Annotated in this window: 46 protein-coding genes, 1 tRNA gene and 1 pseudogene; 28 read left to right on the top strand and 20 right to left on the bottom strand. The window is 60.1% G+C overall.

Annotated features, from left to right (window positions below; genetic code table 11):
* Nucleotides 1–150: 150 nt before the first annotated feature.
* The 6 genes from pyrE to nuoB all read right to left on the bottom strand — a co-directional run bounded on the left by pyrE (nucleotide 151) and on the right by nuoB (nucleotide 6,158).
* A complete protein-coding gene (pyrE, locus tag ACILSL_RS20085) occupies nucleotides 151–720 on the bottom strand; it encodes an orotate phosphoribosyltransferase (RefSeq protein WP_395733846.1) in 570 nt (189 codons plus the stop codon).
* Between the two features lie 14 nt (nucleotides 721–734).
* Nucleotides 735–1,595 (bottom strand): hypothetical protein, encoded by an 861-nt coding sequence (locus tag ACILSL_RS20080; RefSeq protein ID WP_395733845.1) that lies wholly within the window; start codon nucleotides 1,593–1,595, stop codon nucleotides 735–737.
* A 31-nt stretch (nucleotides 1,596–1,626) separates the two neighbouring features.
* Nucleotides 1,627–3,351, bottom strand: coding sequence for an LptF/LptG family permease (locus tag ACILSL_RS20075; RefSeq protein WP_395733844.1), 1,725 nt, complete (start codon nucleotides 3,349–3,351; stop codon nucleotides 1,627–1,629).
* A gap of 340 nt (nucleotides 3,352–3,691) precedes the next feature.
* Entirely contained in the window at nucleotides 3,692–4,954 is a 1,263-nt protein-coding gene (locus ACILSL_RS20070; RefSeq protein WP_395733843.1) for a PQQ-binding-like beta-propeller repeat protein, read from the bottom strand.
* A gap of 82 nt (nucleotides 4,955–5,036) precedes the next feature.
* Nucleotides 5,037–5,609: an NADH-quinone oxidoreductase subunit C gene (locus tag ACILSL_RS20065; protein ID WP_395733842.1), complete on the bottom strand. Its 573-nt coding sequence runs from the start codon at nucleotides 5,607–5,609 to the stop codon at nucleotides 5,037–5,039.
* A 12-nt stretch (nucleotides 5,610–5,621) separates the two neighbouring features.
* Nucleotides 5,622–6,158, bottom strand: coding sequence for an NADH-quinone oxidoreductase subunit NuoB (gene nuoB, locus ACILSL_RS20060; RefSeq protein ID WP_395733841.1), 537 nt, complete (start codon nucleotides 6,156–6,158; stop codon nucleotides 5,622–5,624).
* Between the two features lie 376 nt (nucleotides 6,159–6,534).
* On the opposite strand from nuoB, the gene dnaK reads away from it, so the two are divergent.
* From dnaK to ACILSL_RS19985, 15 genes and pseudogenes are all read left to right on the top strand, one after another.
* Entirely contained in the window at nucleotides 6,535–8,484 is a 1,950-nt protein-coding gene (gene dnaK, locus ACILSL_RS20055; protein ID WP_395733840.1) for a molecular chaperone DnaK, read from the top strand.
* 291 nt (nucleotides 8,485–8,775) lie between these two features.
* Nucleotides 8,776–9,273, top strand: a complete 498-nt coding sequence (locus ACILSL_RS20050; RefSeq protein ID WP_395733839.1) for a hypothetical protein — start codon at nucleotides 8,776–8,778, stop codon at nucleotides 9,271–9,273.
* Nucleotides 9,270–9,875 carry a hypothetical protein gene (locus tag ACILSL_RS20045; protein WP_395733838.1) on the top strand — a complete coding sequence of 202 codons (606 nt, stop codon included), beginning with the start codon at nucleotides 9,270–9,272 and terminating at the stop codon, nucleotides 9,873–9,875. The genes ACILSL_RS20050 and ACILSL_RS20045 overlap by 4 nt, the downstream gene beginning before the upstream one ends.
* Before the next feature lie 258 nt (nucleotides 9,876–10,133).
* Nucleotides 10,134–10,362 (top strand): annotated as a pseudogene (locus ACILSL_RS20040) (co-chaperone GroES).
* A gap of 41 nt (nucleotides 10,363–10,403) precedes the next feature.
* Nucleotides 10,404–12,026, top strand: coding sequence for a chaperonin GroEL (groL, locus tag ACILSL_RS20035; protein ID WP_395733837.1), 1,623 nt, complete (start codon nucleotides 10,404–10,406; stop codon nucleotides 12,024–12,026).
* Nucleotides 12,027–12,298: 272 nt separating this feature from the next.
* Nucleotides 12,299–12,808: a hypothetical protein gene (locus ACILSL_RS20030; protein WP_395733836.1), complete on the top strand. Its 510-nt coding sequence runs from the start codon at nucleotides 12,299–12,301 to the stop codon at nucleotides 12,806–12,808.
* A gap of 131 nt (nucleotides 12,809–12,939) precedes the next feature.
* The gene (locus ACILSL_RS20025) at nucleotides 12,940–14,082 is read left to right on the top strand and encodes an arylsulfatase (protein ID WP_395733835.1); all 1,143 of its coding nucleotides are present in this window, start codon (nucleotides 12,940–12,942) and stop codon (nucleotides 14,080–14,082) included.
* Nucleotides 14,083–14,085: 3 nt separating this feature from the next.
* Nucleotides 14,086–14,304 (top strand): hypothetical protein, encoded by a 219-nt coding sequence (locus tag ACILSL_RS20020; protein WP_395733834.1) that lies wholly within the window; start codon nucleotides 14,086–14,088, stop codon nucleotides 14,302–14,304.
* A 159-nt stretch (nucleotides 14,305–14,463) separates the two neighbouring features.
* On the top strand, nucleotides 14,464–14,937 hold the full coding sequence (locus tag ACILSL_RS20015; protein WP_395733833.1) for a hypothetical protein: 474 nt from the start codon (nucleotides 14,464–14,466) through the stop codon (nucleotides 14,935–14,937).
* Between the two features lie 78 nt (nucleotides 14,938–15,015).
* Nucleotides 15,016–16,530, top strand: a complete 1,515-nt coding sequence (locus ACILSL_RS20010) for a Gfo/Idh/MocA family protein (RefSeq protein ID WP_395733832.1) — start codon at nucleotides 15,016–15,018, stop codon at nucleotides 16,528–16,530.
* Between the two features lie 366 nt (nucleotides 16,531–16,896).
* Entirely contained in the window at nucleotides 16,897–17,325 is a 429-nt protein-coding gene (locus ACILSL_RS20005; RefSeq protein ID WP_395733831.1) for a peptidoglycan endopeptidase, read from the top strand.
* 166 nt (nucleotides 17,326–17,491) lie between these two features.
* Nucleotides 17,492–17,986 carry a hypothetical protein gene (locus ACILSL_RS20000; protein WP_395733830.1) on the top strand — a complete coding sequence of 165 codons (495 nt, stop codon included), beginning with the start codon at nucleotides 17,492–17,494 and terminating at the stop codon, nucleotides 17,984–17,986.
* The gene (locus ACILSL_RS19995; protein ID WP_395733829.1) at nucleotides 17,983–18,264 is read left to right on the top strand and encodes a hypothetical protein; all 282 of its coding nucleotides are present in this window, start codon (nucleotides 17,983–17,985) and stop codon (nucleotides 18,262–18,264) included. The genes ACILSL_RS20000 and ACILSL_RS19995 overlap by 4 nt, the downstream gene beginning before the upstream one ends.
* Nucleotides 18,245–18,709, top strand: coding sequence for a hypothetical protein (locus ACILSL_RS19990; protein ID WP_395733828.1), 465 nt, complete (start codon nucleotides 18,245–18,247; stop codon nucleotides 18,707–18,709). Before ACILSL_RS19995 ends, ACILSL_RS19990 begins: the two co-directional genes overlap by 20 nt.
* A 292-nt stretch (nucleotides 18,710–19,001) precedes the next feature.
* On the top strand, nucleotides 19,002–19,373 hold the full coding sequence (locus ACILSL_RS19985) for an MGMT family protein (protein ID WP_395733827.1): 372 nt from the start codon (nucleotides 19,002–19,004) through the stop codon (nucleotides 19,371–19,373).
* A gap of 66 nt (nucleotides 19,374–19,439) precedes the next feature.
* Here ACILSL_RS19985 and ACILSL_RS19980 read toward each other — a convergent pair whose 3' ends face one another.
* Together ACILSL_RS19980 and ACILSL_RS19975 are read right to left on the bottom strand one after the other, a co-directional pair.
* The gene (locus ACILSL_RS19980; protein ID WP_395733826.1) at nucleotides 19,440–19,829 is read right to left on the bottom strand and encodes a lipocalin family protein; all 390 of its coding nucleotides are present in this window, start codon (nucleotides 19,827–19,829) and stop codon (nucleotides 19,440–19,442) included.
* 123 nt (nucleotides 19,830–19,952) lie between these two features.
* Nucleotides 19,953–20,192 carry a hypothetical protein gene (locus tag ACILSL_RS19975; RefSeq protein WP_395733825.1) on the bottom strand — a complete coding sequence of 80 codons (240 nt, stop codon included), beginning with the start codon at nucleotides 20,190–20,192 and terminating at the stop codon, nucleotides 19,953–19,955.
* A gap of 147 nt (nucleotides 20,193–20,339) precedes the next feature.
* On the opposite strand from ACILSL_RS19975, the gene ACILSL_RS19970 reads away from it, so the two are divergent.
* Nucleotides 20,340–21,662 carry a DUF1080 domain-containing protein gene (locus ACILSL_RS19970; protein ID WP_395733824.1) on the top strand — a complete coding sequence of 441 codons (1,323 nt, stop codon included), beginning with the start codon at nucleotides 20,340–20,342 and terminating at the stop codon, nucleotides 21,660–21,662.
* A 146-nt stretch (nucleotides 21,663–21,808) separates the two neighbouring features.
* Nucleotides 21,809–22,702, top strand: coding sequence for a nuclease-related domain-containing protein (locus ACILSL_RS19965; RefSeq protein ID WP_395733823.1), 894 nt, complete (start codon nucleotides 21,809–21,811; stop codon nucleotides 22,700–22,702).
* Here the strand turns inward: ACILSL_RS19965 and ACILSL_RS19960 are convergent.
* Together ACILSL_RS19960 and ACILSL_RS19955 are read right to left on the bottom strand one after the other, a co-directional pair.
* Nucleotides 22,686–23,153, bottom strand: a complete 468-nt coding sequence (locus ACILSL_RS19960) for a hypothetical protein (RefSeq protein ID WP_395733822.1) — start codon at nucleotides 23,151–23,153, stop codon at nucleotides 22,686–22,688. The two genes, ACILSL_RS19965 and ACILSL_RS19960, sit on opposite strands and share 17 nt — an antisense overlap.
* Before the next feature lie 104 nt (nucleotides 23,154–23,257).
* Nucleotides 23,258–25,216 carry a tRNA uridine-5-carboxymethylaminomethyl modification enzyme MnmG/GidA gene (locus ACILSL_RS19955; RefSeq protein WP_395733821.1) on the bottom strand — a complete coding sequence of 653 codons (1,959 nt, stop codon included), beginning with the start codon at nucleotides 25,214–25,216 and terminating at the stop codon, nucleotides 23,258–23,260.
* A 1,096-nt stretch (nucleotides 25,217–26,312) separates the two neighbouring features.
* Between ACILSL_RS19955 and pdhA the strand changes: the two genes are divergently transcribed.
* Nucleotides 26,313–27,398 carry a pyruvate dehydrogenase (acetyl-transferring) E1 component subunit alpha gene (pdhA, locus tag ACILSL_RS19950; protein WP_395733820.1) on the top strand — a complete coding sequence of 362 codons (1,086 nt, stop codon included), beginning with the start codon at nucleotides 26,313–26,315 and terminating at the stop codon, nucleotides 27,396–27,398.
* Between the two features lie 252 nt (nucleotides 27,399–27,650).
* Here the strand turns inward: pdhA and ACILSL_RS19945 are convergent, their stop codons facing one another.
* On the bottom strand, nucleotides 27,651–28,157 hold the full coding sequence (locus tag ACILSL_RS19945) for a hypothetical protein (RefSeq protein WP_395733819.1): 507 nt from the start codon (nucleotides 28,155–28,157) through the stop codon (nucleotides 27,651–27,653).
* A gap of 174 nt (nucleotides 28,158–28,331) precedes the next feature.
* On the opposite strand from ACILSL_RS19945, the gene holA reads away from it, so the two are divergent.
* Together holA and ACILSL_RS19935 are read left to right on the top strand one after the other, a co-directional pair.
* A complete protein-coding gene (gene holA, locus ACILSL_RS19940) occupies nucleotides 28,332–29,456 on the top strand; it encodes a DNA polymerase III subunit delta (RefSeq protein WP_395733818.1) in 1,125 nt (374 codons plus the stop codon).
* Nucleotides 29,457–29,462: 6 nt separating this feature from the next.
* Nucleotides 29,463–29,834 carry a sulfite exporter TauE/SafE family protein gene (locus tag ACILSL_RS19935; protein ID WP_395733817.1) on the top strand — a complete coding sequence of 124 codons (372 nt, stop codon included), beginning with the start codon at nucleotides 29,463–29,465 and terminating at the stop codon, nucleotides 29,832–29,834.
* A gap of 4 nt (nucleotides 29,835–29,838) precedes the next feature.
* On the opposite strand, the gene ACILSL_RS19930 is transcribed toward ACILSL_RS19935, so the two are convergent.
* Nucleotides 29,839–30,387 (bottom strand): DUF456 domain-containing protein, encoded by a 549-nt coding sequence (locus ACILSL_RS19930; RefSeq protein ID WP_395733816.1) that lies wholly within the window; start codon nucleotides 30,385–30,387, stop codon nucleotides 29,839–29,841.
* The gene (locus ACILSL_RS19925; protein ID WP_395733815.1) at nucleotides 30,380–30,982 is read right to left on the bottom strand and encodes a nitroreductase; all 603 of its coding nucleotides are present in this window, start codon (nucleotides 30,980–30,982) and stop codon (nucleotides 30,380–30,382) included. The genes ACILSL_RS19930 and ACILSL_RS19925 overlap by 8 nt, the downstream gene beginning before the upstream one ends.
* Nucleotides 30,983–31,236: 254 nt before the next feature.
* Between ACILSL_RS19925 and ACILSL_RS19920 the strand changes: the two genes are divergently transcribed.
* Entirely contained in the window at nucleotides 31,237–32,508 is a 1,272-nt protein-coding gene (locus ACILSL_RS19920; RefSeq protein WP_395733814.1) for a hypothetical protein, read from the top strand.
* Nucleotides 32,509–32,520: 12 nt separating this feature from the next.
* On the opposite strand, the gene ACILSL_RS19915 is transcribed toward ACILSL_RS19920, so the two are convergent.
* A complete protein-coding gene (locus ACILSL_RS19915) occupies nucleotides 32,521–32,703 on the bottom strand; it encodes a hypothetical protein (protein WP_395733813.1) in 183 nt (60 codons plus the stop codon).
* 43 nt (nucleotides 32,704–32,746) lie between these two features.
* On the opposite strand from ACILSL_RS19915, the gene ACILSL_RS19910 reads away from it, so the two are divergent.
* On the top strand, nucleotides 32,747–33,283 hold the full coding sequence (locus ACILSL_RS19910) for an ester cyclase (protein WP_395733812.1): 537 nt from the start codon (nucleotides 32,747–32,749) through the stop codon (nucleotides 33,281–33,283).
* 102 nt (nucleotides 33,284–33,385) lie between these two features.
* On the opposite strand, the gene ACILSL_RS19905 is transcribed toward ACILSL_RS19910, so the two are convergent.
* The gene (locus ACILSL_RS19905) at nucleotides 33,386–34,879 is read right to left on the bottom strand and encodes a GntP family permease (RefSeq protein WP_395733811.1); all 1,494 of its coding nucleotides are present in this window, start codon (nucleotides 34,877–34,879) and stop codon (nucleotides 33,386–33,388) included.
* 85 nt (nucleotides 34,880–34,964) lie between these two features.
* Here ACILSL_RS19905 and ACILSL_RS19900 point away from each other — a divergent pair, with 85 nt between their 5' ends.
* The 4 genes from ACILSL_RS19900 to ACILSL_RS19885 all read left to right on the top strand — a co-directional run bounded on the left by ACILSL_RS19900 (nucleotide 34,965) and on the right by ACILSL_RS19885 (nucleotide 38,766).
* Nucleotides 34,965–37,346, top strand: a complete 2,382-nt coding sequence (locus tag ACILSL_RS19900; RefSeq protein WP_395733810.1) for an MMPL family transporter — start codon at nucleotides 34,965–34,967, stop codon at nucleotides 37,344–37,346.
* A 99-nt stretch (nucleotides 37,347–37,445) separates the two neighbouring features.
* Nucleotides 37,446–37,520, top strand: a tRNA-His gene (locus ACILSL_RS19895).
* A 48-nt stretch (nucleotides 37,521–37,568) separates the two neighbouring features.
* Nucleotides 37,569–38,300 carry a ribonuclease III gene (gene rnc / locus ACILSL_RS19890; RefSeq protein WP_395733809.1) on the top strand — a complete coding sequence of 244 codons (732 nt, stop codon included), beginning with the start codon at nucleotides 37,569–37,571 and terminating at the stop codon, nucleotides 38,298–38,300.
* A 277-nt stretch (nucleotides 38,301–38,577) separates the two neighbouring features.
* Nucleotides 38,578–38,766: a hypothetical protein gene (locus ACILSL_RS19885; protein WP_395733808.1), complete on the top strand. Its 189-nt coding sequence runs from the start codon at nucleotides 38,578–38,580 to the stop codon at nucleotides 38,764–38,766.
* A gap of 32 nt (nucleotides 38,767–38,798) precedes the next feature.
* On the opposite strand, the gene ACILSL_RS19880 is transcribed toward ACILSL_RS19885, so the two are convergent.
* Complete coding sequence (locus tag ACILSL_RS19880) at nucleotides 38,799–40,562, bottom strand: SLC13 family permease (RefSeq protein WP_395733807.1); 1,764 nt, start codon at nucleotides 40,560–40,562, stop codon at nucleotides 38,799–38,801.
* Between the two features lie 269 nt (nucleotides 40,563–40,831).
* Between ACILSL_RS19880 and ACILSL_RS19875 the strand changes: the two genes are divergently transcribed.
* Both ACILSL_RS19875 and ACILSL_RS19870 read left to right on the top strand, forming a co-directional pair.
* A complete protein-coding gene (locus tag ACILSL_RS19875) occupies nucleotides 40,832–41,140 on the top strand; it encodes a DUF485 domain-containing protein (protein WP_395733806.1) in 309 nt (102 codons plus the stop codon).
* A gap of 53 nt (nucleotides 41,141–41,193) precedes the next feature.
* Nucleotides 41,194–42,768: a cation acetate symporter gene (locus ACILSL_RS19870; RefSeq protein ID WP_395733805.1), complete on the top strand. Its 1,575-nt coding sequence runs from the start codon at nucleotides 41,194–41,196 to the stop codon at nucleotides 42,766–42,768.
* A gap of 75 nt (nucleotides 42,769–42,843) precedes the next feature.
* On the opposite strand, the gene ACILSL_RS19865 is transcribed toward ACILSL_RS19870, so the two are convergent.
* The 4 genes from ACILSL_RS19865 to ACILSL_RS19850 all read right to left on the bottom strand — a co-directional run.
* Nucleotides 42,844–43,812, bottom strand: a complete 969-nt coding sequence (locus tag ACILSL_RS19865) for an ABC transporter ATP-binding protein (protein WP_395733804.1) — start codon at nucleotides 43,810–43,812, stop codon at nucleotides 42,844–42,846.
* The gene (locus ACILSL_RS19860; RefSeq protein ID WP_395733803.1) at nucleotides 43,809–44,804 is read right to left on the bottom strand and encodes an ABC transporter ATP-binding protein; all 996 of its coding nucleotides are present in this window, start codon (nucleotides 44,802–44,804) and stop codon (nucleotides 43,809–43,811) included. Before ACILSL_RS19860 ends, ACILSL_RS19865 begins: the two co-directional genes overlap by 4 nt.
* Nucleotides 44,804–46,864: an ABC transporter substrate-binding protein gene (locus tag ACILSL_RS19855; protein ID WP_395733802.1), complete on the bottom strand. Its 2,061-nt coding sequence runs from the start codon at nucleotides 46,862–46,864 to the stop codon at nucleotides 44,804–44,806. The genes ACILSL_RS19860 and ACILSL_RS19855 overlap by 1 nt, the downstream gene beginning before the upstream one ends.
* Nucleotides 46,861–47,775: ABC transporter permease subunit (locus ACILSL_RS19850; protein WP_395733801.1), on the bottom strand; the 915-nt coding region annotated here is incomplete at its 5' end. The genes ACILSL_RS19850 and ACILSL_RS19855, both read right to left, overlap by 4 nt.

The following is a 47,775-nucleotide window of genomic DNA, read 5'->3' as shown; positions in this document are numbered from 1 at the left end:
GCGCGTGCCCGGATGCCTCGCTGCCAGTTATCTGACCACCTCGCTCCATCTCACAACTGCCTGAAAGCAAGGTGCATGGATCATTCCCCATCGCTCAATAGAACGGTGCGTGCCGAACAGTACTGGCAGGAGTGCCCGCATCACTTACCATCACACCAGATCCGCGCGCGTGAACGCCGCCGCCACCGGGTAGCCCTTGGCTTCGATGGCTTCGCGGCCGCCTTCGGAGCGGTCCACCAGGATGAGGGCGAAGGCCACCTTGCCGCCTTCTTCTTCGATGGCCTCAATGGCCTTCAGCGTGGAGCCGCCGGTGGTGATGACGTCATCCACAACGACGACGGGCTGGGTGGTGATGAAGTTTCCTTCGATGCGTTTGCCACGGCCGTGGCCCTTGGCTTCCTTGCGCACCACAAAGGCCTGCACGGGCGGTGTATCGCCGGCGATGCTGGAGCTCATGGCTACCGCGAGCGTGATGGGATCCGCACCCATGGTCAGGCCGCCGAGGGAGCCGATGCTCAGGCCGCGCTTCGCTTCTTCTTCACGCAGCAGCGCATGCAGCACGCGCCCCACCAGCACGGCACCGCGGGAGTCCAGCGTGGTCACGCGGCAGTCCACGTAGAGATCGCTCTCCTTGCCGGAGGCCAGGGTGAATTTGCCGGTCTTGATGGACTTGGCTTTGAGAATTTGCAGGAGTTCTTCGCGGTCTTGCTGGAGGGACATGGGAGTGGGGGAGGTTAGTTGCTGGAAGCTGGAGGCTCGGTGTTGGATTCAGCAGCGGCGGCGTGGGCGTCGCTGCTGGGAAGGGGCTCTTCGGAGGGTGATTCGGCGGCAGGCTGTTCAGGCTCGGACTCCATCTCCATTTCAATCTCAATCTCGGATTCCACTTCGATGTCAGCCTCATCTTCCGCCTCGGGCTCTGCGTCAGCGTGTTCGGCTTCGGGGGCTGTCTCGGCCTGAGGCTCAGAATCCGCTGCTTCCGGGGCCGTCGCAGCGGCGGCTTCAGCATCCTTTGGTGCCTCGGCGTCCGGCGTGGGCACCACACCATCCACCGTGAGCGTCACGCCCACGGCCTTGGCCGCCGCAGCAGCAGGGCCGCCGAAGGCCAGCAGGGTGGCGACTTCGTCCTGCATGTCGGCGATTTCATCCAGGCGGAGTTCGGGATCGCGCACGATGAAGATCTCGCCGGTCTTCTTGTTTTCGTAGAAGAGCATCTTGGCACCATCCACTTCCTTCTCGGCAGTCTGGGAGAGCTGGCGCTTCCGCTCCAGCATGAGGGCGAGGATGTAGCGGGCGTTTTCGGTGCGGGGATCACCTTCCTCAATGAAGCGCTGCAGGAGGGCCTGCGCGCTTTCCTTCGGGGTGATCTCCGGCTTCGCCTCGGCAATGACTTTGGAGTAGATCGTCTTCCAGGCGGCCACGGGCTTGCGCTGCTCCAGCTCCTGCGCCCAGGCTTCAGCGCAGACGTCACGCCTCACATAGCCGTTCTCCTCCGGATCGAAGTAGATGGTGGTGTGAAAGCTCTCTCCGTCCTCAAACGGACGGCCGGTGACGGCGCAGGTGTGCGCGCGGCTGCGGATGGACCAGTTTTGCTGCATCTGGGATGTTTAAAGTTTCAGGGTCAAAGTTTCAAGCGGCCGGGGCATTGGGCAGCGCAGTGCCGCCGCTGCGGTTGCGCGGCCGGGCGATCTGAGGCTTGCGCTTGGAGAGACGCAGTTTGAAACTCGGCAGATCACGGTTCTGCGAACGGTAATGGAACAGGACAAGGCCAAGGGTGCCAAATATCAGGTGCGGCATCCACACGGTGAGCCAGGGCGGAAAATGCCCGCCTTTGCCCAGATTCAGGAACAGATTGTTCATGAACATGTAGATGAAGAAAATGAACACGCTGCCCGCAATGCCCCCGACCGAGCCCCGGCGTGAGTAGGCCACCCCCAGCGGCGCAGCCACCAGCACCAAAGCCATGGCCTGCCACGGCAGGGCAAAGCGCTGCCAGAAGTGGGTGCGAAACGGCGCGAGCTTGTCATCCGCCGCTCTTGCATGGGCGCTCAGATAGGAGACCAGCTCCGGTACGCTCATGAAATCAGGCCGCAGCGCATAGCTCACGAGGCTCCAGGGCGTCTCCTCGATCCCGCTCACTTCCAGGACTCTCTGACCCTCAGCTCCTTTGGGAAAGGGCCGGATGGTGGCGAGGTTGCCGTTTTCATAGATCAGCTCCTCGCCGTCATAAAAGCGCCAGCCGGCACGTGGCGACCAGCCCACCGTGGGTGCGATGATGGTGCGCGAGGGCCGCCCCTGATCGTCTTCCTCACGGATTTGCACTCCATGCATGCGCTCGTGCCCGCTGCGCAGGGAAAAGGGGAAGGTGGCCACATACCAGGTGCGGTGGCTCTGCTCATTATGAAACATGATGCCAAACGCCATGATGGAATCCGCCGCATGCACCTTCATGCCGCTAAAAACGGCCTCACGATTGCCCTCGGCACGCGGCGCCCAGTAGTAGCTGGCCGCCATGTTCAGCATGCAGGCATAAACACTGGTGACAAAGATCGGGCGCAGCACCCGGAACAGGCTCTGCCCGGTGCCCAGCATGGAAATGAGCTCGTTGGCCTTGGACATCCGGGTCAGGGAGTACAGCACCGCCAGCAGCAGGGCCACCGGCAGGATCTGCGTGTACACGGAGGGGAGCATCCCCAGATAAAAGGTGATCACCCGTACCACGCCGATTTTGGATTCCTGAAATTCCTTCAGATTGTCCAGCAGATCCATGATGATCCACAGGGTGAAGAAGGACACAAAGCAGAACACCAGCGGATGCAGGAAGGTGCGCAGGGTGTAGCGCTCCAGAATGCCGATGCGCCGGTAGTATTGCAGCGCAAAGGGAACCGACAGAAACACCAGCGCGATGAACACCAGCTTGAAGGCAAAGGCCACCGGCTCCGGCGGTTCGCCCATTTCCGTCATGTGCGAATGCGCGATGTAGTCGACCAGATCACTCGCGATGGACCACACGGCCATGGACACGGAGGCCACGCTGACGGGAAACATCAGACGGCGCAGATCGCCCCAGCGCCGCCAGATCACGATCAGCAAAACCGGGATACCCAGCCGGACCCAGAGATTGAGATAGGGCAGCACTCGGGAGAGCACCAGAATGCTCTCCGGCACGTCCACCTGCGCCTGCTGCGCCTGCTGCAGCGCGGCATCCACCGCATCATCCGGGTGCGTGCGGTGCCAGCCCATGAGCATGGAGATGATCAGCAGGGTGATGGCCACGGCAAAAGAACTCCGTCCCAAATAGGGGAGTTCACGCGCCTTTTGCCAAGCCTGGATCATACGTTGCTGCCACTTCATGCCGTCAAGAGAGCCCTGAGAGTCGGTTAGAGCCGCCGATGCGTCAAGGGGGCACGGCCCCCGGATAAAAAGAAGCCCGGAGCTGCAGGCCGTAGGACGGGTGTGGCGACAGCCCGCCCGTCCATCAGCGTACGGCAAACACTGGAGACTTCGAACGTCCTCGCAGTCGGGCGGTTTGGCGAAGCGTGCGATGGAGCATCCGAGTACGCTCGACGCCAAACACGCCCAACCTACGACCGAGCTCCGCCCGCCGGGAACGCAGCCTTGGAAGTAGGCCAAAAAAAAGCCCGGAGCTTTGAACTCCGGGCTTCGAATTTTGAGACTGGTTGCAGGGGCCAGATCAGTTCACGTCCAAGCACACGCCTTCAGTCGTGCTGCGGGCAAAGATTTTGCCATTGGCGAGGATCGGATAGCTCCAGACCTTGCCATCCAGCACGTCCTTGCGCGCCACTTCCTTGTACTTGTCCGGGCTGGCTTCGACGACAACGATTTCACCCTTGTCGCTGGTGGCGATGATCTTGTCTCCTGCGAGGATGACCTGGCCGGGGCCGAAGCCTTTCTCCGCCCATTTATCTTCGCCCGTGCGGATGTCCACGCAGGCCAGAGGGCCGGCGCCGTATTCCTTGAAGCTGAACATGCCGTAGAGGTAGCCGTCTTTCACCACCGGGGTGCTCCAGTGGTTGAAGCACTGGTTTTCACGACGCCAGATCTGCGTCGCTTCCAGCTTGCCGCCGCTCTTGCTGATCTTGAAGGCACCGGCGCCTACGCCATAACCGGCGGAGCAGTACACGATGTCTTCAAACACCACCGGGGAGGCGGCGGTGCTCACTTTGTAAGGGAAGGGGGCGCGCCAGATCACGCTGCCCTTTTGAGGATCCACGGCGACGAGGCCGGTCTGCGTGAAGAAGATGGCCTGGTGCACGCCGAGAATGTCCGCCAGCACCGGCGTGGCGTGGGTCATCTTGTCGTCTTCACCCTTCCACACGATCTTGCCGGTGTTCTTGTTCAGACCGATGAGCGCCTGTCCTGCACCACCGCCGGCGAGGAGCAGCACGTCTCCGTCGATCACGGGAGAAGCGGCGTTTTCCCATTTGATCTGCACGCCGGCGTTGTCCTTCATCACGTCGTGCTTCCAGACTTCCTTGCCAGTGGCGGCGTCGAAGCAGAAGACACCCAGCATGGAGTCGATGACGTACACTTTGCCAGCATTCACCACGGGGGTTGAGCGGGAGCCGTCGCCGCCTTTGTTGTCAGGCGTGCCGGAGTCACCGCCGCCGGTGTATTTGGGCACGATGCTCAGCGGCTTGCTCCACAGTTGCTTGCCGGTCTTTTCGTCGAGGCAGACGAGTGTTTCACCGCTGTTGCCGTCGGTTTCGCCCGTGACGAGCGTGTAGACCTTGCCGCCTGACTCAGCAAAGGAGCTGAAGCCGAGATTGGTGGGCGATTTCCAGACCTGCTTGAGGCTCCATTTGGCATTGGCCAGGGCCGGGACGACGCCATTGCCGGAAGGCCCCCGGAAGGTTCCCCAGTCGGTGGAATCAGCGGAGAAGGCAGTCGTGGCCAGTGCCAGACCGAGTACGGTGGTGAGGTGAGTGCGTGTCATGGGAAAGAAATGGAACGAGTGAGGCCAGGGGGCTCTTTCGGTACAACGCAGCCCGCACAGCATCTGCTTGCACGATTACGCGCTACTCCGTGGGCCTGCGGGAGCGCGGCTCGCGCGTCACCGTATCGCCGCTGCCTGCACAGGTGACGAAGGGACCGTCCGCCATCGGCGCGGTCTTGGTGAAGCCGACGTCGGGCATGTCGCTGGGCTTGCCTTCGAGCGGGAAGTCTTTGCGCAGCGGGTGGAAGGGGTAGCCTTCCCACATCAAAATGCGGCGCATGTCAGGATGGCCGCTGAACTTGATGCCCATCATGTCATACACCTCGCGCTCATGCCAGTTGGCGGTGGGCCAGATGTCGCTGACGGTGGGGACTTCCACATCTTCCGCCACAGCGGCACGCACACGCAGGTGCTGCAGGTGGCCGTAGCCATAGAGCTCATACACCATCTCAAAGCGCGGCTCCTTGCCCATGTAGTCGAGACTGGAGATGTCCACGAGGTAGTCGAAATTCAGTTCATCACGGCAGTACGCGAGCAGCGGCTTGGTGTTGGTGAGCTTGACGACGAGCGTGTGTTCGCCACGAAACTCCTTCGTTTCCAGCACGGCATCACCGAACTTCTGCTTCAAGGCTTCAACCATTTGGGCGGCATTCATGGTCGTGGAAAATTAAGCGGTGAGTTCAGCCAGGAGTTCCTTCTTCTGCTCGGTGAAGGAGTGCTCGGTTTCGATCTTGCGCTGCAGACGCATCATGCCTTCCAGCAGGGCCTCCGGGCGCGGCGGGCAGCCGGAAATGTAAACGTCCACCGGGATGAGCTGGTCGATGCCCTGAAGCACCGCGTAGCTGCGGTACATGCCGCCGCTGGAGGCACAGGCGCCCATGGCGATGCACCACTTCGGCTCCGGCATCTGGTCCCACACGCGCTTCACCGCGAGGGCCATCTTGTAGGTCACGGTGCCGGCCACGATCATCACATCGGCCTGACGGGGGGAGAAACGCATCACTTCCGCACCGAAGCGGCTCAGGTCATAGCGGCTGCAGGCAGCGGCCATCATTTCGATCGCGCAGCAGGCCAGGCCCATCGGCATCGGCCACATGGAGTTCTTGCGCATCCAGTTGATGGCGGCGTCCATCTTGGTGAAGATGATATTGCCTTCGACCTTCGAGTCGTAAGCAGCAACGGTGGAATCAGCGGGAGCGACCATGGGAGTCAGGGGAAAATTTTAGGACCTTGAGAATTACGCCCCCTGCGCAAGGGCGGCAATCGGATTGTGAAACTTTTCACAAGCGGGGGCGCACGCGTTCAGCCTCCACGATGGCCCCGCTTTCCTCGAGAGCGCGGAAAACGGCACGTGAGACGCGCGCACTCGCCCCATTGTGCCAAGCGCCAGCGCAATTGTGCCACGTTTTGGCACTTTGGCACAATTTGGCACAATTTTTGACTCTGTGTCACTCGGCTGCATTCCTATTTAAACCATTGATATTCAATATTTTGCATTTCCAATGCCCCACTTGGCACGCATCTAGCCAAGTAAGAAGCACCAAAACCCTCAGTCTCACTTTTCCCCCAACCCCAAAACCATGAGCAAAATCCTCGGCATTGACCTCGGCACCACCAACTCCTGCATGGCCGTCCTCGAAGGCGGCAAAGCAACGGTGCTCGAAAACAGCGAAGGCGCACGCACCACGCCTTCCATCGTCGCCTTCACCAAGAGCGGCGAACGCGTCGTCGGTCAGGCCGCCAAGCGCCAGGCCGTCACCAATCCTCGTAACACCGTCTTCTCCGTGAAGCGCCTGATGGGCCGCAAGTTCGTCGAACTCACCGAAGCCGACAAGCGCATGCCCTACAAGATCGTGGCTGCCGCCAATGGCGATGCCCACGTGCAGGTGGAAGTCGGCGGCGAAACGAAAGTTTACTCCCCACAGGAAGTCAGCGCGATGATCCTCGCGAAGCTGAAGGCCGACGCGGAAGCCAAGCTCGGTGAAAGCATCACCGAAGCCGTCATCACCGTCCCTGCTTACTTCAACGACAGCCAGCGCAACGCCACCAAGGCCGCTGGCGAAATCGCCGGCCTCAACGTGCGCCGCATCATCAATGAGCCCACCGCAGCCGCCCTGGCCTACGGCCTCGACAGCAAGTCGGACGAAAAAGTGGCCGTGTATGACCTTGGCGGTGGTACCTTCGACATCTCCGTGCTGGAAATCGGCGACGGTGTCTTCGAAGTGCTCGCCACGGACGGCGACACCCACCTCGGTGGTGACGACTGGGACAACACCCTCATCACCTGGATCGTCAACGAATTCAAAACCGACAGCGGCATCGACCTCAGTGGCCAGCCTGACGCGCTTCAGCGCATCAAGGAAGAGGCTGAGAAGGCCAAGATCGCCCTCAGCTCCAGCCAGAGCTACGACCTCAATCTCCCCTTCATCACCGCCGACGCCTCCGGGCCGAAGCACATCATGAAGACCCTCACCCGCGCCAAGATGGAGCAGCTCACGGACAGCCTGTTCGAGCGCACCATCAAGCCTGTGCGTGACTGCCTGGCCGCCGCCAAACTCGACGCCAGCAAGATCGACGAACTCGTGCTCGTGGGCGGCATGACCCGCATGCCGAAGGTCGTTGAGACCGCGAAGAAACTCGCCGGCAAAGACCCGCATCAGGGCGTGAACCCGGACGAAGTCGTCGCCATCGGCGCCGCCATCCAGGGCGGCGTGCTCAAGGGCGACGTCAAAGACGTGCTCCTCCTCGACGTGACCCCGCTGACGCTCTCCATCGAGACCGCCGGCGGCGTGGCCACCCCGATGATCCCGCGCAACACCACCATTCCGAAGAAGCACAGCCAGGTGTTCTCCACCTACAGCGACAACCAGCCCGGCGTGGAAATCGTCGTCCTGCAGGGCGAGCGCCCGATGTCCCGCGACAACAAGACGCTCGGCACCTTCAAGCTCGACGGCATCCCACCGGCCCCACGCGGCGTGCCCCAGGTCGAAGTCACCTTTGACATCGACGCCAACGGCATCCTGCACGTTTCCGCCAAGGAAAAAGTCAGCGGCAAAGAGCAGAAGATCTCCATCCAGGGCAGCTCCGGCCTCAGCCAGGAAGAGATCGAAAAAGCCAAGCGCGATGCTGAAGAGCACGCCGACGAAGACATGAAGCGCAAGGAAGCCGTCGAAGTGAAGAACAAGGCGGAAGGCCTCAGCTTCGAGATCGAGAAGCAGCTCAAGGAGTGGGAAGAAAAAGTCCCCGCCGATCAGCTCTCCCCGATCAAGGACAAGCTCGCTTCCCTGAAGTCCGCTGTCGAGTCCGGTGACACCGACAAGATGAAGGCCCAGACCGAAGAGCTCGAAAAACTCTTCGCCGCCGCTTATCAAGCCGCTGCCGCCGCAGGTGCAGCCGGAGCCCCCGGTGGCATGCCCGACATGAGCGGCATGGGTGGCGCAGCCCCTGAAGCTGGTGCTTCCGAAACGAAGAGCCAGGACAAGGGCAAGGTCGTCGATGCCGACTTCGAAGTCGTGGACAAGGACAAGTAATCCAGTCCTTCGAGTCTTCTCCTGAGTTCCTATGGCTGGTGCTGTTACATTCATCTCGAAAATCCTTCCAGGACGCCCAAAGGCGACCCTGGAAGGACGCGAGATGTTGGCCGGTGGTGCAACCACCGGTTCGTATCGCACGTCCCCGGTTCTCTCCCGTGCCTCCGGCACGAAGGCAACTTCCACCCCCATCCCACAGCCACGATGAGTCTGGAAGCGCTCAAAGAACTGTCTGCACTCGATGGGGAGGCCAAGGGCCTTCTCGCGAGGCATGATGAGCTCTTGCTGAAGATGCGCCGCACTTTCCTCAACAAGATCGTGGAATGCTTCACCGGGCTGACCGAAGCCGCAGGCTTCCGCATCACGCGCGATCCCATGGGCGCCACCGCCCGGCTCTCCGAGACGGAGCTGATGATCAGCTGCACGGACCCCTCCCACACACTGGTGGATTCCCAGGCGAAGTATTCGGTGACCTGCTCCCTGGCCCAGAACCGCGCCTACGGCATCCTGCTCTGCCGCCAGCCGCTGGTGCAATTCACCAATCAAAGCGCCGACACGAACGACCAGATCACGAACAAGAAGCTGGAGATCGATTACCTGAAGTCGCTGATCGAAAACCAGGGCGGCGACCAGTGGTTCGTCATGGGCCGCTTGGAAAACACCTCCGACATGCGCAGCATGGCCGGCATGTCGGCCTCGCCCTATGAGTCCTTCCAATCCTTCGACCAGGCTGTGAAAACGGCGCTGCGTGAAATCTCCAACGCCGCCATCGCCCCCCGCGCCGCATGAAGACGAACTCCCTTCTCATCATCACGGCACTGGCACTCGCCTCCTGCGGCAAATCGCCTGAAGCCACCAAGGCGGTCACAGCGCCTGAGGCTCCGAAACCTGCCGCCGTCTCTGACTCGAAGATCGAAGCCGAAATCTCCAGCGCGCTCACTCCGCCTGCTGCACCCGCTTCTCCTGTCGCTGACGCTTTGAAGATCGAAGCAGACAGCATCATCGCTCATTACCCCGGCAAGACCGCCACCGAGCTGCTGAACACGCCGGAAGTGAAGGACAAGCTGGCCGTGGCGATGAAAAAACTCGCGGCTGATCCCGTGCTGCTGAAGCGCGTGAACTCCACCGTGGATCTCGCCGCCCAGATCAAAGGCCTCGAAGGCTCCGCGAAGCTGGACCTCGACATGAAGGGCTACGATCAGGCCCGTACCTCACGCATGCTGCAGTCCGTGCTCTCCGAAGAGCCGCAGCGCATCGTGGACTTCCTCGTCAGTGAAATCGGCGAGGCAGCCCCGGATCTCAGCTATGGCGGCCTGGAGCGCGCTCCGAACGGCGTCGCCATCGTCCCCAACACGATCCCTGCACCCGCCGCACCTCCTCCGGAGGAATGACGAAAGAATCTCCGCCAAAGCACGACTCATTCTCCCCCCTTCGGCAAAACCCCTGAACTCCATTTTCCTTCCCCAGAACTAGATTTCCGCCCGGCCAGCCGGCACACCAACCCGTGTGACAGCAGGCCGGGCAGACAACCCGAACCAAACCAGAACCAGAAAGTCCCTCAAAGCACAAACCAGACCAACCAGGCCACCTCCATCACACCCCTCGGACGCCGCGTCCTCGTCAAGCGTTCCACCAGCGAAGAAAAGACCATGCTACGGTATCTTCCTCCCAGACACTGCCAAAGAAAAGCCACAGGAAGCTGAAGTGCTCGCCCTTGGCACCGGCAAGGACGACGAAGGCAAAGACGTCGCCACCCTCTTCACCGTGAAGAAGGGCGACAAGGTCCTCATCTCCAAGTACGGCGGCACGGAAGTGAAGCTCAACGGCGATGACGTCCTCATCATCAACGAAACCGACATCCTCGGCATCATCGGCTAATCCCCCCTCAAACCCACCCCCACCTCACTACTTAAACTCTTATGGCTAAACAACTGCACTTCGACGAAGCCGCCCGTCAGGCCCTCCTCCGTGGCGTCACCAAACTGGCTCGCGCCGTCAAGGCCACCCTCGGCCCATCCGGACGCAACGTCATCCTGGAAAAGAAATTCGGCAGCCCAACGATCACCAAGGACGGCGTCACCGTCGCCAAGGAAATCGAGCTTCCGGACGCTTACGAAAACATGGGCGCCCAGCTCATCAAGGAAGTCTCCTCCAAGACCTCCGACATCGCTGGTGACGGCACCACGACCGCCACGGTGCTTGCCGAGGCGATCTACTCCGAAGGTCTCCGCAACGTGACCGCCGGCGCCAACCCAACCTCCCTCCAGCGCGGCATCCTCAAGGCCACCGAAGCCATCGTGGCCCAGCTGAAGGTACTCAGCACCCCCGTGAAGGACAGCAAGGAAGTGGCCCAGGTCGCAACCGTGTCCGCCAACTGGGACGCCAGCATCGGCAACATCATCGCCGAAGCCATGGACAAAGTGGGCAAGGAAGGCACCATCACCGTCGAAGAAGCCAAGTCCATCGAAACGACCCTCGAAGTCGTCGAAGGCATGCAGTTCGACAAGGGTTACCTCTCCCCTTACTTCGTCACCAATCCGGAGACGATGGAGTGCAACCTTGAGAACGCCTACATCCTCATCAACGAGAAGAAGGTCAGCAATCTGAAGGACATGCTCCCTCTGCTTGAGAAGGTGGCCCGCTCCGGCAAGCCCCTCCTCATCATCGCTGAAGACGTCGAAGGCGAAGCCCTTGCCACCCTCGTGGTGAACAAGCTGCGCGGCACCCTCAACATCGTGGCCGTCAAGGCTCCTGGCTTCGGCGACCGCCGCAAAGCCATGCTCGAAGACATCGCCATCCTCACCGGCGGCCGCTGCATCACCGAAGACCTCGGCATCAAGCTTGAGAACATCGAGCTCACCGACCTCGGCCGTGCCAAGCGCATCACCATCGGCAAGGAAAACACCGTCATCGTCGAAGGCGAAGGCGGCAGCGACGCGATCGCCGGACGCGTTTCCCAGATCAAGAACCAGATCGCCGAAACCACCAGCGACTACGACCGTGAGAAGCTCCAGGAGCGTCTTGCCAAGCTGGCAGGCGGCGTGGCCGTCATCAACGTCGGTGCTGCCACCGAAACGGAGATGAAGGAAAAGAAAGCCCGCGTCGAAGACGCCCTGCACGCCACCCGTGCAGCCGTTGAAGAAGGCATCGTCCCAGGGGGCGGTGTCGCCCTCATCCGCGCTCAGGCCGCCGTTGGCGACCTTGGCCTTACCGGCGACGAAAAGACCGGCGCTGAAATCATCGCCCGTGCGATCGAAGCTCCTCTCCGTCAGCTTGCTGCCAACGCAGGCGTCGAAGGCGCTCTCATCGTGGCTGAAGTCAAGAAGGGCAAAGGCAACCAGGGCTACAACGTTGCCACCGGCAAGTATGAAGACCTCATCAAGGCAGGCGTCGTTGACCCAGCCAAGGTGACCCGCAGCGCTCTCCAGAACGCCGCCTCCATCTCCGGCCTGCTCCTCACCACCGAGTGCCTCATCGCTGACATCCCCAAGGAAGAAGCGGCTGACGCCGGCCATGCCCACGACCACGGCGGCATGATGTAATTTTTGACCGCTGCGTGACCCAACCCACGCGGCGAATCAAAAACCCAAAACCCCCACGCGGCCCGGAAGTGATTCCGGGCCGCTTTTTTGTACCCAGGACTCGGCGTGCCTCATGCCACTTCAATCCTCCTCTCTCTCTCTTACTCCTCCTCTTCCTCCCGGTGCCTGGAGAAGAAGCATGAGAAGGAGGAAGATTGAAATAGCTTCCGAGTTCACTCATATTTTGCGCGTTTCCCTGCTGCTCCCTGCATTCGCCTCGTCATCTCCACCCTATGAACCTCCCCAACTCCCTCCGCCATCTCTCCGTTCTCGCCGTTGCCCTGGTGCTTTCCAGCTGCGCCACCCATACGCCGCGTGCCGTCTTCGTCAGCCCTCTCACGGCGGTCATCAGCCAGGGAGACGGCGTCAGCACCCAGGTGAGCACCACGGACGCACGCATGTCGGAAGAAGAGCGCCAGATGCTCGGAGGCCGCATCACCCAGGCGGTGCAGACTCTGGCACAGCCCGGCTCGGGAACTCCCGCCAAATATGAGCTTGTAGTCAACATCACCCGTTACACCAAAGGCAGCGGCTTCGTGCGCACCGCGATGCCCGGCATGGGGCAGATGCATCTGGACGGTGTGGTGACGGTTTATCGGATGCCCAAGCGGGTGAAAGTGGGTGAGTTCATCATCAACAAAGCTTTCGCCATCGGCGGCCTCTACAGCCTGGCGGTGAACATGGACACCATCGCCAACACCTACGCTCAGGCCGTGGCGAAAACGGTGTGCCAGGTGCAGTAGGATCTTGATTGCAGATCGCGCGGCTCGGACTCGCCTCCGAGCCGCTTTTTTGTGCCCTGATGAGAACTCGTGGCCGTCATACGGTGCAATTGCCGTCAAGAACCCCGCCCGCACGGCGTTCCCATGGGGTCATGATCCGACCCTTCGTCCTGCTCCTTGCCTTTTGTCTGCTCTCCTCCGCCACCGCAGGCCAGCCCAACCTCATTTTCATTCTCAGCGACGACCTCGCGCAGGGCGATCTGGGCTGCTACGGCCAGAAGCTGATCCAGACGCCGAACCTCGACCGCATGGCCAAGGAGGGCACGCGCTACCTGCAAGGCTACAGCGGCACGAGTGTGTGTGCGCCTTCGCGCTCATGCCTGATGACCGGTCTGCATACCGGGCACTGCCCGATCCGTGCGAATCGTGAGATCGGCAAAGAAGGCCAGAAGCCGCTGCCAGCGGGCACCATCACGGTGGCGCAGATTTTGCATGATGCGGGCTATGCCACCGCCTGCATGGGCAAGTGGGGCATGGGCATGTTCGACACCACCGGGAGTCCGCTGAAGCTGGGCTTTGACCACTTCTACGGCTACAACTGCCAGCGCCACGCGCACAGCTACTTCCCCACCTACCTCTACAACAACGACCAGCGCTTCGACCTGCCCGGCAACACCGGCAAGGGCGTGGGCAAGACCTACGCGCAGCAACTCATCTCCGACGAAGTCGTGCGCTGGGTGCGCGAGCACAAGTCCCGCCCCTTCTTCCTCTACTACGCGATCACGCTGCCGCATGGCAACTTCGAGATCGACGACCAGGGCCTCTACAAGGACAAGCCGTGGACGGAAACCCAGAAGAACTACGCCGCCATGGTCACACGCCTGGACAGCGATGTGGGCCGCCTGCTCGACACGCTCAAAGAGTGCGGCATTGATGACAAAACCCTCGTCATGACCGCAGGTGACAACGGCTCGTCCTTTGATCCCAAGTCCGAAATGGGCAGGCTCTTTGAGCAGGCCTCCAACGGCCTGCGTGGCTACAAGCGCGGCCTGTATGAAGGAGCGCTGCGGCAGGCCGCGCTGGCACGCTGGCCCGGTCAGGTGCCTGCCGGACGCGTGACGGATGAGCCCTGGGCGTTCTGGGATTTCCTGCCCACCGCCGCCGAGTTGGCCGGCGCAAAGATTCCCGCCACTTGCAAGACGGACGGCCTCTCGCTGGTCTCTTTCCTCAAAGGCGGCCCGGCACCGCAGCGCGATCACTTTTACTGGGAGCTGCACGAAGGAGCCTCATTGTAGGCGGTGCGCTTTGGTGACTGGAAAGCCGTGCGCAACGGCCCGGAGAGCCCCATTGAACTCTACGACCTCAAGGCCGATGCAGCAGAGGCGCATGACCTCGCCCAAGAGAAGCCCGATCTCGTGGCCAAGGCCGGCGCGCTGATGGATTCCTCCCGCACGCCTGATCCCGACTGGTCGCTGGTTCAGAAGCGGGCAGGGCAGGGCAGAAAGAAGAAACCCTGAGGAAGAACGGATCCCATCTGCGCCATCCTAAAGATTCATTTACCGTGCGCTTAAACTTAAAAATTTAAAGGCTTAAAAGGCCAATATTTTGAAAATCTATAGGCTTGAGAGTGAAGAGGACTTGATTATTTATGGAAATTTCAATATGTTCGGCTTTGCATGAGCTTCCAATCATCCAATGCCACTCTGCCGCCCGGCCTGCCTGTTCGTTCAGGAGACCTTTTCGCCAATGAGCTGGCGGCACTGGTGCAGGAAATCCAGCGCACCCGGGAGTGGTTTAACACTCAGCTCGATGCCCAGCTCGCCTGCTTGAAACAGCTCTGTGCCGCGACCACCCGTGCAGAAGAGTCAAAGAACTCTCATTCAATGGCTGCTCTGCTCGAGGCACCGAGTCCCGTGACACTGCCGTTGTCGGTGGAACCAGCTCCCGCAGCCGCTGCACCGGCTCCTGCTGCCCCGCCACCTCAGCTCCCCGTGAAGGCGATTTCAAGCGTGCAGCAGGCGATCATCCTGCCCCCGACTTTAACGGCCACGCTCGACCCGCAGCTCGAACAAGCGACGCTGCATGAACTGAACAACGCCCTGACACGCGCGTTTGCAGAAATCTCCGCCCGAGGCGGAATGATCAGCTGATTTTTTGCCTCCGCAGAAATATCAGCAAAGATTCTTTGGCAAACTCTGCCCAAAAGGCAACGTACTAAAGTGCTCCTCATGAATACCATTATCACCGACCCTGCCGCTTCATCCCGGCGCGAATTTCTCAAGACCACCACGAAGACCGCCGCAGGTCTGTCCGTGCTCTCCGGCATCAGTCTTCCGTATGTGCACGCTGAAGGTGCTGGCAGTGATGAAATCCGCACCGCTCTGATTGGTTGCGGTGGCCGCGGCACCGGTGCTGCAAGCAATGCCATGGGCATCCAGAAGCGTGTGACCCGCCTCGTGGCGATGGCGGACGTTTCCGAAAAGCGCCTCAAGGGCAGCTTTGAAGCACTGAGCGCCAAGCACCCCGACCGCATGTCCGTGTCTGAAGACGCCAAGTTCATCGGCTTCGACGCTTACAAGCACGCCATCGACATGCTGCGCAAAGGTGACGTGGCCATCTTCACCACGCCGGTGGCCTTCCGCTGGGTGCACTTCAAATACGCCATCGAGAAGGGCGTGAACATCTTCATGGAAAAGCCGATCTGCACCGACGGCCCCACTGCACGCCGTTTGCTCGCGCTGAATGAAGAGGCCAAGAAGAAGAATCTCAAGGTCGGCGTGGGCCTCATGTGCCGCCACTGCCGCGTCCGTGGCGAACTCTTCAACCGCATTCAGGACGGTGAGATCGGCGATCTTCTCCTCATGCGCGCCTACCGCATGCAGGGCCCCGTGGGTTCTGCGTTCACCCTGCCGCGTGATCCGAAAGTGGACCCAAGCGAACTGCAGTGGCAGATCCAGCGCTTCCACAGCTTCCTTTGGGCGAGCGGCGGCGGCTTCAGCGACTTCAACATCCACAACATCGACGAAGCCTGCTGGATGAAGAACGACTGGCCGGTGGAAGTGCAGGCCAGCGGCGGCCGCAGCGATCGCGGTGACTACATTGATCAGAACTTCGACCACTACAGCTGCGAGTACACCTTCAAAGACGGCGCCAAGCTCTTCCTCGAAGGCCGCACCGCCATCGGCACGCACAACCAGTTTGCCACCCAGGTGCATGGCACCAAGGGCAGCGCGATCGTCTCCACCGCCGGTCACTTCCCCTCCAAGGCGATGACCTTCAACAGCCAGAAGATGCAGCGTTCGAACATCATCTGGCGCGGCAAGCAGCCGGAGCCGAATCCGTATGACCTCGAGTGGCAGGATCTCATCGACGCCATCGTTGCCGACAAGCCTTACAACGAAGTGGAGCGCGGCATCAAGTCCAGCGTCACCACCGCCATGGGCCGTGCCGCCGCGCACACCGGCCAGGTCGTCCGCTACGATGACTACATCAACAGCGCGTTCGAGTTCGCCCCAGGCGTCGACAAGCTCACCCTGGACGGCCCTGCACCGATCATCGCTGATGCAAACGGCAAGTATCCTGTGCCACAGCCTGGTATCCTCAAAGACCGCGAGTACGCCATGGAGCCGCAGGCCAATCCCTTCCCGCTCATCCCCATGCCTCCAGCCCCCGCCGAGGAACCGCTGTCTCCGCCAGAACGGACGAAGCCTGCCGCGAAGAAGAAAGAAGCCAAGAAGGCCTGAGACTGAGGGACACACCGTCTGCTCAACCGCTGTCCTTCACGGGGCGGCGGTTTTTTTGTCACTCCGTCAGGTGCTTCACCAGCCAGCGCCTTCATTTAAATTGAAGCGGGGTATTTGTGCTCGCAATACGTCTTAAGAATCTAAGTTATCCATGAGCCTTATTTGAATGCTTACTTAGGAGCTAAACTCCAATGTTCGAGATAACCTCTGGGTGTGGACAAACAAGAGGATGACACCCCCATACCAGAATCTCTGAGTGACACGCCCGAAGCCGAATGTGTGCGGCAGCTGTTCGGACGCAGGCACTGGATGAAACTGGGTATGGGGGGTGCCTTGGGCACGATTGGAGGAGGCATGGGCTACTACATGGCACCTCCTGCAATCGTGCCATTGTATTTCAATGGCGTTTACGCTTTCGCGCATGAAAGCCATCCTGCGGTGGTTCATCAGCTGGTGGCCGCCGCCAATGAACTGGTGGGCAAGCCCTACAAGTGGGGCGGGGGACACAAAGTTCTGTTTGATAACGGCTTCGACTGCTCGGGCTCCGTCTCTCACGTTCTCTACCGTGCCAGGCTGCTGGACAAGCCTCTCAATTCCATAGCCTTTGCTCGTTACGCCTGGCCTGGACCTGGGAACTACGTCACGCTTTTCGTCAAACCCAAGCATCACGTTTTCATGCAGATCTGCGGCCTCCGTTTTGACACCTCCGGCACGCTGACCGGGGAAGGGCCCCGCTGGCGTGCCTCCAGCCGTTCCTACGACGGTTTTTATGCACGTCATCCCGCCTGGCTGTGAAATAAACGCCCGAATGTCGGGGAACCGGGCTTCATCAACGAGGCTGCTGGCATCCAAAAGAGCGAGGCCCGGGAAGCACCCGCAAAGATGGGATTCATGCTGATTGACAGCGCCGCTGCTGTGCGGGCAGAATGCGCAACGTATGAAGACTTCCTTGCCCACCCTCTTGTCTGCTCTCCAACGCCTGCAAGTCTGGATGCTGCAAGCAGCGGCGCTGGTGCTGCTGGCATCTTGCGAAGTGCCTGCTGACAACGGCGGGCTTTCCGCAGCCCCCACGCCCAATGTGCAGGGCATCTACCAAGGCTCCTACACCTACGGCGGTGCCTACCAGAAGCTGGCCGGGAAGACCGTCTCCTTTGAGATTTCCCTGCGGCAGGCGCGCGGCTCCAACAAGATCAAGGGAGTCATCAAGGAATCCTACACCGGCTTTGGCACTTTGAAGGATGGGTTTGTATGGGCGGACATCACCGGTACCTGCGAGAGTGAGGATGGTTTTACCCATCTGCAGTTCACCAAAACCTACCGCCACTCGAAGGAGCCTCCGGTCGCTTATCGCGGCTCGTTGCCGCCGGGTTCCAGCCTGCTTGCCGGCACCTGGTACTTTCCCCACAAACCGAGTGACAGCGGCATGTTTCAAATCAGCAACCTGCATGTGCAATGACCCGCGCCCGCACGCTTGTCTGGCTCACAGCCTTCAGTCTCACGGGCTTTGTCCTGCGGGCGCAGAACACTGCCGATGCGCAGCAACCTGCCATCGTGGTCAGTGGCTTTGAGCCCTTTGGAGGGCGTGACCGCAATGCCTCCTGGACTCTGGCTCGAGAAATCGCCAGGGCCTTCCCACATGAAGTCCGCGCCTTGCAGATTCCCGTCGTCTGGGGGGCGCCGCTGACCGCCATCAACAGTCAAACCGCTGCCGCAGGTGTGGATCGCCTTTGGTGAAGGCACGCCGGAATTTCAGATCGAAATCCTCGCGCACAATCAGCGTGGAATGTACCCGGACAACCAGCAGGCCAAACCTGCCACACCGGACATCGTCAGCGCTGCGGCACCGGTGCTGAAACAGCTGGCGCAGGTGAAGGATCTCGCCGCTGCATTGACCCAGGCGGGGTTTCCCACCCACTTGTCGCAGAGCGCCGGACGTTACCTGTGCGAGGAGATGCTCTACTCACTCCTCTACGCCCAGCAGCAGCATCCCGAAGCGCTGCGTCTGGTGCTTTTCATCCACGTCCCAACCTTGCAGCAGTCCATCACCGTTTCTCCGGCGAAAGAAGGCGCCCCTGCTGCACGCAAACAGGTGGACGCCGCACTGCTGCAGGCCTTTGGCAGACAGCTTTTCACCTCGCTGCGCACGCTCCGCCTGCTGCCCTCTGCGCCAGGCCGCTGAATCTGCGGCGGGTCTTTATCCACGAGTGACTTGATTCCGGCTCAGTGGAGGTGAGCACCGCCATGGCCTGCGTGCCCGCCGGTTTCAGAACAGCGGAATGCGGTCAGACCGAGTTCCGGTTCGACGCGTTCCAGGCGTTTGTGATGGGCAGGAGGACTAAGCATGACGAACGCGATCATGCGCCGCACCCACTCCGCCGCCATGACACTTCCAAGCCGTTTATGGAAGCAGCAGGTGGAGCCCCGTATGCACCACCTCGACAAAGCGCGCACGCTGCGCATTCTCCTCACTCATGGCCGCTCGTGGAAAATCCGTCGCCTTCGCCCGCATCCGTGCGGAGGTGATTCGTTTGGTCGCTCTGATCCCAGCGGGCAAGTTCACCACTTATGGCAGCATCGCCATTCACATGAATGTGATCGCGCGTCATGTGGCCACGGTGCTCAGCCATCTCACGCCCGAGGAATCCGCCGCGCTGCCCTGGCACCGGGTGGTGGCAGCCAATGCGCGCATCAGCCCAAACATGCCTCCTGAATCGTCACGCAAACAACGTCGCCTGCTCAAAGCCGAAGGCCTGCGCATCGACACAGAGGGCTACATCCAGGATGCCGATGCCCATTTCCACAACGTGGGTGTGCGGCGGGACATCCGCTGGAGCGAGGAGTGATGGCTTTGCTGCTTCGATCACCTGCTCGTTCGAATCACAGCAGACGCGCGGGGCCTTTGACTCGCGTCATTTCAAGCGTTGGTACTTCTCCTCAGGAGCCAGCTTCGACCTATCCGAACTTTTCTTCACCATCGAGTCTCCAGTGAGGCGGATGTGATACTCCTTGCTCACACCCTTTTTCCCTTTCCCGATGAAGTTCAGTCGAAGAACAGCGTCGTCGGAACACCAGTAGGTGCCAGATCTGTTGCCTTCGGTAAATGTTCCGTCGGCGCGGAACTCTACCTTGAGGTTCTCCTCGCCTTGGGCGGTGGTGAAGGTCGTGGTGCCAATGCGCGATTCAACGCACTCCCACTGCCCGATGATTTCCTGGGCGTTGTCCGCGTACCCACGGCCTGCCAGAACGAGGGCCATCAGCATGCAGAGACCGAAAGCAAAACGGGGCAGGGCGGTTTTCATGAGGGGGATGCGGCTGCATCCAGAAAGCAGCTGCGTTCTTCCACAACGTCTGTACTCGCCGAACTATTAGTTGGAGTGATGGATGGGCTCCATCACTCCAAAGATGTTTGAACCAGTGTGGTCTCACTGGCCATAGACATCAATCCACTGCAGGCCGCTCTTGGAGCCGGGTGGTGTGAAGTAGCGGCGGCCGAGGTAGGTGCCGCCTTTCACCTCACGCATCGAACCACCTGCTGGGTGGCTGGCGCGAGTGAGGACGGGCTTGCCGTTGTAAGTGCCGTTTGCATCAGGCACCGTGCCGCAGGACGCGGAGAGGAGCATGCTAAGACCAAGGACAATGGAGGCGGGGTTGGGTCGCTTCATGAACTCCAATGAACCTTTGTGTCGTGATGATGCAACCCGTTCATCGCAGTACGATATTCTTTCCTCTGTTTTGTAATGGGATGCCCTCAGGCTCAGGGCTTGCCTTTCATCGCACATTCCGCTTTCATTCAGCCAACGCCACTGGCCATGCACCGACCCCTCTTCCTCTTTCCCCGGCTGGCTGCGATGGCCGCAGCACTTTCCCTTCAATCCCTGGCAGTGCTGGCCGCTGCGCCGAACACGCTCACGCCGCAGGAACAGGCGGCGGGGTGGAAACTGCTGTTTGATGGCCGCAGCACGGCGGGATGGCACACGTATGGAAAGAAGTCCGTCACCGCCGGCTCATGGAAGATTCAGGATGGCTGCCTCGTCATTCCGAAGGGCAACGGCCGCCCGAATGGCACCGGCGGCGATCTCGTGACGAATGCGATGTTCACGAACTTCGAGTTTGAGTTCGAATGGCGTGTGGGGCCCGTGGGCAACAGTGGCGTGGAGTACCTCTTCACCGAAGGCGAGAAACGCACGGCCAGCTTTTATCCTGGAGACACCGGCGACAGCCCGGTGGGCTTTGAGTATCAGGTGCTGGATGACGCGCCGCACGCCAACAACGCGGCGAACCGGCTGGCCGCCTCCATCTACTCGCTGGTCACTCCCACAGGCAAAACGCTGCGCCCCGTGGGCGAATTCAATCAAGGCCGCATCGTGGTGGATGGCAATCACGTGGAGCACTGGCTCAATGGCCGCAAGGTGGCCGAATGCGAGCTCGGCAGCCCCGAGCTGCAGCGCATCATCGCCAGCAGCAAATACAAGTACTACCCCGGCGTGGGTGTGAAGCGCGCCACCGCCATCGCTCTGCAGGATCACGGCGCGGAGGTGGCGTATCGCAATCTCAAGCTCCGTGTGCTGGCCACCCCTGCGGGTCGTGCTCCGGTCGCCGCAGCCCCACCTCCTGCGCCCGCAGCTGCGTCGACGGCTTCATCATCCATGACCGCCCGCAAGATCCCCATGCAGGCCGCCGACTGGCGTGTCTGGTGCTGGTCCAAGGCCGACAACCGCTGGGTGGAACACCCGCTGGACAAGATGACCGTGCAGATCCAGGACGGCGTGCTCAGCGCCAGCAACACCACCAACAGCAACTGGCCCCGCGCCATCCTCGTCTATCGCGGCACCCTGCTGGACGGCGACTTCACCGTCTCCGCCGACTACCGCGGCCAGCTCGAATCCTTCGACCTCCAGTCCGCCGACGGCGGCAACCAGCGCCTCACCTGCCTGAACCCGCCACAGGGCAACCAATGGCACAACGCCCTACTCGGCCGCAAGCAGGGGCAGTACACCGCCCGCCTCGAGGAGGCCCCCGTGCAAGCGCAGAACAGCAAAGCATCTTCTGGTATGAAAGGCTACTTTTGCTTCAAGCTGCGGCCGGGAGAGACGGTGGAGGTGCGGGAGCTGGTGGTGCAGACGGGGAGGTAGGGTCGATCATCTCCACTTCAAACGCCTTCCCGCTTTGCTCACGCTCCCATTCATCATCACACCTTTCGCTTCTGAGACCTGCGTCTCAAAATATCAGAATAAATATTAGATGAAAATAAGAAATTAGACGTGGAAATTTCCTTCGCATGTCTTCTTTCCTTCCCGTACCAATCGCCCTTGGCTTTATTCTCAACACCATCGCTTTCACAGGTGCAGTTGTCTTTTATGCCAAGCGTTTGCGGCGTGGGCGGCCTCCACGCGGCGAGGATGAAAAACTGCTGCGCGGTCCTGGAGAACATCTGCAGGAACAGTTGATGGAACTCGATCAACAAATGACAGAGCAGTGGTTTTTGGGCATTGTGATTCCGGTGTTCATTCTGCTGATACCGCTAACCCTTCTGCCCCAGATGCGCGGCCGGGAGAGCACGGTGATGATACTGGCCTGTGCGGGCTTCGTCGTGAGTTTCGTGCTGCGGCTGCGACGTGTCCGTGGGATTTTCAAACAGACGGCTCAGTACCGGCTCGGACTGCTCGGAGAGCGCGCCGTGGCTGCAGCCCTGCAACCTTTGCTGGCTCGGGGCTACCACGTCTTTCACGACATGCCTGCCCATGGTGCGCAGAAGGCCTTCAACCTGGATCATGTTGTGGTCGGTCCTTCCGGCCTGTTTGTTGTGGAGACCAAAGCCCGGCGCAAAATACACCAAGATGCCAGCGGTGCAGATCACGTCGTGCAATTCGATGGTCGAAGCTTGCACTGGCCCAGAAGTGAGAGCCGCGAAGAGGTGGAGCAGGCCGAACGAAATGCTGTATGGTTGAGAGATTTCGTCCACAAACGGCTCGGCTTGGCTGTCCAGGTCGTGCCCCTGCTGGTCATTCCTGGCTGGTATGTGAAGCGGACGGGAACCGGAGCCGTCATACCCATGAACGAAAAACAGGTCGAGAAAGCCATTCTGGGTCGGACTGTGCTGGACGAAAAGACCGTGGATCAGATTAAGCGGCAGCTCGACACGGAGTGCCGAACTGTCAGTTTTGGTTCTTGAGCTTTTGCCAGCAGACGAACAAGGCTTCCTGAGTGCTGCCCATGGACTCGATGAAGGCTTGATTGTTGAAGCCGGGGAGTTTTTGAAGGCGTGCCAGGAGCTCTACATCACCGGTGGCACCTTGAGGAATGCAGCAGCCTTTTTCTGTGCCGTGCAGCAGCCAGAAGACATCGGGTAGCAAAGGACCGTCGCTATTGGTGAGCACTTCGACTTTTTGGAGATCGTCCCAGAGGACGCTTTCGACGGTGCCATCGGGACGGTGGCAGGAGACTTCGGTTTCGCTCAGGTGGATGATGTAGCGGCTTTCGGGGTCAAGGCGTGCCTGCGGGGTGTCTGGGTCCAGTGCTTTGGCAACGACGCGATCAGTGAGCCGGGAGATGATCAGCCGTTTCCCGAAATGGAGCACGAGGTAGATCAGGAGGGCGAAGGCGAGGACTTGGGGTATCGTCATTGGGGAGTTGCGTGGGCTTTGGAAGTCATGCAACCCGCAGGGATCGAGGACGAGTGCTGAGTATGACGGCGAGGAAAAAAGATGTCCGAGCAGAGTCTTGAATTCTACGCCCCCACCTCCGTGCTCTCCACCTCCGTGCTCTCCACCTCCTTGCTCCCACGCTTCAGCATCACCGCCAGCAGCGCAATATCCGCCGGGTTCACGCCCTGGGCTCTCGCGGCTTGGCCGAGGGTGGCGGGGCGGAGGGCGGTGAGGCGGTGCTTGGCTTCGGTTTTGAGGCCGGGGATGGCGTGGTAATCGAAGTCAGCGGGGATCATCTTTTCCTCCATCCGGGAGGTTTTGGCCACCATGTCTTCCTGCCGGGTGATGTAGCCGGCGTATTTGACGTCGTTTTCGACGAGGCTCCAAACCTCGGGGATGAAGCGGGAATACATCTCGGTGGGCAGCTGGGCAGGGGTGCTTTCGGGGCGGCGCAGCCATTTTTCCAAGGTCACGTCGCCCATACGGGCCTCCTGCAGCAGGGTGCGAGCCGCGGCGATGGCGGCGATTTTTTCCTCGGTATGGCGGATGCGGTAGGGGGAGACGAGACCCACTTGTGCGGCCAGCGGGGTGAGGCGGAGGTCGCAGTTGTCCTGGCGGAGGAGGAGGCGGTACTCGGCGCGGGAGGTGAAGAGGCGGTAAGGCTCGGTGGTGCCTTTGGTCACGAGGTCGTCGATCATCACGGCGAGGTAGGCCTGGCTGCGCTGGAGCAGGAAAGGGGGGCGGCCCTGAGCCTTCAGCGCAGCATTGGCTCCGGCGATGAGGCCCTGCCCGGCAGCTTCCTCGTAGCCGGAGGTGCCATTGATCTGCCCGGCGAAGTAGAGGCCGGAAACGCGCTTGGTTTCCAGGGTGGGATGAAGCTGGGTAGGGGGGCAGTAGTCGTACTCCACGGCGTAACCAGGGCGGACGATCTCGGCATTTTCGAGGCCCGGGATGGACCGGATGAACTCATACTGGACCTCGAAGGGCAGGGAAGTAGAGACGCCATTCACGTAGAATTCGCGGGTGTGGCGGCCCTCCGGTTCGAGGAAAATCTGGTGCCGTTCCTTCTCCGCAAAGCGCACCACCTTGTCCTCCACGGAGGGGCAGTAGCGTGGCCCGACGCCCTCGATGCGGCCCGAATACATGGCCGACTTGTGGATGTTGGCCCGAATGATGTCGTGCGTTTGGGGGGTCGTGTAGGTGATCCAGCAGGGAATTTGTTCCACGTGGAACTTTTCTGGGGCCCAGTGATTGAGGGTAAACTGGTTCGGACCGGTGGAACTAAGGGGATTCGAACCCCTATCCTCGACCTCAGATTCATCCTCCGGAAGCACGCCAGACAGGTAGCTGAAGTGCGGTGCAGGCTCATCTCCAGGCTGAAGTTCACACTTGGAGAAGTCGATGCTCCGGCTGTTGAGGCGGCAGGGGGTGCCGGTTTTGAAGCGTTGGACGTCGAAGCCGAGCTCACGGAGGCTGTCAGAGAGGGTGGAAATGCTGTCGCCCATACGGCCTCCGGCCTGGTTCTGCTGCCCCACATGGAGGAGTCCGCGCATGAAAGTGCCGGAGGAAATGACCACTGCCTTGGTCCGGTAGATCATGCCAAGGCTGGTGCGGATGCCCGTGATGGCATCGTTTTCGACCAGAATCTCAGCGGCATTGCCCTGATGAAGGTCGAGGTTGGGCTGGTTTTCGATCAGCCATTTCATGCGAAACTGGTAGGCCTTCTTGTCGCATTGGGCCCGGGGAGCCTGCACGCTTGGGCCCTTGCGGGCGTTCAGCATGCGGAATTGGATGCCCGTGGCGTCTGTGTTTCGACCCATCACGCCGCCCAGAGCGTCGATCTCGCGCACCACATGACCCTTGGCCAAGCCGCCAATGGCGGGGTTGCAGGACATCTGGGAGATTGTGTCGAGGTTCTGGGTGAGGATGGCCGTCTGGCAACCGAGCCTGGCAGCCGCCATCGCCGCCTCCACGCCGGCATGACCGGCTCCACAAACGATGACGTCATAGTGCTTGGGGAAGGTGTAGAGGCTGGTGGACATGAGGGCAACGAGAGTAACACAGGCCAGAAATTGTTCCATGTGGAACAAAAGGGAATCTCAGAGAGGGTTTCAGAAGCGGGTCAGATGGGCAAAGGGAGAGTCGGAAATGGCAAACAGGGAAGGGGAGCTGGCTGAAAAGAAGGGGTCCAAGAAGGCGCAAAGAGCTACCCAAGAAGGTGGTCGGGATGGGGGAACGAGAGATGTGAAGGCGGCGAAGAGGGTGCATGGAGGCATGGAATCAGGCATCCGGAGCGTCCCCCCCAGAGGAGAGGAAAAGCGCCCAAGGGGCAGGGCAGGTAAGGGGGGCACACCATACTGGCGAAGGTTTTTCCATCTTCCCTCCACCCCAACCCTCGACCAACAGTGTTCGTCGTGAGCTGGGCGGGAAGAGAAGGAGGCCGTTTACGAAACTGATTGCCCTGCCGCGCCGCTCAAGGGCTGGTAGGGATGCGTTGTGCGCGTCCCACTCTTTTCGGGTCTGTGGCACACCCGCAAGCGATCCAAAAAGGTGCGCCGTCCTCGCAAGTCTCTGTAGCGCGATGGCTGCGAGATGGGAGGTGGAGCGCTGGGTGAGATGCGGCGCTCAAAGGCCGCAAGGCAGCACTGGAACAAAGGATTCCAAGAACGCTCACAACGCGTCCCTACCAGCCCTGAGGTCTTATGCCTCTCCATGGAACATCGGGCATTTTCCCATCAGCGGGCCTTGTGGTTCCCATCCATGGAATGCCCGATTGCGGAAGGGGAGGAGGGGTTTTGGACCTCATGCACCAGTCCGATTCTTCGCGCTCTCGCCATTTTCAAAATCCTGCGAGCGCCGTCGAGTGTCGCTGTGCGCCGCACTCAGACAACCTGCCGCCCGGGCCGGGAATACCCTTCATGCAGACACCGCTCATCCCCCTGCGTAGCTTCACAGCACCAGACGATGGAACGCACCTGACCATCGGGCTTTCGTGACTCCGCGCTGCTCCGACGCCATGCTCTTAGAGCCATCCGGTTCACCTTCGCCATCCCACGCACAGGAGCCTGATTCTCCCGTGCCGCAGTTCAAACACCATGCTTGCTTCCGGCATGCTTCCCGCTAGTATCGCCCCCACCAATGGCCTCCGCAAACGCCCCCACCAACGCCCTGGCAAACCACGCTGCCGACCCGATCAATCAGAAGCTCACCGCCGCCGACAAGGTGGAGCTTTACCGCAAGATGGTCCGCATCCGCCGCTTCGAGCAGGTGTCTCTCCAGCACTACCAAGCCGGTCGCATGGGCGGTTTCCTCCACCTCTACATCGGCCAGGAATCAGTGGCCGTCGGCACGGTTTCAGTGATGGGCGAAAACGATCATGTCATCACTGCTTATCGCGATCACGCACACGCCTTGGCCGTTGGAATGAACATGAACGAGTGCATGGCCGAACTCTTCGGCAAAGCCACCGGCTGCTCCCGCGGCAAGGGCGGCTCCATGCATTACTTCGCGCCTGACAAAAACTACTGGGGCGGTCACGGCATCGTGGCTGGCCAGACCCCGCTGGGCCTAGGCCTTGCCTTCGGTCTGAAATACCGTGGCCTCAAAGGTGCCGCGCTGTGCTTCCTCGGTGACGGTGCTGTGAACCAGGGTGCCTTCCATGAATCCCTGAATCTCGCTGAGCTGTGGGATCTGCCTGTGGTCTATGTGATCGAAAACAATGGCTACTCCATGGGCACCAGCCAGAAGCGCTCCTCTGCGTACACCGACTTCCTCGCCAAGCGCGCTGAAGGTTACGGCATGGCCTGGGAGCAGTTCAATGGTGCAGACATCTACGAAGTCCGCGCCGGAGTCAGCAAGGCCATCGAGCGGGCGCATACCCAGTCCAAGCCGAGCATCATCGAAATCGCCACCTACCGCTGGGAAGGGCATTCCGTCGCTGACGCCAACAAGTTCAAGTACCGCACCAAGGAAGAAGTCGAGCAGTTCCAAAACGAGCACGATCCGATTCAGGTGTGGAAGCGCAACCTTCTCACGGAAGGCGTGGCCACCGAAGAAGAACTGAAGAAGATCGACAAGGAAGCGCAGAAGGAAGCGGAAGATTCCGCCGAATTTGCCAAGGTCAGCCCATATCCAGAACCCGAATCCATCTTTGAAGATGTGTACTGGGAAGTGGACAACAAGACCGAAGCGGGCCAGACCGGACGCCACTTCTTCAACGACTGAGTCTAAGGCGGCTTGCCTCACTTCCGGAGTGGGGCTTTACCCCGGACTTTGTTGCTGATTGCATCTGCCTTTTGCCCTGATCACCCTCTCAGGCTAAGTTCAGATCACAGGCCTAAACTCCGAAATATGTTTTCTCGGAGCTGATCCCACATTAATTCATTCAACACCAATGAATTGCATCACATACCTTTGCCTTGTTTCCAAGGCAAAGGTTCGCTGATTCGCTTCACGCCAAGCTGACGGCCTTGAGGGCTACTTTGCAGCCGCCGCAGAGGTGATGGTATCCGCCTGACTGGTCAGGATGATGGCGTGCTTGTCATAGGTCGCCTTGGCCTCGACGAGCTGAGTCACGTAATTCAGCGCCTCGTCCAGGGGGACATTGGCGAGTGAGAGGCTGAGCTTTTTCTTCGCCAGGTCCTCGCCCTTCACGATCACGTTGGGCACCACTTTGCCGCCACTCGCATTTTTAGAGAGCGCCCGCAGACCCTCGATGGCTTCGGTCAGTGTCACGTCATCCATGGACACCTTCGGCAGAATGACGGCGGCGTACTGGTTTTTGAGCGAGTTGTCCTTCGGCTGGTAGTTGGCGCGGATGTAGGCGAGCATGTTCGCCGTCTCTGCGTGCTTCGGATTCGCCGCAGCCACGCGGGAGAGCAGCTTGTACGCCGTGTCCAAGTCACCCTTGTAGTAAGCGGCGCGGCCTTGCTGAAACACCGCATTCAGATCTTCCGCTTGGGCTGAAAAGCCTGCGGCAGACATAAAAAAGGCAGTCGTCAAAAGCGCGACTGCCGTGGAAACCTTGGACCCAATCATTGATGTTTTCATGGTGGAGGATGGATTTGACCTAATTTCACCAAATCGCTGAAAGAATGTCAAGCGTGCTGACGAACGGCGAGGCTTGATGCCGTGCGCATCCTGCTCCATCGGTGAAGCATGCCCCCGCCGAAAAAAACCGCTGCCAGCCAGGTGAATGTCTTCATCGGCAGTGATGAAGCACGCGTGAAGGAAGCCGCGCTCATGCTCGTGCGCAGCCTCACGCCACCAGACGCCGGAGACTTCAGCAACGACGTCATCGACGGCACCGCCGACAACTCCGAACACGCCGGCAACATCTGCTCCAACGTGTGCATGGCATTGCAAACGCTGCCCTTCTTCGGCGGCAGCAAAGTGGTGTGGCTCAAGAACGCCAACTTCCTCGGGGACTCCGGCGCAGGCCGTGGCCAGGATGCGGTGAACGGATTCGAACGCATCCTCGATGTGGTGGAACGCGGCCTCGGCAGTGACGTGAGTTTTGTCATCAGCGCCACCGGCATCGACAAACGGCGCAGCACCTACAAGCGCATCTCGAAAATCGCCGCCTTCGAAGTCTTCGACAAGCCGGACACCTCGCGCGCCGGATGGGAAGGCCCGGTCCTTGCCATGGCCTCACGCAAGGCCAAGGAACTCGGCATCACTTTTGAAAGCGGTGCACTGGAACTCCTGGTGCAGATGGCCGGCGATGACACGCGGCAGATGGAAAACGAGCTCGAAAAGATCGATCTCTTCCTCGGCGAGCGCCGCCGCGCCGGACTGAAGACCGTGCAAAACATGGTGTCCATGAGCCGCGCCGGTGTGTTGTGGGATCTCGGCAACGCCATCGGCAAACGCGATCTGCCGCGTGCGCTGGAGCTTCTCGGCACACTCATGTATCAGGGGCAGAACGCCATCGGCCTGCTGCTCGCCGCCATCGTCCCCCGCGTGCGCAGCCTGCTGCTCATCAAAGACCTCGGCTCACGCTACAAGCTCAACAAGTTCAACTACGCCGGCTTCTGCTCCTCGCTCGAAAGCCTGCCTTCGACGGCAACCTCGCATCTGCCGCGCAAAAAAGACGGCACCGGCTTCAATGCCTATCCGATGTTCCTCGCCATCCCCGAGACCGGCAACTTCACGCTCGAAGAACTGCATGCAGGTTTCAAAGCCTGCCTTGTCGCCAACTCCAAGCTCGTCACTTCATCGCTCGATCCCAAGCTTGTGCTTGAACGTCTCCTCGTCGGCCTCCTCGCCAGACAATCCCGCTGATCCACCATGCCCACCTCCACGATTCTCGCCTGTCTTGCCATTGGTATCATCAGCGGCGCAGTCGCAGCATTATGCGGCGTCGGCGGTGGTGTCGTGATGGTTCCTGCGTTTGTGTTCTTCCTCAAGCTGCCGCACAAGACAGCCGTCGCGACTTCGCTCGCCATCATCATTCCCACCGCGCTGATGGCCACCACGCAGAATGCCAGGCATGGCTACGTGGAATGGAAAGTCGCCGCCATCACCGCAGTCTCTGCGTCCATCTTCGCCTACTTTGGCGCAGGCTGGTTGAAGTCGATGAGCAACGAAACACTCACACGCATCTTCGGCACCATCCTCGTCGTCTTTGGCACACGCATGCTGCTGCAGGGCAAGGCCTGAAGCCTTACCACACCAACGCGTCGAGAAAGAACGTGGCCACCATGCCCAGCGCCACGATCAGGCGCAGCACCAGGCCAACACCCGTGCCCAGCAGGGAGCCCCAGGCTGACTTCGCCGCAGGGTGCAGCTGCTTCTTGGCAAAGATCAGCTCAAAGGCAACGCCACCGATCAGCGGACCCAAGATCAAACCAAACGGAACAAAGAACATGCCCGCGATGCCGCCGATGAACACCCCGGCGATACCCCAGCGGCTCGCGCCAAACCAGCGTGCACCCATGGCACCGCTGGCAAAATCCACGACGTAGGACAGCACCAGCCCGAGCGATAGAATCACAATGCCCCAGGTGCTCATGCCGGACTCCGGACGCAGCACCGTATGAATAATGCCCGCAGCAAAGATCAGCATCGGTCCTGGCAGAAACGGCACCACCGAACCGATGATGCCCACGAGAAGCAGGCAGATCGTCAGCGACCACACGCCCCACATCTGCCACGGCATCGTGGTGAAAAAATGCGCCGTGGAATGCCAGGCATTGGTGAACCACTCAGTCATCGCGCCATTGGGTTTTGGATTCGACGGGCAGCCGCACGCTCTTCGGCCAGTTCAGCCCGGCACGCGGCCAGCCGAGATAAATGAGACCCACGCAGCGATCTTCCGCGCCGATTTGGAGGTAGTCGGAAAACTCACGTGTGCCCAGCAGGGGAGGGGATGACCAGTAGCATCCCAGCCCAGCCGCTGTGGCGGAGAGCTGCAGGTTTTGCAGCGCGCAGGCCACTGCTTCGATCTCTTCGATCTCAGGAATCTTTGCTCCACCACGCCGCTCCATCACACAGGCGATCACCACGGGTGAGAGCAGGGGGTTCTCACTCATCTTCTTCATCTTGTCCTCGCGGAACTCATGCGCTGGTGTCGTCTCGCGATATACGCGCTGCATCGTCTCCGCGAGTCGCGCACGACCAGCTCCTTGATGCACGATGAATTTCCACGGCTCCGTCAGCCCGTGCGTCGGCGCCCATGTCGCATCTTCGAGCACCTGCGTGAGCAGCACACGCTCCACACTCCGCGTCCCATCCATGTCCACCGGCTTGATGGAACGACGATGACGTATGAGCGCGCTGAGCTGGGAAGGGGAGGGGAGTTCGGACATGAATGCGGCAGCCTTACACCATCCGCAGCTGTTTGCTCAAAATTTGAAACGACAGGTTTGTGGCTGTGTCAGCGACAGTGATTCGGTCACTGCTTGCCAGCCCCATTTCATCATTTAGTTCCGGGGTGAGTCCCATGGACTGCAGCCGCAGACCATCGAATGTGATTGACAACCCAACAGATTTTTTGCTAAAAAGACAGCTCTGTATACTATCATTGTTATTCTCAGGCAAATCGAACCTATCTTTTCTTATCATGCCTCTCTTCTGCTGCGGTCAGTGCGGACAATCGATTGATGCTGACGACGCACTCGCGGGGACCGAGGCCTGCTGTCCCGGCTGCGGGGCCGTCATCCAGGTGCCAGCCTGCGCCCGAAACCCGTCTTACCAGCCTTATCAGGCACCAGCTTATATTCAGAAACATGACAGCACACCGGCCGACCAGTCGTCGTCCGCACCTGACGAGTGGCGCCGCCGTGCTCCGCTGCTGGGCACGGGGGGGGCGTTCTTACTGTGCTTCATCAAAAAGCTTGTCGAGCCCGTCTCGGTCTTGGACTCCGCGCTGGGCAATGTGGGACTCGTCAGCAATTTCGCAGGTGCCATCGGCTACACCATCGCCGCCGGTATCTTCGCGCTTATCGCAGCTCTGGTCATCGCGGGCATCGCCGCGGCACTCCGAAAGAGCTTTGTCTCCGTGCTGGCACGCAGCTACGGCATAGCCGTGGTGCTTCTCGCACTTTTGATGCTGGCTGGGTCATTCTCGGGATCACGCAACCTCTCCGGACCCGCGCCTGCCGCGCCCGCACCGGCCATGTCTCCCCAGGTCACTCAAAACATCCATAGTGAGCTGAACAAGCTGCAGTCAGAGTTAGAAAAAATGCAGCAGGGCACCCCGCCTGCGAACGACGCCCCCCCAGCCACACCGCAGACACCACCTGCAGAGCCTGCCGATGACCTGGGAAAGATGCTGGTCATCTCAAGACAGTACTTTGCAGAGATCGCCGCTTTGCAAAAAGACTACACGGACGAAATCGCCAAGATCGGCTTCCTGCGGGTGCTGGACGGAGAGCGAATCCTCAAGGATCAAGACTCCAGCGAGTCGTATGATCTGCTCGCTCGCGCACGGGTGCTGCTGAAGAAATACGGCGTTAAAATGCGCGAAGCGATTGCCAGCTTCCCCGCGAAAGTTCGCGACAGTCATATCAGCCCCGCCGGCAAGGCAGATCACATCCGCAGCGCCGAGACGGGCGTGGAGGCTGCCCTGAAGACCTTTGATGAAACATGGGCCCTCGAAGGGAGCGCCGTCGATGGCATCCAGGCCATCATCGATATGCTGAGCAGACGGCGTGGTCACTGGCACATGAGCAAGGGCCTCTTCATGTTTGACGACAATGCGGATCTGACGGCCTTCAATGCGTCCATGGCCAAAATCAACGCGGCTGTAGCCCGTCAGAATGAGATCAAAGAACAAGGACAGCGGGATACGGGAAAGATGTTTGATGACCTGCGGGCCGTCATCCCAAAGTAGGCGGCACATGCATTAACACTTAAACTTTTTGTGCGGTGAACGGCATCCCTGCGACCGAGACCATGTCGCATCTCCGAGCACCTGCGTGAGCAGCACACGCTCCACACTCCGCGTCGCATCCATGTCCACCGGCTTGATGGAACGACGATGGCGGATGAGTGCGCTGATTTGTTCGTGCGATGCGATGCCAGTCATGCGGCCTGCTGAACGCGCTGTCAACTCACCGCCACAATGCATCATGCCAGTGAAAGCCAACTGTGGAGTTGCCATCCTGGTCTTAAGAGCTAAAACACCGGCAGTAACCGACAGGACGGTTGCCGGTAACAATCAATGTTGGATTAGCAACACACCAAAAAAAATGAGCGCCATATACGACAAAGCGAAGTTGTTTTTTGATGCCTGTGACAGCGGCAAGGGCTGGCAGGTTTGCAAGGAGTACTGCCATCCAGATGCCACGTTCTCGGCACAGGGTCCAGCGCTCGCTTCCGTCAACACTTTGGAAGGTTACACCAACTGGATGAAGGATTTTTTCACGCCGGTGCCGGACGGACGCTACGAGCTGAAATTCTTCGCAGAAGACCAGGAGCGCCAGTGTGTGGCAGGTTATGGCGTCTATTACGGCACACACACCGGACCGGGAGGACCGGTTGAGCCTACCGGCAAGACCCTGTCGGCTGACTATGCCTATGTGATGCAGTTTGAAGAAGGCCGCATTCGGCACATGACCAAAATTTGGAATGACGCCTTCGGTCTTCGGCAGTTGGGCTGGGCATAGCCCTCATTCCGATGCGACGCGCTCCAGGGTATTATTGCCCGGAGCGCTGCAGCAAATGAAGCCAACCATGTGCCATTGAAATGGGACACAAAGAGTCCTGGCCTAAACCAGCGGCAGCAGTTTGCTCAAGGCAAGCGTCACCAGCAAACCGATCACGGAATCCGCCGTGAGCTGCAGGGACCAGGTGCGCAGGGTTTCCTTTTCGGTCATGCCGCTGAGGCGGTTCACCACCCAGAAGCCGCTGTCGTTCATCCAGGAGCAGAACATCGCGCCGAAGCCGATGGAAGTGAAGAGGTAGAGCGGATGACAGCCAAGATTCGTGCCGGTGAGCAGCGGTGCCATGATGGAGGCGGCGGTCAGCATCGCCACGGTGGCAGAGCCTTGAGCCACACGCACGACGGCAGCCACAAGCCAGCCCAGCAGGATCAAATTCAAGCTGTAAGCCTTCGCGAGATCCGCCACTGCGGTGCCCACGCCAGCGATGCGCAAGGCATAGCCAAAGGCCCCCCCTGCGCTGGTGATAAGAATGATCATGCACGCCGTCTCCAACGGCGGTCCCATCAGTGCCTCGATCTTCTTCAAGCCAAATCCACGCTGCCTGGCCAGCACACCGATGGAGATCAATGCGCCAATGATCAGTGCGATGTTCTTGTGCCCGATGAAGTCCACCCAGGTGCGCACCGCATCAAAGCCATGCTCGCCACCCAGCGCATTCACCATCGCCACGCCCCATCCTGCACCGCTCTTCGCACCTGTATGAGCCAGTTCAAACACCGTGGTCAGACTGATCAAGATGATCGGCAGCAGCACCGGCGTGATGCTCCAGAAGAAGGAAGGCAGCTCGCTCTCAGGCTTGGCGCTGACGCCTTGCAGTTCGCTCAATGAGACGGCACCAGTCTCGCGCAGCGGCACGTCGGTGCGGGCGTTCAGCCACTTGCTGAAATAGAAGCCAAAGAAGCAGGTGATCGCGCCAATCACCATCCCGCCCACCACGGACTCGCCTACATTCAGGTTCAGGCTTTCCACCACTGCCACCGGTCCGGGGTGCGGCACCGTCATGGAATGCGTCACGGTGCCACCGCAGCAGATTGCCATGAGGTACAGCGTGTAGTCTTTGCCGGTGCGCATGCGCAGCGCCATCGCCAGGGGCACCATGAGCATGAACATCGTGTCGAAGAAGATGGGGGCGCTGAGGATGAAGGTGCTCCACAGCAGGGCCCAGCCCGCATGTTTCTCGCCAAAGAATGCCAGGAAGCGCCGCACCACCTTGTCCGCCCCGCCGCTCTCCATCAGGCACATGCCAATGATCGCCGCCAGAGCGATCGAGATCGCGATATCACGCGCCGAATCTCCCAGTCCTTTGGAGACCATCTCCACCGCGCCGACCATTGACGACATGACTTTCACTTTGCCATCCTTCTGCACCACATCCCAGGAATCCTTGCCTGCAAGCAGACAGGCCAGCAGCGCCGCGACCACCAGCGCCAGAAACGGATGCATGCGCAGCTTGCTAATCGCAATGATGATGAAGGCGACGCTGACAGCGAGAACGACGAAGGGCCAGTAGCTGGCCGAGGTTGCGGCAAGGAGAAACATGGCCGCGATGCTGGAGGGAGGCAGCGGACACGTCAAGACATTCGACAGTGGACTTCGCGCCTGACTCCGCTTCTTTCAGCCGCGCATGAAACCAGCCTATCTCCGCCTGCTCTTTGTCCTGCTCGTCATCGTGGCGGGAGCGTTCGGCGTTTCGCGGCTGGATTTCGATGTGGATCCTCTCAGCCTGCTGCCGCAGGAGCTGCCGGGGCTGCAGGGCACGCGCCTATTGAGGGAGCAGAAGCGCAACCTGCTGCTCATCGCCGTGCAGGCCGAAGATCCGGCACTGGCCGAAGTCACCGCCGATACGCTGGCCGAACACCTGGCCGCCAAGCCTGAACTGTGCGCGAGCGTGCGCAGCAAATCGCTGCTGCAATCCGATCCTGCGATCATCGCGGAAGTCGTCGCCTATCTCTGGCTCAATGCGCCGCCGCAGGAGGTGGCGAAGCTCATCTCATCCCTTGATCCCGCTTCGCTCACAGCCCTGCTCGCCAAATCCAAGGAAGCCGCAGCCTCTTCTCTCGATCTGCAAAACGCCACGCTCACTGGCTACGATCCACTCGGCCTCGCACGCGGTGCCCTGGCGTTCATGAGCGGGGGAGGGGACATGAGCAGCCTCATGAGCGATGAATTCAGCAGCGCCGATGGCACACTGCGTCTGCTGTTTGTCACTCCACCGGGGCAGGCGCTGGCTGACTATCGTGCAGCCAATGCGTGGCTCATGCAGATCAAGAAGGCCGTGCGTGAGGAATGGCTGCCCCAGCAAAAAGAACTCGCGGGCGTGAAGATCGGCTTCACAGGTGATCCGGCTTTTCAGGCGGAAATCGCCACCGGCATGGAAGGGGACATGCGGCAGTCGATCGGAGCCGTCACCTTCATCGTCGGCTTTCTTTTCTGGCTGCTGCACCGCAGTGTGAAGCCGCTGCTCTGGCTGCTGCTGGCCATTCTCTGCGCCAACCTGCTGACGCTCGGCACAGCAGGCGTGATCTATGGCTCGCTCAATGTGATGTCCATGGGCTTTGCGGCCATCCTCACGGGATTGATTGAAGACTTTGGCGTCTTTGGTCTGCATGTGGCACGCGAACACCCGGGCGAGCGATTTGGCAGCATCTGCCGGCGCGCGCTGCCCAGCGTCACGTGGTCGGCCGTCAGCATCGCCGGCATCTTTGCCATGCTGGGTCTCAGCCAGCTTCCCGGCGTGGCGCAGCTCGGTGTGTTGTCGGCGCTCGGAGTGCTGATCGGTGCAGCGGTGATGATCTTCGGCTTTCTACCGCTGGGCATGACCACGGGCAAACTGGAGGAGCATCATGGCAGCATTCGCCTGGCCATGAGAATGCAGGGCATCATGGTGTGGCTCGTCTTGATCGCTCTCATCACCGCCACTGCGGTGGTGGGATGGAAGGGCCTGCCGAAGATGGATTTCGGCTCTGCCGTGCTGCGTCCTGACAAGAGCGAGGCTTTCGATGTTCTGGAAGACATCGAGCAGCGCATGCTGAACACCAGCAACGAACCGGGGCGCAATGTGCCCGTGGTCTTTGCGGCCGCAGATGCCGCCGCCCTGCGCCAGAGCATCCTCTCCGCACAGAAAACGCTGAAAAGCGATGAAGTCGAAGCCCAGGTGCTGCCGCTTGCATTGGTTCCCGATGCGGACGCGCAAAAGGCGAATCTTGCCGCGCTGCAATCCCTCGCTGCACGCGAAGACGCATTCAAACAAGCCGTCGATGCCGCTGGATTCACCGACGTGGCCTATGCCCTTTCACAGAATGTCTTCAAACAGCTGCGTGAATGGTCGGCAGCCAAAACAGCGCTGCCGCTCTGGCCCAAGCCCATCGTGCTCGAAAATCTCGGCGGTATTGTCTCCCAGCATGACAAACACGGTTTGATGGCGATGGGCTCCATACGCCTTGCACCGGGACGATCCTTGGAGAACGCGCCAGTCTTGCATGAACTGGAAAAAATCCCGGGTGCTCATCCCGCAGGCTGGGCCTTTCTGCGCACATCCCTGGAACCCCTGCTCAAGCGTGAGATCTTGCACGTCTGCGTGCCCACCGTCGCCATTGCCTGCCTCCTGTTTCTGCTGGTGTTTCATGGCTGGCGGGAGCGGGCCTTCGCCTTCTTCACCCTCGCAGCCAGCGGCTGGATTCTCCTGGGCGGCATGTCCGCCTGGGGTCTGACCTGGAATCTCATGAGCGTCGGGGCCATCCCCCTCTGTCTGGGCCTGGGTCTCGATTTCACCATTCATGTGATGCATTCCCTGCGTGAGCCCGGCATGACCCGGGAGCGCGTCGCCTCGCTGGGCCGTTCGCTCGCCTACTGCGGTCTCAGCACCGGCCTGGGCTTCGGTGCCCTGGCAGTAGGCAGCAATCGCGGGCTGATCACCCTGGGAATGACCGCCATGATCGGCGTGCTCACCGTGCTGATCACGGCCGCTTTCGCCCTGCCGTGGGTCTGGTTCCGGCGGAAAGACTGATCGCAGGGGCGCATTTGCCCCCCTCACTTTTCCGAGCCCTGATTTTTCACTGGCGCAACCGCTCGTCCCGAGTACTATGCTCAACTCTCGGAAGAGATGGTGGCCGTAGTTCAACGGTAGAGCCCCAGATTGTGATTCTGGTTGTTGCGGGTTCGAGTCCCGTCGGTCACCCCACTTTTTTTCATGGAGTGCTGCCGGACTTCCGGTTACAAAGAAGCACACATGCAACCGCTGGAACAAGTCATAGGCCATACCTTTCGCGATCCCGCATTGCTCAAGCTCGCGCTCACGCATGGAAGCGTGGGTTATGAAAGCCAGCGCGTTCACTCGGACAATCAGCGCCTCGAATTCCTCGGCGATGCCGTGCTGCAGCTGGCCCTGTCACATCTGCTCTATCACCGCCTGCCCCAGGCCGACGAAGGCGTGCTGACCCAGGCGCGCGCCCAGCTCGTCTCTACCAAGGCGCTGGCGCGCATCTCCCGCCGCATCGGACTCGGTGCCTACCTGCACCTGGGGCGTGGTGAGGATGCCAATGGCGGCCGGGACCGCGAATCCACCCTGGCCGATGCCCTCGAAGCCGTCGCAGGTGCCATCCACCTCGATTCCGGAACCGACGCCGCCCATCAATTTGCCGCACGGCTGTTTGCGGAAGATCTCGAAGCCCTGAATCGCGGCCAGCTGGATGCCAATCCCAAGGGACAGCTTCAGGAACTCATCCAAGCCGTAGGCGTGGAGCCTCCGGTCTATGAGATCGTCGGTGCTGAGGGGCCGGATCACGCAAAAAACTTCATCGCCACCGTCTCCTGGCGGGGCACCCAGCTCGGACGGGGCACCGGACGCAGCAAAAAAGACGCCGAAGTGGTGTCCGCGCAAGCCGCGCTCGACAATCCGGCGCTCCGAGAATTGCTGCGAACAACCCGTGCACAACTGGACGAACAAAACCGCAGGTCATGAGAGCAACCGTGAACAGTCCAGGTTGTTCGAGCTCGCTCACAATTCCTGCCGGATCCGTTCACAGCTCGTCTGCCCGTGGAACCCTTGTGTTTTCAAAGGGGAACCGACTTGTTGCGCTTGTTCGCAGTACTTACGGATATGAGGATTTAAACAACCTCGTTCACCCCAATCATAAGAGATGGGAACAAGTCCGTTTTGGATGAATCGACACCTCTCACAGCCAGAAAGTTTTCGAGACTCAGAACTCCCATGCGAATCAGCCTGAAGCCGTTCCTCCATGGCGGAGCAAAGCAGAAAAGATTATCTGGAATTTGAAGGCGTGCCTGGCGAAGGAACTATCAAGCCATTCTGCCCCATGCAGGCAGACATGGATTCAGGCCTGCCCTTCGTCCTTTATCTTGAGTACATCAGCAACGATCTCACGGGCAGAGGAATAGATCATGCCAGGATTCGACTGCCGCATTGAGAGCTACGGATCACATGGCCCGCTCATGTCCACTACTTGAGCGGCCAGAACACCGGCACCATGGCCAGGATGACGAGCAGCATCACAAGAGTCAATCCACCGCCCACTTTGATGAAGTCTCCAAAGCGGTATTTGCCGGGGCCATAGACGAGGATGCAGCTTGGCTCAAACGGTGTGAGCATGGAGGCGGAGGCGCTGAGCATGACCCCGATGGCAAAGCTGCGTGGATTGGCTCCCATGGACTCGGCGGCCTGCAGCGCCACCGGCAGCACCACCAGCGCGGCTGCGGCATTCGACATCGGCTGGGTGAGCAGCATCGTCAGCAGGCAAAAGCCGGTGAAGACCGCAAAGACACCCATGGGCTGCAGCCACCCGGTGATGAAGTCGGCGATCATGCGTGATGCGCCGGAAACCTGCATCGCTTCGCCAAAAGCCATCATGCCGCCGATCAGGATCAGCAGCCGCCAGTCGATGTTGGCATAGGCGTTCTCCAGCTTGATGCAGCGCATGAAGACGGCCAGCATGGCCACCATGACGAAAGCGACGGTGTCGGGTACCCAGCCGAGGCTGCCGGTAATCACAGCGAGGACAAAGGCGCCCAGCAGTATGAAGCCGCGCCGGCGCGTCTCCGCGCTGAACTGGTACTGTGTGATGACGATCATGTCATTGCCTTCTTCAAAGGCGCGAAAGCGATCGCTCGGCCCCTGCAGCAGCAGCACATCGCCTGCACGCAGTTTTTCAGCCGCCATGTGATGCATCAGCGAGCGATCTCCGCGCATGAGCGCCAGCACGGAGAGGCCGGTGCGCTGCCGGAAGTTGTTTTCGCGCAAGGATCGTCCCACAAAGGCGGAGCGCGGCGTGAGAACGACTTCGGCGACCTGTGCATCGCTCATGTCCACCCCGGAGCTGCGCAGCGTGACGTCTTCGAGAATGTCAATGCCCTCGATCTTTTTCACCCGGATGAGATTTTCCACCTTGCCGGCCACCAGCACCACATCCCCCTCCTGAAAGCGGAGCTTGGGAGCGGCATCGAACGTCTGCTCGGCCCGGCGGATTTTCATGACCTGGAACTCCATTGCTGAAAAGTCGGAGTCGAAGGCAGCCTGGCCGATGAGAGGCGAGCCGGGAAGCACCATCACCTCGGCAAAGTAATCCCGCATGGCATCACCGGCCACGGCGGCAGCCTTGTCGCGTTCTGGTACCAGATGGGTGCCAATGAAGACCATGTAGAGGATGCCGGTCAGCATCAGGACAAGACCGATCGCGGTAAACTCAAACATGCCCAGCGGCTGCAAACCCAGCTTGGTGATGGCGCCGCTCACGGCCACATTCGTGGAAGTGCCGATCAAGGTGCACGTGCCGCCCATCAGCGAGGCAAAGGCCAGCGGCATCAGCAGGCGTGAGGGAGGGAGGCGCAGCTTGCGCGCCAGGCCCATCACCGGACCCACAAACACAGCGGTGACGGTGGTGTTGTTCATGAAGGCGGAAAGACCGCCCACCACGGCCATCATGAAGCCCATGAGCCGCTTCGGATGGGTGCCGAATGTCTGGGCCAGAACGCCCCCCATCATGTCCAGCACGCCCGTTTCACGCAGGGCTGCACCGATGATAAAGATCGCTGCAAGAAGGATGATCACACGGTCCCCAAAGCCCGAAAAGGCCTGATCAGCCTTCAGAATGCCGCACATGACCAGCACGCAGAGCAATGACAGCGTGACGAGATCCACCGAGATTTTCTCCGTGGCAAAAGCAATGACGGCCACGATGAGCAGTCCGATGACGATCCAAGCATCCATTTCGCCGCACCAGTGGCGCAGGGATTCCCTCTGCTCAAGGAACAAGCCAGCGCAAACCACCTCAGCGGATCGTTTTGTGGAAGCAGAATCTCCTGCGTAAAGAATCGTGCCACAGAGCACCAGGCGAATGCCGCTCAATACAAACCAAGGTGCTTGATAAAGAGTCAAGCAGTCGCCTGTCCTGGGGACTCGAATACACGGGGCATTTTCATCTCTGCTGCTTTCCACTCTTGCCATCCAGCGTCTGTCTCCATACTCTCCGCCCCACTATGAGCGAAAAAACACCTGTGAACTGGGAAAAGCTGGAAGCGAAGCCGGAATTCCGCGCATTGCTGGCCCGGAAGTCGCGATTCATCATCCCGGCGACGATCTTCTTCCTGGTCTACTACCTCGCGCTGCCGATCCTGGTGGGTTACTGCCCTGAGCTGATGAAGAAGAAGGTCTGGGGTGAGGTGAACATCGCCTATGTCTTCGCGCTGTCACAGTTCTTCATGGCCTGGATCATGGCCTTCCTCTACGTGCGCGTTGCCGCGAAGTGGGACAAAGCCGCCGCCGCTGTGATTCACGGTCAGGAATGAGCCCTGCGTCACCATTGAACCTTCCATCTTAAATTCGTCTCCTTTCCTTCTCGATGAACATCCCTCTGATCATGTTTCTGGCCTTTGTGGGCCTCACGCTCCTTATTACCTTCTGGGCAGCCAAGAAGAACACCGGAGCCAGCGCCTACTTTGCCGCAGGGCGCAGCATCACCGGCTGGCAGAATGGTCTTGCCGTCGCCGGCGACTATATGAGCGCCGCATCCTTCCTTGGGATCTCCGGGATGATCTGCTTCTACGGCTATGATGGCTTCATGTACTCCGTGGGCTTTCTGGTCGCCTACATCACCGTGCTCCTCGTCGTCGCGGAGCCGCTGCGCAACGCTGGCAAATACACCATGGCCGACCTGCTTGCCTATCGTCTCAAGCCCCGGCCGGTGCGGGCGCTGGCCTCGCTCAGCACGCTGACCGTTTCCACCTTCTACATGATCGCGCAGATGGTCGGTGCAGGCGTGATCATTCAACGCCTCATCGGTCTGCCCTTTGCACCGGCGGTCATCGGAGTGGGCATGCTGATGCTCGTCTATGTCGTTTTTGGCGGCATGCTGGCCACGACGTGGGTGCAGATCATCAAGGCCCTGCTGCTGATCGCAGGTGCTATGCTGCTGAGTTATCTGGTTCTGCAGTATCATCACTTCAGCTTTGCCGAATTCTTCAGTGCCGTCTCCAAAGCTGACTACGCCGGCACCGCAGAGCCAAAGAATCTCATGGAGCCCGGGCTCAAGTTTGGCGTCGCCGTGGCAGGTCCGTGGGGACCGCTGGATCTCATTTCACTTGGTCTCGGCCTTGTGCTGGGCACTGCCGGCCTGCCGCACATCCTGGTGCGCTTTTACACTGTGCCAGATGCCAAGACCGCCCGCTCCAGCGTCGTCTGGGCCATGGCCATCATTGGTCTGTTTTACATCATGACGACTTTCTTTGGCTTTGGTGCCGCCACCATCCTCAAGAAAGCCCTCATCACCACGGCTGCCGGCAAACCGGACACCAACATGGTCGCCCCGATCCTTGCGCAGGTGCTCGGGGGCGAATTCTTCTTCGCGTTCATCAGCGCCGTCGCCTTCGCCACGATCCTCGCGGTCGTCGCCGGTCTCACGATGAGCGCCAGCGCCAGCTTTGCGCATGACTTCTACTCCAACGTCATCCATCACGGCAAAACCAACCGCCCGGGCATGGAAGTGAAAGTTGCACGCATCACCGCCTTCTGCGTGGGTGCCGTCAGCATCAGCATCGCCATCTATCTCGGCCCCAGCGTGAACGCCGCCTTCCTCGTCGGTCTGGCCTTTGCTGTCGCCGCCAGTGCGAATCTGCCCGTCATCATCTTCAGTGTTTTCTGGAAGCGCTTCAACACCACAGGAGCAGTGGCCGGTCTCAGCGTGGGACTCATCTCCTCCATCGTCCTGATCTTGCTCAGCCCGAACGGAATCTTCGGCAAGGAAGGCGCCATCTTCCCGCTCGAAAATCCCGGCATTGTCAGCATCCCGATCGGCTTCATCGCCGCCTGGCTGGGAACGATTCTGACCGCTCGTGACCCAGAGGCCGAAGCCAAGTTTGCCGAACTCACCGTGCGTGCCCACACCGGCCTCGGTGCGGAGAAGGCGACTTCGCATTGATCGGAAAGTGATGCGGGCACTCCTGCCCGCAGTCATATCATGCGTCATGCGGGCAAGAGTGCCTGCATCAATCCATCACGTGCAGCACGGGCAAGGCTGTACGAAATGCCCGGGAGTGATTTCCTTGAGCGTGAGGTCCATGCCCACGCTCTGCTCCCACTTGGGATGTTTCATGCGGTGACCGAAAGCACAGCCGGCGGGCGGATTGATCGGCGAAGGCACATCGCCGCGCAGGAGCTGGCGGGCACGGCGCTGGGTGGGATCAGCGATGGGAATCGCGTCCAGCAGGGCCTTGGTGTAGGCATGCCGCGGGTTTTGATAAAGCTCGGTGGCCGGCGCGAGTTCGACGATCTTGCCGAGGTACATCACCGCCACTCGGTCGCTCATGTGTTTCACGACGTTGAGTCCGTGGGCGATGAACAAGTAGCTCAGGCCCATGTCACGCTGCAGCTCCAGCAGCAGATTCAGCACCTGGCTCTGCACCGAGACATCCAGCGCGGAGACGGGCTCGTCACACACAATGAGCTTGGGCTTTAACGCGATGGCGCGTGCAATGCCAATGCGCTGCCGCTGACCGCCGCTGAACTCGAAGGAATAGCGATGCATGGCGTCTGCCGGCAAACCGACACGCTTGAGCAGCTCGACCGCCCATTCGGCGCGTTCCGCGCGCGTGCCCATTTTTTGAATGACGAAGGGTTCCTCCAAAATCTGCCCGATGGTATGGCGTGGATTGAGCGACTCGGCAGGGTCCTGGAAGATCATCTGCATTTCACGGCGCTGGGCGCGCAGCGCGCTTTGCGACTGCGTTGAGATGTCGTGGCCGTTGAAGACGACGCTGCCGGAGGTGGGCTTGAGCAGGCGCACCACGGAACGCGCGACGGTGCTTTTGCCACAGCCGCTTTCACCGACGAGGCCAAGCGTTTCGCCCGCTTTCAGCTCGAAGCTCACGCCATCCACGGCCTTGCACACCGCCTGGGTGGTGTAGAACACACCGCCTCGTACTGGGAAGTGCATCTTGAGATTTTGAACAGAGAGAAGGCTCATGATGCGGAGATTTGGGAGGCAAAGCATGCGCAGGCTTCCACGCCGTGGCCGCTGCCGCATTCTTTCCAGGGCTGGCGGGTGGTTAAAACATCCGTGCTGTGCGGGTTCGGGCAGCGCGAGGCAAAGCGGCAGCCTGTGGGCATGTCTCTGAGGCTGGGAACCATGCCCGGGATGACGGGCAGCGTCGTCTTGGGCGGATGATCGAGCTTCGGCAGGCAGCGGATGAGACCCTGCGTGTAGGGGTGCTGCGGTTTGGCGAAAATCGGATGCACCGGACCGCGCTCGACGATGCGACCCGCATACATGACAGCGACATCATCGCAGGTTTCAGCGATCACGCCGAGGTCATGGGTGATCAGAATGACCGCCATGCCCGTTTCGGTCTGCAGGCGCTTCAGGAGCTCTAGGATCTGCGCCTGAACGGTGACATCCAGCGCCGTGGTCGGCTCGTCGGCAATGAGGACTTTCGGATGGCAGGAGAGCGCCATGGCGATCATCACGCGCTGGCGCATGCCGCCGCTGAGCTGATGCGGATACTCATTCACACGCTGTTCAGGCGCCGGGATGCCGACCCATTCCATGAGTTCGACGGCCCGCCTGAGCGCTTTGGCGGGAGTGGTGGGCTCATGCAGCTGGATCGCCTCGATGATCTGCATGCCGACGGGCTGTACGGGGTTCAGCGCTGTCATCGGCTCCTGGAAGATCATCGCGATGTCATTGCCGCGAATCTTCCGCATGGAGTCGATCGGCAGCTTGGTGAGATCGCGGCCTTCGAGCAGCACTTCGCCGCTGAGAATGCGCCCGGCAGGCTGTGGCAGTAGCCGCATGAGGCTCATGGCCGTCACGCTTTTGCCGCAGCCACTTTCACCAACGAAGCCAAGCGTCTTGCCGGCTTCGAGGATAAAATCGACCCCATCCACGGCGGTGAGCAAACCCTCGTCGGTCTGGAAACCGACGCGTAAATTGCGGACTTCGAGCAGAGGTGTGGGCATTACTTGGTTCCTCCTGCTTTGAGATTGTGGTCGAAGACCTGATCGGTTTCGGGGAATGTTTTGCCGGCACGCATCGCGGCCTCGGTTTCACGTTTCACATCTTCGTCGATCCAGTGCACGTGGTTGGACATCGGCAGCTCGCTGACAGCGACGTTGAAGGTTTTCACCGGCCATTTCACCCAGCGCCAGTAGGCGCAGCGGTAGTAGTTCTGCTCGTAGGCGGGAATCCATGCGGCCTCGTCGTAGATGATCTGGTCCGCACCCCAGGAGGCTTTGCGGATCTCCTCGATGGTTGTCGCGTGGCGTTCGTCTTCGCAGAATTTGTCCATGCGCGGATCGGCGAAGCTGCAGAGGTTGTTGGTGTTGGGTTTCGGCGTTTTGCCGTCTTCCATGAACGCATCCTTGGAGTGCCAGGCCTGGTAGTGATCCGGAATCGGCGGCGTGACGCTGAACGCCACGGACGCAATCTGATGTTTTTTCTGCGTGGCCTTCTGGAAGTAGGACGTGCTTTCGAGACCTTCGAGTTTGTATTCGACGCCGGCTTTGATCGCCTCCTCTTTGAGGCGCTGCATGACCTTTTGAACGATCTCCACCTTGCGATGCAGGATGGTCACGGACAGACGCTCGCCTTTGTCATTCACCAGAACGCCGTCGTTGCCGAGCTTGGTGTATCCGGCTTTGGCGAAATGCTCGCGTGCCAGCTGCACATCGAAGGGCCTTGCAGTGATGGGCGGATCGCCGATGAGCGGGAAGCCTTTGCTAAAGCAGGTCAGTCGCTGGAAGTCACCGCGCAGATCGAAGTCGATGACCTTCTGGTAGTTCGTGGCGTAGCTCAGGCCCAGGCGCACCTCCTTGTTGTTCAGCGGTGCCACCGCGCAGTTCAGCCACAGGCCCGCATGGGAGCCTGGCCAGACATTGTAGAACTTCGCCTTGTGGATGTAGCCCTTGTACACCTCGGGGATCTCCAGCTTTTCATACCAGTATTCCGGGATGCCCATCATGAGTTCTTCGACGTCCAGTTCACCCTGCCGGAAGAGTTCCAACACCTTCTCCTGCAAACGCACGACTCGATAAACGATGTGATCGACGTTGAAGCGATAGCGGGAGAATTTTTTGTCCCGGGCCCACCAGTTTTTCACGCGGGTGAGAGCGATGTCGCGACCAAAATGGATGTCCTCCTCCTTGATCACATAGGGGCCGGAGGTCGGCCGGCAGCGCCACTGGTAGCGCTGCTCAAAGTCCGGCCCGAACTCGCTGTAGAAGCGGCGGGACATGGGAGAGGTGTTCACATAATAAGCCGCAAGCGGCTTGGGCTCCGTGAGCGAGATGGACAGCGTGTGCGCATCGTAGCGCGTGATGTTGGCGTAGTTCTCTCCATACCACTGATTGCCGAAGGGGTTCTTCGGGTACTCGCTCAGCTGCATGTAGAACTGGTTGAAGAAGTCGTCCGCCTCGATCGGCGTACCGTCGGAGAAGGTCGCATCCGGGTCGATGCGGAAATACACCGTGCGGTTGTCGGGGGCCACGGCCCACTCTTTGGCGATGGCAGGTATCACGCGTCCGGTTTCCGGATGCAGGCTGATCAACGCCATCTCCACATCGTCGTACTGGTAGCCGCGGAAGGAGCTGTTGCTGTTCTCGCCGAGCACGCGAAGCGTCGGTGGGAAAGAGAGGACGTACTGGCGCATCGTGCCGCCTTTTTTGGCATGGGAGTCACCGATCTCCGGCTCATCCATGCCGTTCTCCCATTTCAAATCTGCCGGAACGTCCTTGGGCTTGGCGAAGGTGAAGTACTCCGGCTTTTTCAGACGTTCGCGTGTCGCGGCGAGCTGGGCCTCCAGCTCCGCTTTCTTCGCTGCGTCAGCTTCCTTCGCGATCAATCCGGGCAGCTCCTTCTCCTGGTCCTGCAATCCTGCGAGCACCTTCTTGTTGTAGAAGCTCCAAAAGGCCTCGCGCTCCTTGGTGCCATCATACGGCGGGAAATCTGCGGCATGCAGCGCACCACCGAGGATGGCGGCGGTGGTAAAAGCCAACAGCAAACGGGGAACAGCGAGCTTCATTGATAGGTGGTGAACTTCTTCGGATCAAACGCCTCACGCAGCGCTTCACCGACAAATGTGACAAGCAGAAGGATGAAGACCATCACGCTGAACATCGAGATGGAGATCCACACGGCGGAAAGATGACTGGTGCCGTCGTCAAACAGCCAGCCCCATTGCGGATAGGTTTCCGGAAGGCCAAAGCCCAGGAAGGCCAGTGCGGTGAGCGATGAGATGATGGCGGCGACGCTGAAGGGAATTTTCGTCACGATGGTCGCGAGCATGTTCGGCAGCAGATAGCGCGTGAGGATGCGCCAGGTGCTGGCCCCTTGCAGGCGTGCGGCGGAAATGTAGTCACGCTCCTTCTCCTTGTAAGCCAGCGCACGCAGCGAGTAGGTCAGGCTCGTCCAGGAGAAGAAGCAGATCACACCGAGGAGAATCAGCAGGTTCATGTTGGCCACGCCGATGATGCTGATGAGGATCATCACGATGTAGAGGAAAGGCAGTTCATCGAGAATCTCGATGAAACGCTGCATGGCGATGTCAAAAAAGCCGCCGAGGAAACCCATCAGCAGACCGATGAGGATGCCGACGCCGTAGGTGAAAAGAATGAACAGCAAAATCGCCTTCAGGTTAAGCTGCCATCCGCCATAAATCTGCGCCAGCACATCCCAGCCACGGCTGTCCGTACCCAAGTAGTGTCCAGCATTCCACAAGGGCGGGATCGCCGGATAAACGATCATGGAATAGGAAGTCACTGCCGCTTTTTCGAACTCCTCCTGCGGCATCTCACCAGTCCATTTTTCGCGGTCTTTCACCCCGGCCTTGTAGAAGGCGGAAAGCGCCAGCGCACCTGTGCGTGAGTAGCCCAGCGACTCTCCATCCGGCAGACCTTTGCGGAAACGTGTATCCGTGTGCTTTTGCGTCGGCAC

This window comes from Prosthecobacter sp., assembly GCF_044222345.1.
In the GTDB taxonomy this organism is placed as follows: domain Bacteria; phylum Verrucomicrobiota; class Verrucomicrobiia; order Verrucomicrobiales; family Verrucomicrobiaceae; genus Prosthecobacter.
Note: the sequence above shows the minus strand (reverse complement) of the source record. Positions and strands in the feature narration are given on the sequence as shown.

Excerpts from the sequence above, each read along its gene's own strand:
- pyrE (WP_395733846.1), bottom strand. The coding sequence starts at position 720 with ATGTCCCTCCAGCAAGACCGCGAAGAACTCCTGCAAATTCTCAAAGCC.
- ACILSL_RS20080 (WP_395733845.1), bottom strand. The coding sequence starts at position 1,595 with ATGCAGCAAAACTGGTCCATCCGCAGCCGCGCGCACACCTGCGCCGTC.
- ACILSL_RS20075 (WP_395733844.1), bottom strand. The coding sequence starts at position 3,351 with ATGAAGTGGCAGCAACGTATGATCCAGGCTTGGCAAAAGGCGCGTGAA.
- ACILSL_RS20070 (WP_395733843.1), bottom strand. The coding sequence starts at position 4,954 with ATGACACGCACTCACCTCACCACCGTACTCGGTCTGGCACTGGCCACG.
- ACILSL_RS20065 (WP_395733842.1), bottom strand. The coding sequence starts at position 5,609 with ATGAATGCCGCCCAAATGGTTGAAGCCTTGAAGCAGAAGTTCGGTGAT.
- nuoB (WP_395733841.1), bottom strand. The coding sequence starts at position 6,158 with ATGGTCGCTCCCGCTGATTCCACCGTTGCTGCTTACGACTCGAAGGTC.
- dnaK (WP_395733840.1), top strand. The coding sequence starts at position 6,535 with ATGAGCAAAATCCTCGGCATTGACCTCGGCACCACCAACTCCTGCATG.
- ACILSL_RS20050 (WP_395733839.1), top strand. The coding sequence starts at position 8,776 with ATGCGCCGCACTTTCCTCAACAAGATCGTGGAATGCTTCACCGGGCTG.
- ACILSL_RS20045 (WP_395733838.1), top strand. The coding sequence starts at position 9,270 with ATGAAGACGAACTCCCTTCTCATCATCACGGCACTGGCACTCGCCTCC.
- groL (WP_395733837.1), top strand. The coding sequence starts at position 10,404 with ATGGCTAAACAACTGCACTTCGACGAAGCCGCCCGTCAGGCCCTCCTC.
- ACILSL_RS20030 (WP_395733836.1), top strand. The coding sequence starts at position 12,299 with ATGAACCTCCCCAACTCCCTCCGCCATCTCTCCGTTCTCGCCGTTGCC.
- ACILSL_RS20025 (WP_395733835.1), top strand. The coding sequence starts at position 12,940 with ATGATCCGACCCTTCGTCCTGCTCCTTGCCTTTTGTCTGCTCTCCTCC.
- ACILSL_RS20015 (WP_395733833.1), top strand. The coding sequence starts at position 14,464 with ATGAGCTTCCAATCATCCAATGCCACTCTGCCGCCCGGCCTGCCTGTT.
- ACILSL_RS20010 (WP_395733832.1), top strand. The coding sequence starts at position 15,016 with ATGAATACCATTATCACCGACCCTGCCGCTTCATCCCGGCGCGAATTT.
- ACILSL_RS20005 (WP_395733831.1), top strand. The coding sequence starts at position 16,897 with ATGGCACCTCCTGCAATCGTGCCATTGTATTTCAATGGCGTTTACGCT.
- ACILSL_RS19995 (WP_395733829.1), top strand. The coding sequence starts at position 17,983 with ATGACCCGCGCCCGCACGCTTGTCTGGCTCACAGCCTTCAGTCTCACG.
- ACILSL_RS19985 (WP_395733827.1), top strand. The coding sequence starts at position 19,002 with ATGGCCGCTCGTGGAAAATCCGTCGCCTTCGCCCGCATCCGTGCGGAG.
- ACILSL_RS19980 (WP_395733826.1), bottom strand. The coding sequence starts at position 19,829 with ATGAAAACCGCCCTGCCCCGTTTTGCTTTCGGTCTCTGCATGCTGATG.
- ACILSL_RS19975 (WP_395733825.1), bottom strand. The coding sequence starts at position 20,192 with ATGAAGCGACCCAACCCCGCCTCCATTGTCCTTGGTCTTAGCATGCTC.
- ACILSL_RS19970 (WP_395733824.1), top strand. The coding sequence starts at position 20,340 with ATGCACCGACCCCTCTTCCTCTTTCCCCGGCTGGCTGCGATGGCCGCA.
- ACILSL_RS19965 (WP_395733823.1), top strand. The coding sequence starts at position 21,809 with ATGTCTTCTTTCCTTCCCGTACCAATCGCCCTTGGCTTTATTCTCAAC.
- ACILSL_RS19960 (WP_395733822.1), bottom strand. The coding sequence starts at position 23,153 with ATGACGATACCCCAAGTCCTCGCCTTCGCCCTCCTGATCTACCTCGTG.
- ACILSL_RS19955 (WP_395733821.1), bottom strand. The coding sequence starts at position 25,216 with ATGTCCACCAGCCTCTACACCTTCCCCAAGCACTATGACGTCATCGTT.
- pdhA (WP_395733820.1), top strand. The coding sequence starts at position 26,313 with ATGGCCTCCGCAAACGCCCCCACCAACGCCCTGGCAAACCACGCTGCC.
- ACILSL_RS19945 (WP_395733819.1), bottom strand. The coding sequence starts at position 28,157 with ATGTCTGCCGCAGGCTTTTCAGCCCAAGCGGAAGATCTGAATGCGGTG.
- holA (WP_395733818.1), top strand. The coding sequence starts at position 28,332 with ATGCCCCCGCCGAAAAAAACCGCTGCCAGCCAGGTGAATGTCTTCATC.
- ACILSL_RS19935 (WP_395733817.1), top strand. The coding sequence starts at position 29,463 with ATGCCCACCTCCACGATTCTCGCCTGTCTTGCCATTGGTATCATCAGC.
- ACILSL_RS19930 (WP_395733816.1), bottom strand. The coding sequence starts at position 30,387 with ATGACTGAGTGGTTCACCAATGCCTGGCATTCCACGGCGCATTTTTTC.
- ACILSL_RS19925 (WP_395733815.1), bottom strand. The coding sequence starts at position 30,982 with ATGTCCGAACTCCCCTCCCCTTCCCAGCTCAGCGCGCTCATACGTCAT.
- ACILSL_RS19920 (WP_395733814.1), top strand. The coding sequence starts at position 31,237 with ATGCCTCTCTTCTGCTGCGGTCAGTGCGGACAATCGATTGATGCTGAC.
- ACILSL_RS19915 (WP_395733813.1), bottom strand. The coding sequence starts at position 32,703 with ATGACTGGCATCGCATCGCACGAACAAATCAGCGCACTCATCCGCCAT.
- ACILSL_RS19910 (WP_395733812.1), top strand. The coding sequence starts at position 32,747 with ATGCCAGTGAAAGCCAACTGTGGAGTTGCCATCCTGGTCTTAAGAGCT.
- ACILSL_RS19905 (WP_395733811.1), bottom strand. The coding sequence starts at position 34,879 with ATGTTTCTCCTTGCCGCAACCTCGGCCAGCTACTGGCCCTTCGTCGTT.
- ACILSL_RS19900 (WP_395733810.1), top strand. The coding sequence starts at position 34,965 with ATGAAACCAGCCTATCTCCGCCTGCTCTTTGTCCTGCTCGTCATCGTG.
- rnc (WP_395733809.1), top strand. The coding sequence starts at position 37,569 with ATGCAACCGCTGGAACAAGTCATAGGCCATACCTTTCGCGATCCCGCA.
- ACILSL_RS19885 (WP_395733808.1), top strand. The coding sequence starts at position 38,578 with ATGGCGGAGCAAAGCAGAAAAGATTATCTGGAATTTGAAGGCGTGCCT.
- ACILSL_RS19880 (WP_395733807.1), bottom strand. The coding sequence starts at position 40,562 with ATGGATGCTTGGATCGTCATCGGACTGCTCATCGTGGCCGTCATTGCT.
- ACILSL_RS19875 (WP_395733806.1), top strand. The coding sequence starts at position 40,832 with ATGAGCGAAAAAACACCTGTGAACTGGGAAAAGCTGGAAGCGAAGCCG.
- ACILSL_RS19870 (WP_395733805.1), top strand. The coding sequence starts at position 41,194 with ATGAACATCCCTCTGATCATGTTTCTGGCCTTTGTGGGCCTCACGCTC.
- ACILSL_RS19865 (WP_395733804.1), bottom strand. The coding sequence starts at position 43,812 with ATGAGCCTTCTCTCTGTTCAAAATCTCAAGATGCACTTCCCAGTACGA.
- ACILSL_RS19860 (WP_395733803.1), bottom strand. The coding sequence starts at position 44,804 with ATGCCCACACCTCTGCTCGAAGTCCGCAATTTACGCGTCGGTTTCCAG.
- ACILSL_RS19855 (WP_395733802.1), bottom strand. The coding sequence starts at position 46,864 with ATGAAGCTCGCTGTTCCCCGTTTGCTGTTGGCTTTTACCACCGCCGCC.